Source organism: Ruminococcus turbiniformis (assembly GCF_020687545.1).
Classification (GTDB): Bacteria; Bacillota; Clostridia; order Lachnospirales; family Lachnospiraceae; genus Mediterraneibacter; species Mediterraneibacter turbiniformis.
The window spans coordinates 1-57,671 of record NZ_JAJEQX010000020.1 but is presented as its reverse complement, the minus strand read 5'-3'; the positions used below and the strand labels follow the sequence as shown (position 1 = coordinate 57,671).

The following is a 57,671-nucleotide window of genomic DNA, read 5'->3' as shown; positions in this document are numbered from 1 at the left end:
TTTCTTCCGTAATTCCGGGCAGAAACTCCCGCAGATATTTTTCATAATAGTCCGGGCTTGTTTCCCTCATCATATATGCATATTTCTGTTCAATTATATTCATTCCCTGTGACCCTGCTTTTAAAAGATCCGCATAATAGCTCTCAAGCACATCTTTATCCCACACGGAAAACTGACTGTATCTCATGACATAAAAGACCGGAAAATTATCCTGGCAGGAGGCTCTCCCTCCAAGCGAGTTTACCTTGTCAAACATTTTCCACTCTTTTTGAATCACTTCATCCACAAGCGGCTTCTGGTTTCTTTCATCCATATCTGCCCTTCTCCTGTCATCTTTTATTTTTGTTTACTTTCTCCCCTCCATAATCGGAAGATTTTTAAGCTGCGGATCGCAGATCTGCTTTGTCAGACGCTCAGCATGCACTTCAAGAAAACTTTCTTCCCCGTATGACCATCCCCGTCTGACCAGGCTGTCCCTGATCCTGATACATATACGCTCAATCAAAAGGATTTTCCTCATACTCTCCGAAGTGTCAGAGAGAAGAATAAACTTTTTCAGCTCTTCCAGCACGTCTGAAGCCTCATGGAACTTCTCCGCTCCCCGGAATGCCCACTTATAAAACGGCATGTAGGTTTCATTGAGCAAATACAGCGCTCCGAGCGCCGCCGTCACAAACTCACAGCAGCAAAGCGCCGCTGTCTCAAACATTTTCCGCCGGATACTTCTCACATAATTATACTGGCCTGCCTGTGCCATGACTGCACACCGGGCCGCCATCTTTTTTTTCATAGTCTCTTCAGGATAGAATCCCAGCAGTTTTTTTCTTATGGCGGAAAATTCTCCCAGCGGATCTGCAAACACCTCTCCGTTTACCGCAGCCGCCAGAAAGTGATCCGGTATGAGCAGCCACTGGAGATTCGTCTCAGGAGCTGACTTTCTGCCGATCAAAGATTCATAAAATGATTCCACCGTATGTACGCCGATACGTTTTTTTCTTTCCTCCGTATATAAAGGGGCCGTAATTCCCCACAGGCAGGACATATCCGGCAGGTTTTCATACGCCTCGCTCAGACGGACACCGATATTATCCCAATACCTCTCGGGAATCCAGATACAAAATCCGGGACCAAAATCATGGTCCCGGGAATATGAGTCGTCAAATCCAAAACACTCTGAGCCCTGTCCTGCAAGCCCGGCAGCAAGATAACTTTCATACTGTGAAAATTCAGAATGAATCATCAAAATCCCATACTGCTCATAATACTGCCTCGCTATTTCAAGGCCCTTCATGTTTTCCATTTTTCTCCTCCTGTCCTCTGCTTTTACACTGTTCCATTTTCTTTCTCTCGCTTTTCCAGCTCTCATTTCTGCCGAATGCACGCTCAATCATCTCTGCCGCCCTCTCATGATAGACGGACGCCTGCATCCACTCGCCTTTTGCGGCGGACAGCTCCGCAAAAACCGATTCCAGTACCGCCGTATGGGCGGGGCTTGGCGACGCGGCTTTCTCAAAACATTCTTTTGCCCGCAGTGCATCCTCGTGTGCCAGATCATACCGTCTCTGCCTTATCCTGATCTGTGCCGTCAACGTATTGGTCACTCCATACTCGTCCTCATATCCTTCTTTTCCGCCGAGAATGTGAAGCGCTTCTTTTGCACACACAAGAGCCTGTGCGCACTCTCCTCTTTTCAGATACAGGGAAGCCTTGTTATTCTTAAGCGCCGCCGCGCGGTAGTCGCCAATATGGTTCACGGAATAAATCTGATCTGCGGTTTCATATTCTTCAGATGCTTTCTCAAGCATATCCACAGCAACATATAAAGTTGCCAGATTTGAACGTATGACCGCCTCCTCCACACTTTCTTTCAAACCTGTTTCTTCTATATTAACAAGCGCCCTGGAAAAGAACTCGATGCTTCCCCAGTAATTTCCTGCCGCACGGTAATATCCGCCCAGTTCATTGCACAGAGAAATTGCCGCATATTTATCTTCCGAGGCTTCAGCGGCGCTGACCTGCTCAAGAAGAAGCTGCTCTGCCTCCCGGTATTTCTGTTTTCCGAACAGATCATCCAGTTTTTCATATACAGATGCAAGTTTCATCTCTCACCTCATTCATCAGTTTTCTTCTGAAAGCACACTGCAAATCCTTTTAAGTCCTTCTTTCAGTACGCTGCGGGGACACGCCACATTCAGACGGATATATGTGTCAGAATTATGCACAAACATATTGCCGCCCTCCAGGAGGACTCCCGCCTTGTTGGCGAACAGAAGCGGAATATTCTCATCTTTATCAATATATTCACCGATGTCCACCCAGCCCAGATAGGTAGCTTCCGGGACTCGGAACACAGCCTTTGTCAGATGCTCGTTTAAGCATTCTTTCACATAAGCAAAATTTCCATCCAGATATTTCCGAAGCTCAATCATCCAGTCATATCCGCCCTCATACGCGGCCTGCGCACCGGCAAGGGAGAGAGGATTCACGTCAAAGCTGTGGTACTTCTGACACATTTCCTGCACTTTTCTGTTCGGGATAATGATATTGGAAAACTGAAGCCCCGCCACATTGAAAGTCTTGCTCGGCGCCATACAGGTGATGATCTGGTCACTGTCCGGATACAGTTTCGCCAGCGGTGTATGGGTAAGCCCGCTTCGTAAAAGATCGCAATGAATCTCATCAGAAATAATCATCACATTGTTTTCAAAGCAGATCTCGGCCGTCTTTCTTAACTCCTCCTCGGTCCAGACCCGTCCGGTCGGATTGTGGGGATTACAGAAGATGAACAGTTTTACTGCCGGGTCTGCTGCCTTTTTCCGGAAATCATCGAAGTCAATCTCATAATACCCGTTGTGGTTTCTGTCCACCAGGTCCGAGTACACATATCCGATGTCATTATGATCTGCCGCATATTTAAAATACGCATAGGACGGCGTCATCATAAGCACTTTATCCTCCGGTCCGCAGATGTAGCCTGTCAGTTCGTAAAGCGCCGGGATCACGCCGGGAGACGGATACAGCTGTTCTCTTTGAAAGCTCCATCCGTACATCTTTTCCGTCCATGCGCGAAAGGCATTGTAATACTCGTCTCCGAAGATCCTTGTATACCCGAAAATTCTTCTGTCAAGCCGTTTTTTAATTCCGTCAATAATGCAGTCCGGTGTGGCAAAATCCATATCCGCCACCCACATACGGATAAACTCATCATCCGCAAAAGGAAATTTCATATTCTCGTCCGCATGGAAAATATACTCGCGGAATCCGTCCGTGTTCAGACAGCTCGTCCCCCGGCGGTCTATGATCTCGTCAAAATTATAGTTCATCTGTCTTTAAGCTCCTTTCTCGTCATGGCTGATAATTCTCCAGATTTTCGAGTACCTTCTGCCGGAGAAGCTCGCCGGACCGTGAAGACTGTCCGGCAACAATGTCCGGGCAGATCACATTCGGCAGCCGGTAAATCTCTCCTTCCTTTCCTCCGATAGAAACCGCACTGTCCACGATATAATAGTTTCCCTCTCCCTGAAGCCACCGCTTTAACTCATCCAGTGGATAGGGCGCGGTAAACGTCGTGTTGATCAGAATTTTCCCGTTCCCGAACCGTTCAAATTCCTCTCGTCCCATAACGACTGTATTTTTGTGCAGATGGGTTGTCAGAATATCTGTTTTTTCAAGCAGTTCATTAAAAGGAAGATACTGTACTCCCCGCTTCTCGATCTCAGGCTTTCTCGTCCGGCTGTAATAGGAGACATCCATGTCAAAGGCCTGCATAAGCCGCGTCACCTCTGTTCCCACGTCTCCCATCCCTACGATCCCGATTCTGGCGCCGACCAGCTCCATCTCTTCGCTCCTCCACCGCATTCCCCCGAATCCGTGAAAGAGACGTACAAGCTCAGAGGCGATAAACTCCGCCACGCCCCGGTCACCGTATCTTCGGATTCCCGTCACCGTAATTCCTCTGTTTTCTGCATAATTCACATCTACATTGGCACTTTCCGGTGTGTACAGGCTGCAGCACATTCCGATGTATTTTAAATGTCCGCACGCATTGATCACATCGGCCCCGATGCGGCTTGTGTAGAATACAAGAAGGGCATCTGCATCCCCGATTCTTCTTATCTTTTCCTCATCGTCTGCGGGGATATCCCGGTAAACAACTACCTCTTCGGCATATCTGTGAAGCGCCTCCTCCGAGGCGCTGTCAAACCGGATCGGTTCCAGAACAACCAGTTTTCTGAATTTTTTCATTCTGTCTCCTTTAAAAGCTGAAGTCACTTCTCTTTCTTCAGAGTCATCACTTTTCTGTAAAGCTTAATGAAGTCTTCTTTTGTCGTCATCCTTGCATTATTCGGTCTGTCTCCTCCAAGCATGGCGTCGTCTGCCAGCCGGTCCAGGCTTTCCTCTGTCACTCCGTAGGCCTCAAGCGGTTTCACCGGCATGTCTTCGAGCAGTTCGTACACACAGTCAACCCCGGCCTTCGCCGCCTCACGCACAGACATACCGTATGTATCTACCCCAAAGAATCCCGCAATGTCCGCATACCGTTCGGGCCACGCTCCCATATTAAACTCCATGACAACCGGAAGGCAGAGCGCGTTTGCTACTCCATGGGGCACATGATACTGCGCGCCCAGCGGATGCGCCATACAGTGGGAGATTCCAAGGCTTGCCGATGTAAAGGCATATCCGCCGAGCATGGCTCCCATCATCATGTCATAGCGCGCGTCCTTGTCGCTGTCCCCGCGGAACACCGCCGGACGGATCGCATGGGCAATCAGGCGGATTGCCTGGCTTGCGAGGGCGTCAGAGATCGGCTCCGTACATCTTGACGTATATGCTTCAATGGCATGGGTTAAGGCGTCCATTCCGGTCGCGGCTGTAATCGATGCCGGAAGAGAATAGGTCAGTTCCGGGTCGCAGATGGCAAGAGCCGGCATGATTCCTGTTCCTCCGATCGGCATCTTCCACTCTCTCTGCCGGTCCGCGATCACCGCGAAAGGCGTACACTCGCTGCCTGTTCCCGCCGCTGTCGGGATTGCCACAATGGGAAGCGGCGCTTTTTCAAACTTGTCACACCCCTGATAGTCACGGATGCTTCCTCCGTTTGTGGCCACGATAGCCGCCGCCTTGGCCGGGTCCATGGAACTTCCTCCTCCAAGTCCGATCACCACATCGGCGCCGTCTAAAAGTTCCGTAATTTTCTCCACCGTCTCCACAGAAGAATCTGCTTCACACTGATCATACACAGCCAGCGCAATCCCCGCATTTTTTACGGATTCTATTACCTTTCCCGCAATCCCCACTTTGACCAGTCCCTGGTCTGTTACGAGAACTGCTTTTTTTACTCCCAGTTTTTTAAGCTCCTCTCCCGTCTTTGCAGCCGCACCGTTGCCAAATATGATCGCTCCGGACGGAGCCCATGAGAAAATTGATTTTTTGTCTTTGAACACGCTGTAATCCAGCGGAATCTGCGCAACAGGTCTAAACATATGAAATACCTCCCTTATCCTTTTTAAAAATGCCTCCGGCAATCCGGCCGGAGGCAATCTTGCTCAGACATCATCTGATTTCTTCTCTTTTACCAGGATCTGATTATACTTGGATGCCTTCCTTCTTATCCTGTGTTTTTACCATAATATAGCGAATGACAATTACAGCAAATACAATTGCGCCCGTGTATCCGCAGTATGTCATAATCACTCCGAGCAGTTCCTCATAGGGAACAAACATACAGATGATATACGTCACAATTCCAAAAGCAATTACCGCAGTCTTGTATTTCGGGCTCTTGTCATCTTTAAAGAAAAAGCTGACTGTATTCCAGAGAGACGGGCATATCGTCGTATAAATCGCGCCAATGATAATCACGGCGAATAACGCGCCGACGGGGCCCATTATGTGTGACGCAAGTGCAAGGTTCGGAATGGATACAGTAGACGCCTCCTCAATATTTCCAATGTGGTTCATTCCCATCAATACAGAGACGGATGAGATGAAAAACGCGCCGATGAAAAGTACCGCTTTAAAGCGTCCGAACTTATATTCCCTGTTGTCATAAGCAAGCGTCGCTACAAAATTGGAGACAAGAAGCAGAGAACATCCTCCAAATGCCAGCCCTGCTGTCAGCCAGTGATTTGTACTGCGGGTAATTGTGACGGCCCCGCTCTCAAGAAGCGCGATTCCCTCGGGGATTCTCGGGAAATATGTGAATGCCGAAATAAACCCTACAACCAGAGTAAACACAACAATAACCGGGCCGATCCAGCCGATAACATCAATGATTCTCTGAAGTCCGAACACCGCTGTAATCACAGAAAGTCCGACCATTATTCCCACGCCCACCGGCATGGGGATGCCCCACTGCTGATTAAATGTGGATGCACCTCCCGAACACATAAATATATAGCAGCATGCAACGAATACCCACGCAAAAATTTCGAACAGTTTTCCCACATATTTGCCCGCATAAAATGTCGCTACTTCATTCAGGTTCTTAAGTCCCCGTGTCCGTCCTGCATATGCGTAAGCCACATATGTAAAAAACATCATACAGAAATTAATAACCCCCACTGCAATCCCCATATAGCCGTAACCGGAAAAATATTGGATGGTCTCCTGTCCGGAAGCAAATCCCGAACCGATAAGAAATGCAAGCAGAGAACCTGCCAGCAGAAAGAAGTGCAGCCAGCTCATATTTTTCTTTTCCATAAAATTCTTATACCTTTCTCATTCTTTATCGTACTTCTCATGTCAGTTGTAAGGCAGTGCGTCCCTGCCGGAGGTTCCGCCGCCTCCGGCATTCATATCCGGCAGGGGACGCCTGTCTGTTTTCTCGCTTCTTTTATAAAGTACCGTCTGTATCAGCAGCACGCGGAATGCTCGGTACGGCCGATAATATTCTCCTGTACACGCGGATCAAGCTCTACGAAGAATGCAGAGTATCCTGCCACGCGAACCATCAGGTTTTTGTAGTTTTCCGGATGTACCTGTGCATCCCGAAGAGTCGCCGTATCAACAACATTGATCTGTACGTGCTGTCCGCCAGCCTCACAGTATCCTTTGACAAATGTCTCGAGCATTTCAAGGCCCTTTTCGCCTTTCGCCACTGCCGGGTCAAATTTATGATTTACCAGAACGCCCTTCGGCACCATGATCGTATCCATCTTTCCGATCGAGTTTCCTACCGCTGTCGGGCCGTTTCTGTCCATTCCGTTGGACGGAGAAGCGTTGTTTGCAAGCGGTTCTCCTGCCTTTCGTCCGTCCGGTGTAGCTCCTACGACACGTCCCTGCCAGATATTGTATGTCTGGTTTAAAAGGATCAGCTCATATCTTCCGAATCTGGAATCCAGATGCGCACGGTTTTCTTCTGCACAGTATGTAATTACCTGGCGGCAGTAGTCGTCTACAAGGTCGTCATCGTTTCCGAAATGAACGTATTTGTTGAGGAGCATCTGATGCCACTCTTCATGTCCCTCATAGTTATGATCAAGAATATCCGTCAGCTCCGCCAGTGTCAGAAGCTTCTGCTGGAAGCATACCTGATCAATCGCTGCCAGTGAATCCGCCGCATTTGCCACGCCGCTTACGAACGTTCCGGTGCTGCTGTACTTCGCGCCGTCCTTCTGAAGGATACGTCCTTTTTCGATACATCCTTCCACCAGAGTAGATGCGAACACCGTCGGGCAGATCTGGGAATGCAGTGCAGAACAGATGCCGTATGCTTTCAGATGGTAATCGATGATATAGGAGAGCTGCTTCTTATATGCATCCATGAATTTCTCCATGCTGTCCATCTCATCCATCGTGCCTGTCTTCGGTCCGAACTGGCGCCCTGTGTTCGGGTCAACGCCGTTGTGCATCGCAAGCTCGAGTACTTTTAAGATATTGATAAATCCGGCTACCGGACGGAAATCTGTCTTGCCCGGAACCTGTGCCTCAACGCATCCCTCGATGGCATAGTCTCTTGCTTCCCGGATGTCGTTGCATCCGTTTGCCAGAACACGCGGAATATTGATATCATCGTTGAAAAATGCCGGCTGGCCAAGTCCCTTCTGGGTCAGCTTCAGCGCGTGGCGGAATGTCTCCCGATCGATCTTCTTGTTGTAACGGAAGGAGATCGCAGGCTGTGTTGTCTCCGCTCCGTCAGCCGCGTCGAGAAACAAATTGGTAAGCCTGTTGCACGCATTCTTTCCTTCCGAATCGATTCCTCCGATCGTAATGTTTGTCCACATCGGGAATCCTGCATAAGCCTCTGCCTCGATGTGATCGCGCAGCTCAAAGATCTCGGTCCATTTGATCAGCATACACTCGATCATTTCCACGATCTCATCGTCTGTCGCAATACCTTCCTCAATATCATGCTCATAGTACGGATACATAAACTGGTCAAAACGTCCTACAGAGTGATTGTGTCCCGCATTCTCAATCTGGTAGATCAGATGAATGAACCAAAAGAACTGCATTGCCTCGTAGAAAGTTCTCGGCGGATACTCCGGAACCCGCTCACATGTCTCGGCAATTCGTATCAGTTCTGCCTTTCGTTTTTCGTCTTTTTCTGTCACCGCCATCTCACGGGCAAGGTCCACATAGCGGTGCGCGAACTGAATCGCTGCCTCAAGAGTAACGATCATACCCTCCCATGTATCCTTCTGCTCCTGCGTCACATAGTCATAATGATCTATGCTGTCCAGTTTCTCCTGGATTTCCTCGATCATTTTGCGGAAGCCTTTTTTGAAAATCTCGCCGTACTCCGGCATATGGCTTGCTGTAGATACAATACGGGAACCGATTGTAATCAGTCCGTCAAGAGATGCCTGCTGCATATCTTCGGGAATTTTGCTGTCCACAACCTCACGGAATCCGTGTCCTTTCCACTCCGTACAGATCTTGATAAGCTCTTCTTTGTCTCCCGGATTTCCCCATGCCAGTTTGTCTGTGGAGCGTGTGTCAAATGTGTCAATATCCTCGAGAATCCAGTTGGAGCCCCATTCAGGATAGACCGGTACCGACCGGTATCTTTCGCCGTGATCTCCGACAAAAATTGATTCCGGATTGATGAAAATCTTCATATTTTTCAGAAGATATTCAAGAAGATGGGCTTTTCTGGAAATCGGGGATTCCACAGAAGGAATTCTGTAAAATTCTGTTACCAGTCTTGCTCTGTCCAGCGAAATGGACGGCTCTGTATTTCTCAGACGTGCTTTGAGAAACTCGACTTTCTTACTGCTCATGTTATGTCCTCCTTATTTTTGCTTTTTTATTGCCTTAAAATTCTGATCTGCGCCAGCATACAGTCAGAATATGCAGCCTTGTCTTTCTTATGCGGTGAGTCTGGATTTCCTGCTCAATCCTACTCATCCGCACTGTTGTCCTTGTTGTAAAAACATTTTTTCCCGGCCTTTAAGAGAACCTCATTTGCCACATCCACCAGATGCAGCATATGTTCTTCAGCCGGTTCCACCACGTCGTCAAGCGGATACTGCCTTCCGAGAATTTTATATTTATTAACGCCCAGCTTATGGTATGCAAGAAGTTCATACCTTCTCACCGAACTCAAACTGCTGATATATTCAGCTGTAGCTCTGATATTCTCATCAGAATCATTCCAGCCCGGCACAACGGGCGTCCGGATGCAGATCTCGATTCCGTGTTCATTGATCAGTTCAAGATTTTTCAGTATTTTCTCATTTCCCTGACCCGTGATCTTTCTGTGCATTCCGGAATCCATATGTTTGATATCAAAATAGATAAAATCTATATAATCCAGACACGGCGCAAACTTTTCATAATCACCGCAGCCACATGTTTCAATCGCCACGTTAATCTTATATTCCCTGCATTTTCTGCTTATCGCACAGAGAAATTCCGGCTGCATCAACGCTTCCCCTCCGGAAAAAGTCACGCCCCCTCCGGAGTGTTCAAAATAGAATCTGTCCTGATAAATACGGTGAAACAGTTTATCAACCGTATACTCCTCTCCGAACAGCTTTCTCGCCTCTGTCGGACACAGTGCGGCGCATGTTCCGCACCCTGTGCACTTCGTTCTGTCGAAATTCATCTGTCCCGCATCATCCAGATATACAGCCTGCGAAGGACATTTTTTCAGGCAGAACCCGCATCCCATACAGTTGTTTGGATTCAGCGAGACTTCCGGCTTAAACGAGATTCCTTCCGGGTTCGCGCACCAGAGACATTTCAGTCCGCACCCCTTAAAAAAAACGGTTGTCCGCATTCCCCTTCCGTCTCTGATCGAGCATTTCTGGATATTGAAAATCCTTCCTGTGAGCTGTTCCATTCCGTTCCTCCTCTTCCCCTCTCGTCAGTCTCGTCAGATAAATAATTATCATAATTTTCATTTGTTTTACATGTTAAATATAAATTCACGAATTTATATTTAAAAACAATTTTTACTTAAATTTTTCTAATTTCTATTGCTTTTTAAGTTTTATTACCGTATAATCAGCACATAAGTTTTAAATTATGATTTTTTATTTATCTTTTTGCATCAATTATCATTCATCTCTTCGTTGACCTAATGATATCAACGAACTGCAGAAAAATCCAACGAATAAATTTCATCTCCTTATGCATATCATTCATAGGTAGTTTTTAATAAAAAAATATTATTATTCTATATAAAATGTACAAAATTCTATTTGAAAGCGAGGGAATAATTATGGATACTGTAAAATATTCGATATTTTTAAAAGTGTTAGAATGCCGCAGTTTTTCCAAAGCAGCAAACGAGCTGGGCTATACCCAGTCCGCAGTCAGTCACTCTGTTTCTTCTCTTGAAAAGTCTTTTGGATTTAAACTCTTAAACAGAGACAACAACGACATACGGCTTACAAGAGCCGGCATCGATGTCCTTCCTTATATCCGAAATGTCGTTTCTGCTCAGAATATTCTGGATTTCACACTGGCGTCTTACAATGAGTTTGAGTCCGGAACTTTGTGCATCGCAACAATCCCAAGCCTTGCGATCCAGTATTTTCCTGATCTTCTCAGGGAATTCAACGAGCAGTATCCGAAGATACACATTGTTGTCATCGATGGGAACTATGAAGAAGTGGAAGAAATGCTTGCAGGAGGACGGGTGGATTTTGGATTTTCCTCCGTCTCCACAGAACTCCCTTTTAAAACGTTTCCGCTTTTCAGAGAGGCGCTGCGCGCCATCATACCGTGCGGTCACCCGCTCGTCTTAAAAGAATCTGTCTCCCTTCACGACCTGGAGTCCGAGACATTCATCATGCCCGGCGAGGGGCCGAACCATCAGATCGGACAGCTCATACGCAAGTATCAGCTAAACCTCAATATCGGTTACTCCGTCTCCGACGACAATCTGACCGTCTCCATGGTTTCCCGCAATGTAGGCGTCAGTATCCTGCCGGAAATGTCCTTTAAAAATTATCTGAATTTTCCCTTTGTAGTAAAACCGATTACAGAGGGAGCATACCGGGATATCAAAATCATTTACAATGATCTGAATTCCATTTCTCCGATCAGCCGCACATTCATTATGTTCGTTCAGAACTATTTTAAAAAGCTTTTGTCGGATGACTCTTAACAAACGGATTATGACACCACTGTTTCCATGTGAAAATAAACTTGATTCTGACAGATATTTATGCTAATTTTAAGACAATGTCTGAATTGTCAGGAGAACTAAAAATGAATGATATAATAGATTGTTATAAAAAACTAATTCCATTTCTCGGAAAAGCTCTGGGAATCCAGTTTGAAGCAGCGCTTCTTGACTGCAGGCTGAAAGAAATAGTCGCTATAGAGAATAACCATATCAGCGGCCGGAATGTCGGCGCCCCGATGACAGATTTTGCTCAGCAGATCATCGACAACGAAGAGTGGAAGACCCGGGACTTTATTGACAATTATCCCGGATATACCGAGGATGGGAAGCTTCTCCGTTCATCTACTTTTTTTATTAAGTCCGGGGATTCACTGGCCGGTATGCTGTGCATCAACATGGACACTTCCGACTATCGTCTTTTAAGCGATGCGCTTCTTAAGCTCGGAGGGTTAACACCCTGCGCGGCACAGGTACCTGAGAAAAATCCTTCCGCAGAGAAATTCATAGACAGTGTTTCCAACACAATCAAGCAGACACTGAACAGCTTGTACAGTGGAAACATTCCTTCGCGCTTTTCTCGTGACGAAAGAATTAAAATCCTTTCTATTCTTCAGGAAAAGGAAGTTTTCATGGTTAAAGGATCAGTTCCGCGTATTGCACGGATTTTAGGATGCAGCGTTCCTACTGTATACAGAGAACTTTCCTCCATCAAAGGTGGGGACGCTGCAAAATCCACTGACCCCGGCATAATTTAACACAACTGTGATTGCTCGCTATCCGGCATACCAGTATAATTACTCCCATAAGAAACTTTAAAAACTTCCGGGAGGGACAAAGCGTGGATACATTTATCATTATTGTATTGATACTGGCATTTATAAGCGCGGGTATCACTGCCTTCTTTTTTCTCCGGAAAAAGAAATGTCCGGGAACATCCGGATCCGGCTTTAAAGGCAGAATGCCCGCTGCTTTGTCCGGATTTCTGACTGTTTTATGTATTCTCGTTTTTACAGTCGGATTTATGGCTGTGGGAGGATATTTTATTTACAGGGGATATGAAGAAGATCTTCGATATACCGCCCAAACAGAAGGGATTGTTATTGAATATGCCCAGAAATCAGACTACACAGAAACGCCTTCCAAACCTGTCTATGCCCCGGTTGTCCGCTACCATACGGAAGACGGCAGTGTTTATGCAGGGACGGGCAGTATCTGGACGCAGAATCCGCCTTTTAAAATCGGAGAAACGGTCTCTCTGCGGTATGCTCCCGGCCTGGCAAGCCCGGTCTATGTGGCAGGTTACGCCTCCCCAGTCAGCTGGCAGCTTGGAATCATATTTTTTCTCTTCGGGTTCGTCACCACTGCCATCTTTCTCTTTTCCTTTATCCTGAATAGAGTGATCGATGATCCCGAATACAGACGGCGTGTTCTGGGCCGGGCTGCGGCAGCCCTGATTGTCCTGCTCATCCTTGCCGGATGGTGCATTCTGGCAGGGCCAAAACTTACCGCTTTGTCGGCTGTGCTTTTTCTCCTCTATTTGCTTGTCATAAAGTTCAAAGGGAAAAGGATAAGATAAAATAAAATCAGCACTTTTGCTCGTCGCCTGTACAAAAAAAGGCGGAAGTCACTGGCTTGCAGTCTCTTCCGTCCTATTTTAATTCAGCAGCAATGCCTAATTAAGCAACGCCGCTTATACTATAAACATCGCATCCCCGAAGCTAAAAAACCGGTACCGCTCTCTTACCGCCTCCTCATAGGCCGCAAGTACATGCTCCTTCCCCGCCAGTGCGGAGACAAGCATGATCAGCGTGGACTCCGGCAGATGGAAGTTGGTGATCAGGCAGTCCAGAATTTTAAACCGGTATCCCGGATAGATGAAGATCTCTGTCCATCCGCTGCAGCTTTTCAGCCGCCCGTTCTCATCCGCCGCGGACTCGATTGTCCGGCAGCTCGTCGTCCCGACACAGATCACCCGGTGGCCGTTCTCTTTCGCCCGGTTGATCTTTTCCGCCGCCTCTTCGCTGATCATGTAGAACTCCGAGTGCATGTGGTGATTCTCCACATCGTCCACCTTTACCGGACGGAATGTCCCCAGTCCCACATGGAGCGTCACCCGGGCGATATCCACGCCCTTTTCTTCGATCTCTTTTAACAGCTCCGGCGTGAAGTGAAGTCCCGCCGTAGGAGCGGCCGCGGAGCCGGAATGCTCCGCGTAGACCGTGTTGTACCTGTCTTTGTCCTTGAGCTGGTGAGTGATATAGGGAGGCAGGGGCATCTGCCCGAGCTGATCTAAGATCTCCTCAAAGATTCCCTCATACTCAAACCGGATCAGGCGGTTTCCCTCATCCGCAATATCCACCACTTCGCCGATCAGCAGTCCGTCGCCGAAACTGATCCTCGTGCCGGGCTTTGCCTTTCTTCCGGGTTTTACAAGCGTCTCCCACGTATCGTTGGCTCCCCGCTTTAAGAGCAGAACTTCGATCTTTGCCCCGGTCTCCTCCTTCGCCCCGATGAGGCGGGCGGGAATTACCTTTGTGTCATTGATGACAAGGCAGTCCCCCGGGTTTAAGTAGTTTATGATCTCCTTAAACACATGGTGCTCCACCTTTCCCGTCTCCTTGTCAAGCACCATCAGCCTTGATGAGGAGCGGTCCTCAAGAGGATCCTGGGCGATCAGCTCCTGGGGAAGATCGTAATAAAAATCACTTGTCTTCATTTTCTGTATCCCTTTTGTCTGTTACTGAGTACGAAGCTCGGCGCCCATCTTCTTTCCAAGCTTCTTCATCACCTGGTTTGCCGCGCTCTCGATTTCCTGGGACGTCAGTGTCTTCTCGCCAGAGCCGATAGTCAGACGGATCGTCACGGACTTTTTGCCCTGCGGGATCTGTTTTCCTCTGTACTCGTCCACAAACGCAGCGTCTTTTAACAGCGCGCTTGCTTTCTTCTTGCCCATGATCGCGTCATAGATGTCGTTCCACACCGCATTGGAGTCAAAGAGCATGGAGATGTCGTAATCCGTCTCCGGATACTCGGCGAGATGAGTGAATTTATTCGTTCTGGATTTCAGCGGTTTCAGTTTCGTCGCATCCAGCTCAAAGAGCATTACCGAAAGATTCTTGATACCGCACTCCATGGAAACCTTCTTCGCCACAAGTCCCATATCTCCGATCTTCTGATCGTCGAGGTAAATGTTCAGCCATACCACATTGTCGGCCCACACCGGCTTCTCTTCTTTTCTGAACTCGTACGCCTCCATGTGAGTATAGCGCGGCATGCACTCAAGGACGCCCTTTGCCTCTCTGAACAGTGTCGTGATGTCCTTCACGCTGCTGGCGAAAGCGGCTCCGATGTGTCTGCGCTGTTCCGGCAGTGATTCTGTCGGATCATATGCGGACGTATAGTTTTTGTCAAAGAATACCTGCGCCTCCTCAAAGATTGAGAAATCATTGAAGTAGCGCTCATTTTTTGCCACTGCCTCACACAGATTCGGAAGCAGGGATGAACGGATATAGCTCATATCCGGCGCCGGCGGCGTGGAGAGCTTCAGGATTCCGTCCGTGTTCTGGAGCACCGCATTGACGAACACATCGTTCATCCACGGATATGTGTACACTTCCTGCATACCGCAGCGGAACGCGAGATACTCCTTGATATTTCTGACAAGGGTCTTGTCCTTCTGGTTGATATCTCCCGTAAATGTAGTTGTAAATTCTGTTGCCTCGAAGTTGTCGTATCCGTACATTCTGGCTACCTCTTCCATCACGTCATCCTTGATGGAAATGTCGCCTGTGGAACGCCATGTGGGCGCTGTGACATGGAGGTTATCTCCGTCGATCGCAACGTCAAAGCCGAGTTTCTCAAGCTTGCCGCGGATCTCCGCGTCTGTCAGATGTTTTCCGAGTCTCTTCTCAAGCCATGCGATGCTTAAATTGATCTGGGCGCGCTCAAGCCTTTTCACATAGTTATCGCAGAATCCGGTCACTTTAAGCTCCGGATAAAGCTCTTTGAAATATTTCATGGAAAGCGCCAGCGCCTGGTCGCATCTCTCCGGGTCAACCGCCTTCTCGTATCTGGAGGACGCCTCTGTACGTGTGTCGTAACGAAGCGCTGTGCGGCGGATACCTGTAGCCTCGAAGTTTGCCACCTCGAGAATCACCCGCTCTGTCTTCGGCAGGATGGAATCCTTTGCGCCGCCCATGACTCCGGCCAGGGCAACCGGCCCTTCCGAATCTGTGATCACAAGGTCATCCTCGCAGAGTGTCAGTTCATTGTCATTTAAGAGAAGCAGCTTCTCTCCCTCAGCCGCATGTCTTACCTTAATGTGGTCTGAGATGTTGTCCGCGTCAAACGCGTGGGTCGGGTTTCCTGTCGCGAGCATGACATAGTTTGTGATGTCAACAAGCGCGTTGATCGGACGCATTCCGGCCTTCCAGATCCGGCTCTGCATTTTGTACGGGGAAGGTTTTACACTCACGCCGGACATCTCCACGCCGATATACCGGGTACATCTGTCCGGGGAATCGATCTCCACGTGGAAATCAGACTGAACGTCTGTCTCAAAGGGTTTGATCTCCTCAAGCGGCAGATCATAAAGAGCCGCAATCTCCCGGGCAATGCCGTAGTGTCCCCACAGATCCGGTCTGTTTGTCATTGACTTGTTGTCAATCTCAAGAAGAACATCGTTCATGTCCAGCGCATCCGCAAGAGAAGTTCCCGCCGGAACGTCAAACGCAGACAGGTCAAGAATCTCCGCCTCTTCTGCCGGGAACAGCTCTCCCAGTCCGATCTCGCTGGACGCGCAGATCATACCGTATGACTCCACGCCGCGGAGCTTGGAGTTTTTGATCACGACCGGCTCTCCCTCGCCGTGCCAGCGCACAACCGCGCCCGGGCAGGATACGGCAACGCGCATTCCCTCGCTTAAGTTCGTTCCGCCGCAGACGATGTCCTTGATCTCACCGCCTCCGATATCCACCTTGCACACCCGCAGTTTATCCGCGTTCGGGTGAGCCTCGATTTTCTCAATTACGCCGACAACCATGTTGTCAAAACGGCGCGCCAGGTCTTCCACATCTTCTACCTCTACAGTGGACATCGTCAGATCATACGCCAGTTTTTTCAGATCCATATCTTCCGGGATATGAACATAATCCTTAATCCATGATAATGATAACTTCATTTTCTCTCTCCTATTTATTCAAAACTGTTTCAGAAACCTTAAATCCGCAGCCCCATAAGCCGCGTCAGAACTCCTTCATCCGCAATTATTTAAACTGTTTCAGAAATCTTAAGTCCGCACTGTGGAACAGTCTTACATCATCTACCCCGTAGCGCATCATGACGAGACGGTCCAGACCGATATTTACATAGAAACCTGTGTACTCATCCGGATCAAGACCTGCTGCCCTTAAGACATTCGGGTGCGGGGAACCGCCCGGCATAACCTCGATCCAGCCCACATGCTTGCAGACGCTGCAGCCTTTTCCTCCGCACACCTGACACTGCATGTCAATCTCAAATCCCGGCTCCACAAACGGGAAGAAACCGGAACGCATTCTCACCGGCACATCCGTTCCGAACACCTTGCTCAGAATGCTCTTAATCATCACTTTACCGGACGTAAACGTAATGTCCTTGTCCACGATCAGCGCCTCGTACTGGAAGAATGCTCTCTCGTGATGGGCGTCCGTCGTCTCGTTTCTGTACACACGCCCCGGATACACGAAACGGTACGGCGGTTTGTGGGTCTGCATGTAGCGGACGCTTCCGCCTGTCAGGTGAGGACGGAGACAGAGTTTCTCGTTCGTGCTTCCACTGTCATGCCCTTCCAGCCAGTAAGTGTCCATGCTCTCGCGGGCCGGATGATTCGGCGGGAAATTCAGCTTGTCAAACGCGTACATCTCGCTTGTGATCTCATCCTCCTCGAAAATCTCAAATCCCATGGAACGGAATGTATCGTTTAAGTCATAGCACATCTGTGTGATCGGGTGAAGTCCTCCGCCGGAGGGGAGAATGCCCGGAACCGAACAGTCAAAGTCCGGAGACACTTCGGAAGCTTTTAACTTCAGCTCCACTCTCTTCTCATCGATCAGCTCTTTGACCTCGTTCTTTGCCTGGTTTAAAAGTTTTCCCATCTCAGGGCGAAGAGACACGTCCAGCGTCGGAATCTCTTTCATCAGAACACTTAATGCCCCCTGTTTTCCGATATATGCGCTCTTTACATTCTGCAGTTCACCCTCGTTTACTGCTTCCGAAATTTTGTTTTTTGCTTCTGATAAAATGCCGTTGATTTTATCTTTCATTTCGTTTCTCCTTCCTGTTTCCTGTTCTGCTTTGCTCACTGCCGCGTATCCCGCGGCACATGCAGCACTGCAGCACCTTTTTCGGTTTTTCCGTGTAAATCACCGGAAGTGCCTGGCGGCACATTCCGGGATTGTAAGCGGTCGCCAAGGCTTCGGGCAAGCCCAAACTTTGGCTCGTCGCCAGCACAAAAAGGCTCCGTCCCCCAAAAGGGACGAAGCCTGAAAATCCGCTCGCGGTACCACCCTGTTTCCCATGCCGCACAGGCGGTATGGACACTCGGTATGTGTAACGTACATCTACGGCGTTTCCTACTTCCTGCCCGTGCTTCACACTGCGAAGCCTCCAGACATGTTTCAAAAACGCAGCTCACGTGGGAAATTCAATTGCCGTCTGAACTGAAGAGGACTCTCAGCCGGTGATCCTCTCTCTCTGACAGAAAACGGTTCTCTACTTTACACGATCATAGCTTTTTATCTATTCCATTTTATCACAGGTTTCTGTTTTGTCAATCCTGAAATTTCTCTGTTGCGTCCTGTCTTTCAGATAATATTTCTCCAGAATCGCATTAACCTCGCCGCCCAGCAGGATGATATACATACACCCGTACAGCCAGAGCATAATCAAAATGATTGTCGTCATACTTCCATACATTCCTGAAAATCCGGTAAACACATCCAGGTATACTGAAAAGAAAAATGAGATCAACAGCCATCCGCATGCAGTAAATACCGCTCCCGGAAGCTGTCTGCGCAGCGTTGTCTTTGCCATCTCCTGCCGGTTCGGCAGATATTTATACACAAGATCCCAGAACACGGTGAGTACAACCAGCGTCACAAAAGTACGGATGCGGATAACAAAGTCCACTACCCTGCTTAAAAACGGCACATGTTCATAGAGCAGCGCGCTGATACTGTTGCCGAACACCGAGAGGACAAGTGAAAGCAGGATTGCCAGAAGGAAAATCACCGTATACAGAGACGCCCTGATTCTTAAGTACACATAGTTTCGCGTCTCTGTGTTCGCATAGATGCTGTTAAGCCCCGATGTCACCGAGAGAACGCCTTTCCCCGCTGACCACAGAGCGATAATGATTGTAAGCGGGATCACCCCCTGAGACTGTGTGTACACCTGCACGATAATGCTTCTGATGAGCGGCTCCACCGTTTCGGGAAAAATGCGCATCAGCGCGGCAAGAACTTCATTGACCGTCACACTTGTGAACTGTACCATCGTCAGCAGAAGAATAAAGATCGGGATCAAAGAAAGTACGAAAAAATACGCAGCCTGAGCCGCGTAGGCGCCTGTGTGATGAGAATTTACCGTAGCCGCGATCCGGATAATATGCTTTTTGATTCGCGTTCGCCTTTTCATTCCCGTCCCCCTCGCTTTTCATCCATACACATTTTGTGCTCCTCATGCTGCTTAACCCCGTGAAAAGAGGCATATATCGAAAAAGCGGCCGCACAATACGACCGCCTTTATCTTTAGTAGTCCCCCAAAATGCCGGTCCTGTATTTTGAGTCCTAGCCGCAGCCAGGTGGGCAACCGCATCTGCTTTTCTGTCGTCCACTGCAAAATCGGAGGCCTGACATATTACAGAAATATAGGAATCCCGTTTAAACAAATGTAGGTTCAAAATTACAGGGTTGTCGCACATCCCAGGTTAACTTCTTTTTAATCTACAGCTATTATACTCCAATCATCCGGATTTTACAACTGAATCTTTTTTTCACATTTTTTTCAACTTTTCATTCCACTTCTCGGCTTCTCCTTCATTTCTGCTGTTGACATACACCGGGCCTTCTTTCGTGTCAATCTCAAGAACCGGTTCATATCCCTTATAAATATACAGCCTGCAGGCCCCGGTTTCCTTTCCCCGGAAACGTCCTGCCAGTTTTCCGGCGGAATCGCTGCCTTTTATGAGCCTGTAGCCTGCATAGTCCTCTTCCGGCAGACTTTCCAGAAGTCTTACACTTTCAATTTCATCATAGCGGATCGAATAATCCGCAGCTCCGGATGTAATCTCAAGCCCTTCCCCGGTAATCTCCATACGAATCGGCGCGAAATCCATCTTCCACATCTCCCTGCAGCCCCAGATCATAACAGCCGCTGTCACGCCGACTCCGAGCAGAAGGCAGAATTTTCCGAGCGGGCGCGCCATATTCGTCGTATAATTCCACGAACACACCCAGTCCTGCACAATCAGCCGCCTGTCGTTTGGATTGCTGTACCAGCCGTTCTTCCAGTACACATCGTCATCGATATAAAGCGGGTGCCTGTTTCCGGCAAGCATTTTCTCCTTTTTAAAACGCATATAGAGAAACCCGCAGATCAGCGCCGCGCCGGGAAGGGATTCAAGCACAACATACACGATATACACCCCTGTGGAAATCCGCCCGTCCGTGTCCATGGAAGATGCCGCCGTAAGATAAGCCGCCGCATTGCAGAAACCGGCTCCGATCAGCGCCCACGACCAGACGGTCTTCTGCATCCGGTTCACCTTCATGTTCAGGTCAGAATCCTCACTGTACACTCTGTTTCTCATTCCCAGAATCACTTTGTGCAGGATGGCGAATGACGCCGTCACCGCCAGGCTGCACCCAAACAGGATCATCCCGTCATCGGAAACCCGAAGGTAATACCGCACTGTCGGGAGCACGCACGGCATCAGAATCAGAAAGGCCGCAGCCAGATGCCACAGCGGGGAGATTCCCATCCGGTCAGACTGCGCCGCCACTTTCACATCCGCCGCCATAATATGGCTTCCCTCTGACCCGATCCATCCGCGCTCCACTTTCAGGTCATAAAGCTTCCTGTGGTTCCGAAACAGCAGGGCAATCATCCCCACAGAGAATCCGGCAAGCCATACGCACCATACGATCATAAACACGGAGAAATACCAGAAGCAAATTCCGCAGATCAGCGCCCCCGCAAGCGTGTTCATCAGAAAAAAGGCTTTCGTCTTCCGGTGATACCGCTCCATAAAGGATACCACTTCCCCGCTCTCTGCCGCGCTTGCGGGAAGATGAACTCCGAGCAGCATCCCTTCCGTGTACGTTCTCTTTTTCCCGTACACCGCATAGAAAATTCCCGCTATAAAAAGATCGGTAAACAGAAAGATCAGAAACATTACCATCCGTCACACCTCCATCTGCGCGAACGCATCCCCGCAGAGCCGCAGAAACTCCTCTCTGTCCATTCCCTGGAGCTTCGCCTCGGCGCTCAGAAGTTCGAGCGTGCTCTCCATCTTCTCCCTGCCGTTCTCCGCCGCTGCCCCTTTTGGCCCGGCAGCACGCACCGCCGCCCCTCTTCTCCTGTCCGTCTCAATATACCCTTCTGTCTTCAGGATCTGATATGCTTTGCTCACCGTCATTGCGTTCACCCCCAGCTCAGCGGAGAGCTGCCGCACGGTGGGAAGATTCTCTCCCGGCAGGAGCTCTCCTTTCCCGATTCCTTTCACAATCTCGTTTCTCAGCTGCACGTAAATCGGTGTATCAGAGGACAAGTCAATTCTGATTACCACTGCTCTCCCTCCTATTCATTTGCATCAAAAACTGCTCTGTCACTTTTTATTATTTGTATTATATTACTTGATACAAATAATGCAATACTTTTTTCGTGCATTTTCCGGTGCTTTATGTTATCATGTTCTATAACGTGAGGAAGGAGTTTTGTCTTATGAAAATGAACGAACTGAAACTTGTCTATTTCAGTCCCACCGGGACGACAAGGAAAGTAATTATGGAGGCGGCGCGCAGCATTGATCTGAAGTCTGTCTCTTTTGACTTTTCCGTTTATAAAGAAAAGAAGCCGTCTCTGAAATTCTTACCCAATGATTTCGCTATCTTCGGCGTGCCCGTATACGGCGGACGCGTGCCCGCGCTTTTTCTCGAATATCTGGAAAATATAAAAGGCGACAACACCCCGGCAGCGCTGATCGCTACATATGGCTGCCGTGAATATGAAGACGCTCTTCTCGAGCTGAAGACCGAGGTGGAGAACCGCGGCTTTAAGGTAATCGGAGCCGCCGCATTTCCGACGGAACACTCCATCGTCCCGTCCATCGGTTCCAGACGTCCGAACAAAGCCGACTTAAAAGTGATCGCAGAATACGGCACCGAGCTGAACCGCAGGCTGAGAAAATCCGAGTCCTTCGATGAATTTGACATCCAGGTGCCCGGAAACTCTCCCTACAAAAAATACGGCGGAAGTTCCCTTTTGCCGAAGGCAGATTCCGCACTCTGCACACTGTGCGGCACCTGCGCCAAAGTCTGTCCCGCGGGCGCCATCCCTCTCAAAGAGCCGAAAAAGACCGATCACAAAAAATGCATCGGCTGCATGAGATGTGTCCGGTCATGTAAACAGAAAGCAAGAGCCGTAAGCTCGATGAAAATGTCCATACTGGAGAGGAAGCTGAATAAAGTCTGCCAGAGCGACAAGACGGCAGATATCTTTCTCTAAATTACTTTCTCTGAATCTGAAATGAACCAGACAGGGCGGCGCCTCTCCTCCCGGAGAAGCGTCCGCCCCATCATAGAAAATCAATCCGAATCAATCCGAAATCCCCACTGGAAAATCAAAGCGTCTCTTCCGCTCTTCTGAGGATATCATACTCTTCCGGGCACTCGTCCAGTTCCACCCAGAGTACCTGCTTTGAGTGCGGCGCACTCTCCTGCTCCGCGCCGTCCTCATTTATAATCCGCTTCACAGCCGTCTCCACATTGCGCCCGTCAGGCTTCATGATCTCGATCGTCTCGCCCACCGTGAACTTGTTCCGCTGCTCAATTCTGCACAGCCCTTCTTTCGCCTCATATACAATTCCCAGGTACGTGTATCCCTTATTGTACGTGTTGCTGTCATAGATCTGGCTTGACTCGTCCGGTTTCCCGAAGAAAAATCCCGTCGTAAAATCACGGTACGTGCAGCTCATAATCTGCTCCTGATACCAGGGCATATTTTCGCGGTACAGCGCAGGATCCTTCTGATAATCATCAATCGCTTTCCGGTACGTGCGGGCTACAGTCGCCACATACAGGGCAGTTTTCATGCGCCCTTCGATCTTCAGGCTGTCAATTCCCGCATCGATCAGTTCCGGAATGTGGTCAATCATGCACAGATCTTTCGAGTTAAAGATAAATGTTCCCCGCTCATTTTCATACACAGGCATGTACTCGCCCGGCCTTGTCTCCTCCACAACCGCGTACTTCCAGCGGCACGGGTGGGTGCAGGCTCCGCGGTTGGCGTCCCTTCCGGTAAAATAATTGCTCAAAAGGCAGCGCCCGGAATAGGAGATGCACATCGCTCCGTGAATGAACGCCTCAATCTCCAGGTCTGAGGGTATCTTCGCCTTTAACTCTTTTAACTCTTTCAGCGAAAGTTCCCGCGCGGCAACGACTCGTGAGGCCCCCTGCCGGTGCCAGAAATTATACGTCCCGTAATTTGTGTTGTTTGCCTGGGTGCTGATATGGCGCTCAATCTCCGGGCAGACTTCTTTTGCAATATCGAAAACACCCGGGTCAGAGATAATCAGTGCGTCCGGCTGATCCGGCTTCATGTCTTTGAGTTCCTCAAAATATGCTCTCACTCCGTCCAGATCGTCATTATGCGCCAGAATATTGGCCGTCACATACACTCTTGCCCCGTGCGCATGGGCGAACGCGATTCCCTCCGCCATCTCCTCCATACTGAAGTTCTTCGCCTTTGCCCTGAGGCCAAACGCCTCTCCTCCGATATACACAGCGTCAGCTCCGAAAATAACCGCTGTTTTAAGCACTTCAAGGCTGCTGGCAGGCACCAGCAGTTCTGGATGTCTCCTCATTGTCCTTCCCCTTTTTCTTTCTTCTTTCTCCTTCTCACGGCATCTGCCTTCTCACGGTATCTGCCTTTCCTCACAGCATCCGCCTTCTCACGGTATCTGCCTTTCCTCACAGCATCCGCCTTCTCACGGTATCTGCCTTTTCACACTCACTGCCACGCCGTCCCCGAGGGGCAGGATGGACGTTGTGAGCGCACGGCTGTGTTTCAGCTCGTAAAGATATTCCCTCATCCGCGCATGGATTGTCCGGTTTCTCCGCTCCACTGCAAAGCGGGACTCGATCACATCCCCGTCCTGCATCACATTGTCCGACACAAGACATCCATCCTCACCGAGCAGCCGGAGCACATCCGGAAGGTAATGGATATACTGTCCCTTCGCCGCGTCCATAAAGATAAAGTCATACGGCTCTTCCAGCGTTTTGAGCACATCCCGGGCGTCGCCCTCGATCAGCGTGATCTGCCCTTCCTTTCCGGCTCTTCTGAAGTTCTCCCTGGCAACCGGGATTCTCTTCTCATAATTTTCAATCGTTGTAATCCGGCACTCTGCCGGAGCATACTCACTCATCAATAACGCAGAGAAACCTACGGCAGTTCCGACTTCCAGAATGCGCATAGGTTTTTTCAGCATAAGGAGCACCTTCAGGAAGCTCTGCATCTCCCGCCTGATAATGGGGACAGAATCCGCAAGTGCCTCCCTCTCGATGTTCTCCAGTATTTCACTGTTTTTCGTGTCGAGCGAATTGATGAATGTGACAATTCGTTCATCTACTATCATTTTCTTTTATACATCCACATCCATGATGATCGGGATCACCATCGGTTTTCTCTTTGTTTTCTTCCAGATATAGTCGTTCATCGCGTCACGGATCACAAGCTTGATCTTGTTCCAGTCTGTGTGACGGCCTGTCAGGCACTTATCCAGCGCGTCGGAGACTGCCTTCCTTGCATCCTCCATCAGCTGCTCGGACTCTCTTACATAGACAAAGCCGCGGGAAACGATATCCGGTCCTGCAAGGAGACGGTTCGTTCTTCTCTCCAGGGTGAGCACAACGATGATAATTCCGTCCTCGGCCAGGTGCTGTCTGTCGCGGAGCACGATATTTCCCACATCGCCCACTCCGAGACCGTCCACAAGCACTGCCCCTGTGTGAACCTTGTCCACAACCTTTGCCGACTCCTCATCCAGCTCAAGCACATCTCCCGACTGGATAATGAACACATTCTCCTTCGGGATTCCCAGTGATTTCGCCACTTCGGCGTTGGCTTTCAGATGCCGGTACTCGCCGTGGACCGGAATCGCGTATTTCGGTTTCACAAGAGAGTAGATCAGCTTTAACTCCTCCTGGCAGGCATGTCCCGAAACATGGGTATCCTGGAAGATAACTTCCGCGCCTTTTGCAGAGAGTTCGTTGATCACGCGGGAAACGGACTTTTCGTTGCCCGGGATCGGGTTTGAGCTGAAGATAATCGTATCGTTGGGCTGAATCGTCACTTTGCGGTGCACATCCGCGGCCATTCTCGAGAGCGCCGCCATTGACTCTCCCTGGCTTCCCGTTGTGATCAGCACCATCTTCTCCGGCGGATAGTTTTTCATCTCGTCGATCTCGATCAGCGTGTTTTCCGGTACATGGAGATATCCGAGTTCCGATGCGGTGGAGATGATATTGACCATGCTCCGTCCCTCAACCACAACTTTTCTCCTGTACTTGTAAGCGGAGTTGATAATCTGCTGCACACGGTCCACATTGGATGCGAACGTGGCGATGATAAGACGGGTGTTCTGATGCTCCGCAAAAATATGGTCGAAAGTAATGCCCACCGTGCGCTCCGACTGGGTAAATCCGCGGCGTTCCGCATTCGTACTGTCGGACATCAGCGCCAGCACGCCCTTCTTTCCGATCTCGGCAAACCGCTGCAGATCGATGGCATCGCCGAACACCGGCGTGTAGTCCACCTTGAAGTCTCCCGTATGGACAACCACGCCCGCCGGGGAGTAGATCGCAAGTGCGGATGCGTCCTGAATACTGTGATTCGTCTTGATAAATTCAATCCGGAACTTTCCGAGATTGATGGACTGTCCGTGCTGCACAATCTTGCGTTTTGTCGTGCGGAGAAGATTGTGCTCCTTCAGTTTGTTGTCGATGATTCCCATCGTAAGCTTCGTCGTGTAGATCGGAAGATTGATCTCCTTCAACACATAGGGCAGCGCACCGATATGGTCCTCATGTCCGTGGGTGATGACAAAGCCTTTCACCTTCGACGCGTTGTCCTTTAAGTACGTCACGTCCGGGATTACAAGGTCGATTCCGAGCATGTCATCCTCCGGGAACGCGAGACCGCAGTCCACCACAACGATACTGTCTTCGTATTCAAATGCCGTAATATTCATACCGATCTGCTCAAGGCCTCCGAGCGGTATGATTCGCAGCTTTCCTTTCTTTTCTTTTTTCAATAAACAAACACCTCCATTATTTTTATGTATCACGTTACTTCCGGGCACAAAAAGAACAGCAGCCTTAAAAGCTGCTCTGTAAAACGAACACTCGCCTTTACGATTCGCTGCTTTTCACAGTTATTCTGTTTTGTTCATGCATTCACTGCACAGACCGTAAAACTTCAGTTCGTGATCAAGAACATGGAATCCCGTCGCCTTCTCGATGTGATGCTCCAGATCATCCAGAAGATCCGCATCAAAGGGAATCACCTTGCCGCACTCTCTGCATATGAGATGATGATGGTTGTGTTTCGTCTCTCCCCCGCACAGGTGTCCAATCTCATATCGCACACATCCGTCATCCAGATTGATTCTGTCCACGAGCTGCATATCCCATAAAAGCTGAAGCGTGCGGTAAACCGTCGCCAGACCGATCTCGGGATAATCCTCCGCCACCAGTTCGTAGATATCTTCCGCAGTCATATGCCTGCCGCCGTTCTGCTCCAGAACCGACAGGACAAGAATTCTCTGGTGCGTGACCTTAAGCCCCTTCTCCTTCAGCCTCTGCCTGAGCAGTCCTTCTGTATTTTTCCGTTCCATCCGCGTTCTTTTTTCTCCCCGCAGTAAGTAAATCTATTGTAATGATCCTGAACGGATCTTACATTTCTATATTCACATCTTCCAGCAGTTCCTCAAACACCTTGGACACTGCCAGAAGCTCTGTCTCGTCCTCGACGATCTCATAGACGCAGTCCCCGGTTCCCGGTGTTCCTTCTTCCTTCAGGATCAGGCACTCTGCATCGTCATCTTCGGAGTCAGTCACAAGTATGTATGTGCTCCCGTTAATTCTCGTCTCCTCAAGTACGAAGAACTCATCTTCCCCGCTGCCGTCGGAAAAAGCAAATCTTATCTTTTCCATAAAAATTGCCCCTTACTGTTTTTCACGCGTTCTCCCGCTCTCCCTGTATCCGCAGAAGATCAAGATACCCCTGCAGGATAAACACCGCCGCAATCTGATCGATATGCTGCTTGCGGTTCTCCCGCCTTACATTGCTCTCAATCAGCGTGCGCTCTGCCTCCACGGTCGTAAGCCGCTCATCCCACATGATGACCTCAAGCCCCGTCCGTCTCATCAGCATCTCCCGAAATTCGAGCGATTTCTCTGCGCGCTCCCCGATATCATTGTTCATGTGTTTCGGAAAGCCAAGCACAATCTTCTCCACACCGTATTTCCCGATCAGTTCCTCGATCCGGGCGCATGTGCGGCGAAGCTTGTTCTCTTCTTTCCTCGTGATCGTCTCCACCGCCTGAGCCATAATCCCCAGAGGATCGCTCAGCGCGACGCCGACCGTCTTTGTCCCGTAGTCAAGCCCCATAATTCTCATGACAGTATTATACCCAGGAATTATGCTCGATATACGCTTTCAGAAGCTCTTCCACGAGTTCGTCCCTCTCCACTTTCATCACAAGGCTTCTCGCTCCGTTGTAGCTTGTGATGTAAGTAGGATCCCCTGACATGATATATCCAACGATCTGATTGACCGGATTGTATCCTTTTTCTTTCAGTGCCTTAAACACGATCTCCAGAATATCTTTTGCTGAGATCTGAGGCCCGGGCTCTACCTGAAAGAACTGTGTATTGCTGAGATCACTCATCTGTGCTGTTCCTCCTTTTTCTGATATTCAACTGTCAGAACGCACCCGCCGCAGACCGGCAAAACGCTCTGATTTTCCGGGAAAAACCCAGAATCCCTATTTACAATTCTAATATAATCATACCGAAAATTCAATGAATAATTTGTGAATCGTTTTCAATTCGCACTTTTACAATACGATTCTGCAGATTTTCATTTCTTTCTAGTGCAATTTTCATATATTCCCGTGTGTGGCCTGTCTGCATGATTTTTCCGTTCACCACAGCGTCCTCCTCCACAAGAACTTCCACCTCTTTTCCGAGGAATGACTGCTCGTACTGCCGCCTCTTTTTCTCCCCGAGTCCGATCATCGCAGCGCTTCTTCTCCCTTTCACCCGCTCGTCCACCTGGCCGTCCATCACCGCCGCGCGCGTACCTTCTCTTCTGGAATATTTGAAGATATGCGTCTCATAAAAATCCACGCTGTCCACAAAGGAAAGAGATTCCTGAAACTCCTCTTCCGTCTCCCCCGGGAACCCGACGATCACATCGGTTGTAAGCGCCGGGGCGTCAAAATACGTTCTCAGGATCCTGCACCGCTCCATATACTCCGCGCTTGTATATCTCCGGTTCATCCGCTTCAGCGTCGCGTCGCACCCGCTCTGTAAGGAAAGGTGGAAATGAGGACAGATCTTCTCCATCCGGCTTAACTCCCGCGCGAACTCCTCCGTCACGATCCCCGGCTCCAGAGATCCCAGACGGATCCGCATAATTTTGTCCACCCCGTGAACCGCACGGATCAGATCAAGCAGATGTCTCTCCCCGTCAAAATCAATGCCGTAGGAGCTTAAGTGGATTCCCGTGAGCACGACCTCCCGGTATCCGTTGCCGGCGAGAGCCCGGACTTCCTCCACCACATCCTCCGTCTGCCTGCTGCGCACACGCCCTCTTGCGTAGGGGATAATGCAGTAGCTGCAGAACTGGTTGCACCCGTCCTGTACTTTGATGTACGCCCGCGTGTGCTCCCCTGTCCTTGTCAGATGGAGGGACTCATACTCCTTTTCCTTCCCGATATCTCCGATCCGGCAGACCGCTTCTTTTTCCCGGCCTTTCTCATATTCTTCAAGAATCCTTGCCAGATCCTTTTTATGATTGTTTCCGATCACAATATCAATGCACGGGTCCGGTTCCGTCTTCTTTTCCTCCTGCGCCTGCACATAGCATCCCGCCGCCACAACGATGGCGTCAGGGTTCAGTTTTCTGGCCCGGTGCAGCATCTGACGGGACTTCCGGTCTGCAATGTTCGTCACCGTACAGGTGTTGATCACATAGACATCCGCTCCTTCTGAAAAGGGCACAATCTCATATCCTGCTTTCTCAAGCAGTTCCATCATAGCTTCTGTTTCATAGGCGTTGACTTTGCATCCAAGGTTGTGGAATGCCGCTTTTTTCATGACAAAATTACCTCTTTTTTCCTCTATTGTTTCTTGACTTTTAGTAGCACATCTCGTAGAATATACATAAGGTCAGCGGCCTGATCTGCGGCCTTACTTTATTGTATAATTCAAGGAGGGATTTTTCACAATGAAAACCGTACAGATTTCATTAAACTCAATCGACAAAGTAAAATCTTTTGTAAACGAGATTACAAAGTATGACAATGACTTCGATTTAGTATCCGGAAGATATGTTATAGATGCCAAATCAATCATGGGAATTTTCAGTCTGGATCTTTCCAAGCCGATCGACCTCAACATTCACGCTGACGGAAATGTTGATGACATCCTTGCAGCACTGGATGCTTACATTATCAAATAAGCAGTCGTTCATACAAAAAGCTGTCTCATACCGAGGCAGCTTTTTTTTTGTGCAGACGACGCTCATAAGCCCGGGCAGGCGGCGGCTTATTCTCCGGCGCTGACTGTAATAACCTCCGCAGTCTCCAGAGCCGTCTTCATCAGCTCGTCAATCTTCTCTGTCAGATTCAGCTCAGACTTCGCTATTCTCTCTGTATCCGGTTTCGTGACAGGGTGTTTTGCCACAAAGATCGTACAGCAGTCCTCAAACGGCTGTATGGATACTTCATACGTGTCGATTTTCTCTGATATCTCCACGATCTCCCGCTTGTCAAATCCGATCAGCGGTCTGTATACAGGGAGCGTGCACACGGCGTTTGTCGCGGCAAGGCTCTGCATCGTCTGGCTCGCCACCTGGCCGATGCTTTCTCCTGTGATAAGCCCGAGACATCCGTCCTTTTTCGCGAAGTGTTCCGCGATCCGCATCATATATCTGCGCATGATGATCGTCAGCTCCTCGTGAGGACACTTCTCATAAATATAGAGCTGGATGTCCGTAAAATTGACAATATGGAGTTTGATCGGTCCCGCATACGCGGACACAAGCCGCGCAAGATCGATCACTTTTTCTTTCGCTCTCTCGCTCGTGTACGGCGGGGCGTGGAAATAAACCGCCTCAATCTCCACTCCTCGCTTTGCGATCATATATCCCGCCACCGGGCTGTCGATTCCTCCGGAGAGAAGCAGCATGGCGCTTCCGTTGGTCCCTACCGGCATGCCTCCCGGTCCCGGTATGATCTCGGAGTAAATGTAGACTTCCTCGCGGATCTCCACGTTCAGACGGACATCCGGATGATGCACATCCACCTTCATCTGAGGATACGCCTCCAGCACCGCCTCCCCGAGCTCGCAGTTAATCTCCATGGAGTTTACGGGATAGCGCTTGTTGGCGCGTCTCGCCTCAACCTTAAACGTACGGTTTCCCTCCGGGTACATCTCTCCCACATAGGCGACCACGTCTTTTTTCAGCTCTGATATCTCTTTTACTTCCTTCCGTACAACAGGACAGATTCCGACGATTCCGAACACTTTTTTCAGGCTCTCCACCGTCTCCTCGTAGTCGTACTCGCCCTCGCAGTCCACGTACACTCTTCCATGGCATTTGTGAACAAGGAACTCCCCGTCAACGCCTTTGAGCGCATACCGGATCTGACGTACAAGAGCATCCTCGAACATATACCGGTTTTTGCCCTTGATTCCTATCTCACCATACTTAATCAGAAATGAATGAAATTTCATATTTTTCTCCTTAAAATGCCGTTCTCTCCTAACGGCGTGTGTATTTCCGAAGCATCGGTATACAATTATATAGTGTTTCCAGCGTATAGTCAATTTCTTCTTTCGTCGTAAATTCCGACATGCTGAACCGGAGTGTGGATTCCAGATACTCTCTCGGCGCTCCGATGCTCTTTAACACTCCGCTGACAGACGGATGGTTCGATGAACACGCGGATCCGGCAGAGACGCAGATCCCTTTGTCCTCCAGCGTGTGGAGAAGCACCTCGCTTCTCACCCCGGCGAATCCGGCGCTTACGATATGCGGCGCGCTGTTCTCATCTCCGGCACCGTGCACCTTTGTGTTCCCGATCTTTAAAATGCCGTCGGTAAAGTAGTTTTTCAGTTCCCGCATGAGCGCGGTCTTCATCTCCAGATCCTGATAGATCATCTTTGACGCAAGCCCCAGCCCCGCGATTCCCGGCACATTCTCCGTACCGGAACGGATGTCCCTCTGCTGTCCTCCTCCGAAGACAATGGGCTTTATCTTTACCCGGCTGTCGATATAGAGAAATCCGGTACCCTTTGGCCCGTGAATCTTGTGTCCGCTGGCAGTGAGAAGATCGATTCCCATCCGCTTCGGCCAGATCCGGTATTTCCCGAATCCCTGCACCGCGTCCGTGTGGAACAGAATGGACGGTCTGTACCGTTTCACGATCTGCGCGGCTTCCTGAACAGGCTGGACCGTCCCCACCTCATTGTTCACATACATGATCGAGACAAGGATTGTCTCAGGACAGAGCGCTTCTTTGAGCGCGTCCAGCTGTACTGCGCCGTTTTCGTCCACCGGCAGATACGTCACGCGGAATCCCTCTTCCTCCTCGAGATAGCGCATCGTATTTAAGATGGCCGGGTGCTCGACGGATGTGGTGATCAGATGGTTTCCCCCGCGTCGGTTGGCCCTCGCGCAGCCGATCAGCGCAAGGTTGTCGCTCTCTGTGCCGCCCGAGGTAAAGAAAATCTCTTTTGCGTTCACTTTAAGAAGCTTCGCGATCGTCTCCTTCGCCTCTCTGACATAGTGCTCGGCCTGCACTCCTTTTATATGCATGGACGACGGATTTCCGTAGTCTTCACACATTACCTTATATACCAGTTTTCCCACTTCCGGATAGCACATCGTTGTAGCGGAATTATCAAGATAAACTTCCATATTTCCTGTCCTTTACTCGTTTCTCATTATTAAACTATGTTGGGCGCTCTCCAGATGATACATCAGAATTGACAGAGCTGCAAGCCCCGCTGTCTCTGTCCTTAAGATCCGCTTTCCGAGGGTCACCGGCTTCGCTCCTGAATGCTCTGCCAGCGCCACTTCCTCCTCCTCGAATCCCCCTTCGGGGCCGATAAAGATTCCGACGGACTGGCCTGGGCGGATCCCTTCGATGATCCGGGCCGTCGCTTCCATTCCCTCTTCCATTTCATAAGGGATCAGCACAACGTCCAGATCTGACGCCGCCTCAAGGGCATGCGCAAACGTCACGGGCTCCTTTACTTCCGGTATGATCCCCCGGCCGGACTGCTCCGCGGCCCCCTTTGCAATGGCCTGCCACCGGGCCTGTTTCTTTGCCGCCTTTTTATGATCCAGCTTCACAACCGAGCGCTTCGCCGCGAACGGGACGACGCAGAACGCGCCCAGTTCCACCGCCTTCTGCACGATCCAGTCCATCTTGTCTCCTTTCGGAAGGCCCTGAAAAAGCCAGATTCCGGACGGAAGTTCCGTATCCGCATCCAGCTCTTTTAACACATCAAGCAGTGCGCCCTCCCCCTCATAGGAGGCGATGCAGCACAGATACGTGTGCCCGCATCCGTCATTGACCCGCACATCCTCCCCCGGTTTCATCCGGAGTACATTTTTCATATGATTCACATCCGGTCCGTCAAGCCGGATTCTGTTCTCTGTGATCTGCGACGGTTCCGCAAAAAACTGCTGCATCAGTTTTTCCTCGCCGTCACGCAGACCCACTCGCCCTGGTATGTCACGCTTAAGACTTCAAGCCCTGCCGCCTTTACCGCGTCCACGACGGTCTGCTCCTTATCGTCGATAATCCCGCTGGTGATATAGACCCCGCCGGGCTTTAACTGATTTACGATCACAGGAGTGAGCTGCACAAGCACATCCGCGAGGATATTCGCCGCCACGATATCATAGCAGCCGTATCCAACTTTGTCCTGCACTTCCCTGTCGTCGATGATATTGCCGATCATCACCTCATAGCTGTCTGTGCCGATCCCGTTGACTTCCATATTTTCCTTTGTGGCGTCAATGGCGCACGGATCCAGGTCCGTTCCAACCGAGTATCCGGCTCCGAACTTAAGGGCAAGCATCCCGAGAATGCCGCTGCCGCATCCCACGTCGAGCACCCGGCATCCTTCCGTCACATATTTCCTGAGCTGGCGGATACAGAGCTGGGTCGTCTCGTGCATGCCGGTGCCGAAGGCTGTGCCCGGATCGATGTGGATGATCATCTTGTCCTCATCCTCCGGACTGACGTCTTCCCAGGAAGGGATGATCAGAATGTCATCCACGCAGAACTGATGGAAATACTGCTTCCAGTTGTTTACCCAGTCCACATCTTCTGTCTCCGACTCCTCCACCGTGCATTCTCCCACATTGACATAAGCTGACATGTCCTGCAGTTCACGGCGGATCTCCGACAGAATCTTTTCGCAGTCCTCCTCCGGCTCCAGATAAAAGCTTAAATACGCCACGCCGTCGTCCGCCTCGATCTCCGGGAGAATATCCACGAACATCTGCTCCTTGTCAGACTGGCTGAGCGGAATCCTGTCCTCGATCTGCACGCCCTGGATTCCCAGATCCATAAGCATGCTGCTGACAATATCTTCCGCCTCTGTTGTTGTCTTCAAACGAAATTTTTTCCACTTCATCTATGCTGCCTCCTGAAACCATAAATTCAAATCCACATTTCCCTCGATTCCCGGCACGGCGCCCTCTTCCGTATACTGCCAGATTTTATAGTCGTACGGACACTGGGGCACTTCGTTGTAGTCTGCGTACCAGAAGTCATATTCCGTGAGCTCCTCAAGCTCAAGTTCAAACGCCATCCATTTCATATTGGCATAAATCATCGGCTCATATCCGGCGCTCTCAATCGTCTCGCAGAACACTTTGCAGTAATTGGTGAAATCTTTCCGCGTGTTTCCGTCTGTGCGCGCCTCATCCCAGCGGATCTCCTCGGTGTCAAACACAACCGGGCCGCTGATCTCATAGGGCTTCAGGTGATCTGTTACAAATTCCGCCTCTTCCACAGCCTCGGCCGGAGAGATAGCCTGGGAGAAGAAATAGACGCCGACCTTAAGCCCCGCCTGCAGCGCCCCTTCCATGTTTCTGTCAAACATGGCGTCAAGGACAAGTTCTCCTCCCTCCCCGTAAGCGCGGTATCCGACCCGGATGATCACAAACACGATTCCGCTTTCCTTTACCAGGTTCCAGTCGATATTTTCTCCCTGGAACTCCGATACATCGATTCCGTGGACAGCTCTGATCGAGTTTTTCTCGTCCACATAACTTTTGTACCCGGTCTCCTCATCTATCTTCAGGTTGGAGAAGTCATAAGTGCACTCCGGCATTCCCGAAAGGAGCGGAGCCTTGTAGCTGTTGCCCTCCACATCTTCAAACGTATAGTAGTCCCCTTCTATTTTCGCGCCTGTACCGTCCGCCATTTCCACGAACGCGGATGCCTGCCGCTCCCGGTTCGCGCAGCCCGCCAGAAAGCATAACACGCAAAGCAGCATCGGCAAAATTCTAAGTTTCCTTAAAAACCTCATACGAATCTTCCTTAAATTCATCAGAGTATATCCAGTTCTCTTTTCCCGTTTCTGAGAGCGCGGGGCCGGTTTTCTACTGTCCCGCTCTTTCCCCCGGTCTTCTTCACCAGATAGATCTCCCCGATCTCCATCGACTTGTCGATTGCCTTGCACATATCGTAAACCGTGAGAAGCGCTACGCTGACTCCTGTGAGCGCCTCCATCTCAACCCCGGTCTTTCCGGTCACTTTCACGGTACATGTGCAGTGGATGGAACACTCTTCTTCATCCATTTCAAAATTCACCCTGCAGTTCGTAATCGGGAGAATGTGGCACATGGGGATCAGGTCCGAAGTCCGCTTTGCGCCCATGATACCCGCGGTCGTGGCCACTCCGAGCACATCCCCTTTTCCGACACGTCCTGCCCTCACAGCGTCAAACACTTCGCGGCTTACAAAAATTTTTCCCGCCGCCGTCGCCTCCCGGACAGTCTCGTTTTTCCCGGTCACATCGACCATAAGGGCTTTTCCGTTCTCATCAAAATGCGTGAATCCCATCTCTCTACCTCTTCCGAAAATGTTGTAGTGCCGTACCCGGCTGCCTTAGTTCATTATAGCGGAAGTTCTCTCCGGTTACAAGTTCCCTTTTGCGCCCTCTGACACTGTCTTTTCTGCGCCATCTGCCCGCTGTCCGGCCAGCTCCATAAGCTCCCGCTCAGACCGGGCATCCGCAGGATACGGCCAGCTTTTTGCCCTCCGGTCAAACTCCTGCTTCAGCTTATCCGCGCGGGACAGATCTTCCTCGCACAGAAGCGCATATGCATACGCTGTCCGGATCACAGACAGATAGTTTTTCATCTGCTTCATCACCTTCTGCTGCCAGGGTTCCTTCCACAGTCCGAGGATCTCTTTCTTCTGATCGCCAAGCAGCTCGCAGTAGATTCTATCTCCGGTCAGCATGGCGCGCATCAGTCCTGTGACGCCGCTCTCCAGACCAAGCAGCACATCAATGGCTTCCGCCGCCGCGGAAAAATCATGCTCATCCATCATTTTCCCCGCAGCCGACACTCCCACGGACACAGTCATGCTGTTCTGCATCCGCTCCGGCTCCGGCATGAAAAACCACTCATCCGGCATATCCTTTACCCGGACGCCCTCGGCCTGAAGCTTCGCCATCTTAAGCTGAAGCCAGAATCCGTAGGCTGCATCTCTGCTTTTTCCGATCTCCACAATATTGCGCCCGTCGTTGTACACCATCTCAAGCTTTAGCGGGATCCCGTTTACGAGCGCAAGCCATGCCCCGGCCATGGCAACTGTCCCGAAAAAAAGGCTAAGATACCAGAGGCCGTCCGCCATCAGGCATCCCGCAAGCGCGGCCGCTCCCGTGAGCAGATTCAGTATGACTCCTCCCGCATTGTACAGCACATAGGGGAGCGTCCCGTCTTTCATATCCGGCGGCTCCATAATGCACTGCCCTCCGGTTCCGGAAAGAGAAAGTCTCCGGAAACGAAGTTTTCCATCCTGCATAATCCACATAAAGCTCCCGATCCGGAAGGAGGAAAAGCGGTATCCGGTCAGAAGGCCGAAGATCATATGCCCGCCCTCATGGAATACCGTCTGAAGGAAAAACGCGGTGTAAAAGGCGATAATCAGATACAGAATCCACAGGAGAAACCCGTGAAACGTCAGTCCTCCTTCTATATTAAGATCTGCATATGCGGCAAAGCCATAGCCTGCTGCCCCTCCCGCTGCCACAGCCAGTACCATAATCAGAATGTTTCTCACCGTTTTTTTGGAACTTCGCTTTTTCTTTCTCTTTCCTGCTGTCTTCTCTGCCATAATCCCCTCCCAAGGTTCTGATTTTGGTCCTTTCAGCGACCGTATTGTCCTCTTACACTGACGCTGAGCATTTCCATTATACCAGCAGGGCAGGACTTTGCCAACAGGGAAGGCGAGCGGCCGCCAGGTTCCCGGGTAAGCCCGGGCTTATAAGCGTCGCCTGTACAAAGAAGGAAGCGAACCCTCCTTTTAAAAAGTTCGCTTCCTTCTATAATAACTATATCTATCCTGCCATCTCCGCCGACTCGAACTGACTGTTGTACAGATCCGCGTAGAAGCCGCCGCGCGCGAGCAGTTCCTCATGGGTACCCTGCTCCACGATATCGCCGTCTTTCATGACAAGGATCAGGTCCGCGTCGCGGATCGTGGAAAGCCTGTGGGCGATGACAAAACTTGTTCTGCCCTTCATCAGGTTATCCATCGCTTTCTGAATGAGCACCTCGGTTCTCGTATCCACCGAGCTCGTCGCTTCGTCCAGAATAAGAATCTTCGGATCCGCCAGAATCGCCCTCGCGATCGTGAGAAGCTGTTTCTGTCCCTGGGAGACGTTGCTCGCCTCCTCATTTAATTCCATGTTATAGCCTCCCGGAAGGGTCTGGACAAACCGGTGTACATGAGCTGCCTTTGCGGCCTCAATGACTTCCTCATCCGTGGCGTCAAGCCGGCCGTAGCGGATGTTCTCCATAATGGAGCCGTGGAACAGCCATGTGTCCTGAAGCACCATTCCGAACATCTCCCGCAGTTCGCTTCTGTTGAAGTCGCGGACGTCATGCCCGTCGATCCGGATCGATCCGCTGTTCACATCATAGAACCGCATGAGCAGTTTGATCATCGTTGTCTTTCCGGCTCCGGTGGGCCCTACGATGGCGATCTTCTGTCCCTCCTTCACCTGTGCGGAGAAGTCGTTGATAATGATCTTATCCGGGTTGTATCCGAAATGTACATGATCGAACTCCACATTGCCCTGAAGTCCTTCCACGGATACCGGATTGGGAACCGTCTGGTCCTCTTCCTCCTCATCCAGGAACTCAAACACCCTCTCCGAAGCCGCCGCAGTAAGCTGCAGCATGTTCGTCACCTGTGCCATCTGCTGGATCGGCTGGGTAAAGTTTCTCACATACTGGATAAAGGACTGGATATCTCCCACTTCAATCACGTTGCGGATCGTAAGGAATCCTCCCAGAATCGCCACTGCGACATAACCCAGGTTTCCGATAAACTGCATCACAGGCATCATCATTCCGGAGAAGAACTGTGACTTCCACGCCGAGTCATAGAGCCGGTCGTTGGTCTCATTGAACCGTCCGATCACGTCCTCCTCTTTGTTGAACGCCTTGATAATGTTGTGGCCGCTGTAGATCTCCTCCACCTGTCCGTTTACATTTCCCAGATATTCCTGCTGTCCGCGGAAATATTTCTGAGAGTGCTTCATCACAAAGGAAATCAGGATGACGGAAATCGGCAGAATCAGTATGGCCACCAGCGTCATCAACGGGCTGATAGAGAGCATCATGACAAGCACACCGATGATCGTTGTAACAGAAGTGATCATCTGAGTCGCGCTCTGGTTCAGGCTCTGTCCGAGCGTATCCACATCGTTTGTCACGCGGGAAAGGACTTCTCCCACGGGCTTTGTGTCAAAATAATTCATTGGCATGCGGCTGATCTTCTCTGAGATCTCCTTTCGCATCCGGTATGTCGTCTTCTGGGAGACTCCCGTCATAATAATTCCCTGGATGAAGGAGCACAGTGCGCTGATCACGTACAGCGCCAGCGTCGTGAGAAGGATCTGGCCGATCTTTCCGAAATCCATCCCGCTTCCGCCGGACACCTTGCTCACAAGTCCGTTGAAAATCTCTGTCGTCGCCTGCCCCAAAATCTTCGGCCCTACAATGTTGAACACGGTTCCGCATACCGCGAACACCGCAACAAATGCCATGTGTACCTTGAAGGCGCCCATATAATGGAACAGTTTCCGTATTGTCCCTTTGAAATCTTTTGCCTTCTCGCCCGACATATTGCCGTGCATACCGCCTCTTCTAGGCATTGGAACGCACCTCCTTTTCCATTTCCTGCTCAGGCGCTCCCGCTTCCTGCCCGTTTCTCTGATCCGGCGCGCCTGCTCCGGCATTTAACTCCGCCTCCGAGAGCTGGGAAGCTGCGATCTGACGGTAGACCTCACAGTTCTCAAGGAGTTCTCTGTGGGTGCCAATTCCGGCGATCTTTCCGTCGTCCAGAACAATAATCTGCTCTGCGTTCATAATCGTACTGATTCTCTGGGCCACGATCAGCACCGTACTGTCCTTTGTCCGCTTCTTAAGGGCTTTTCTGAGCGTCACATCGGTCTTGAAGTCAAGCGCGGAAAAGCTGTCGTCAAAGAGGAACACTTCCGGATGCTTCGCAATCGCCCTGGCGATGGACAGCCTCTGCTTCTGTCCTCCGGAGACGTTGGAGCCTCCCTGTGAGATCGGACTCTCATACCCGTCCGGCTTGTTTTCGATGAACTCTGTCGCCTGGGCGATCTCCGCCGCCTCGATCATCTCGGCCTTCCCGCCGTCCGGGTTGCCGAACATGATATTGGAGGCGATATCACCGGAAAAGAGAATTCCCTTCTGGGGAACATACCCGAGCTTTTCTCTGAGCTCGTGCTGTGTGATGTTCCGGATATCTGCTCCGCCGAGCGTGATCTTTCCCTCTGTCACATCGTAGAACCTGGGAATCAGGTTGAGGAGCGTAGACTTACCGCTTCCGGTGCTGCCGATGATCGCGGTCGTCTCTCCCGGTTTCGCCGTAAACGAAATGTCGTGGAGCACATTTTCATCTGCTCCCGGATACCGGAAGGAAACATGGTCAAATACAAGCATCCCCTTCTCGGAGTCGGAGAACGACTCGGATTCCGACTCTTTCGGGTCGTGGATCACTGTTCTGCTTGAGAGCACTTCCTCCACACGGTCTGCAGCCACCGCTGCTCTCGGCAGCATGATGGACAGCATGCAGAGCATTAAAAATCCCATGATGATCTGCATTGTGTACTGGATAAACGCCATCATGTCTCCGACCTGCATCTGGCCGTTGTCGATGCCGTGGGCTCCGGTCCACATGATGAGCACGGAGATTCCGTTCATGACAAGCATCATAACCGGCATCATAAACGTCATGGCGCGGTTGACAAAAAGGTTCGCTTTCGTGAGCTCTCTGTTCGCATCGTCAAAGCGCTCCTCCTCGTGCTTCTGCGTGCTGAAGGCACGGATAACGGACAGTCCGGTAAGGATCTCCCTCATAACAAGGTTGACCCTGTCAACAAGGCTCTGGAGAATCCTGAACTTCGGCATCACCACAAGGAAGAGTACAAGAATCACGAGGGCGATCAGCACAACCGCGAGAGCGATGATCCAGGACATGGACACGTTTGTCTGGAACACCTGGAAGATTCCTCCGATTGCCAGAATCGGCGCGTACAGCACGATTCGCAGAAGCATAACGATAATGAGCTGGATCTGCTGGATATCGTTCGTGCTTCTTGTGATGAGCGAGGCCGTGGAAAAGTGGTCAAACTCATTGTTGGAAAATCCTACAACCTTCCGGAACACTCTGCCTCTCAAGTCGCGTCCTGTGGCAGCGCCCACCCGGGACGCCATGAATCCGACGAGAATGCTGGCCGCCATTCCGAGGAACGCAAGTCCTGCCATCTTAAGACCGGTTATCCCCAGGTAGGAGAGCTGGATTTCATCCATATCCATCCCCAGCGCCTCGTAGACTCCGCCTACATAGCTGACTGCCGCCTGATCCAGAATTGTATCCGGAATGTCTTCCATCTGGCTCTCCATCTCCTGAACAAGCGCCTCCCTCTGCTCATCGGGGAGCATCGCCATAATGTCGAATACCGTCATATCAGCCGAAACCATCTGTTCGGGGAGCGCCGCTTTTAACTGCTCTTCAATCTGCACCGTCATGTTGCTTCCCGACTCAAATCCCGCAGTCAGCATCATCGGAACGGCAAGAATACCGCCAAGCTCCTCTGTCTCCTCCTCCGACACAGAACTTTTCAGCACATAGGCCTCTGTATCATACGTGCTGTCATCCTCCGTGTAGGCGTCAAGCACCGTCTCCTGATCCTCTCCGGGTACAAATAAAAGAAGGCGTTCCATCTCGCTGACCGAAATCGCCTCCGGAATCTGATCCTCGATTCCGCCCTGCTGGATTCCTACGTTGACAATGTCCGACGTGTAGGCAGGAAGAGATAAATCACAGTACGCCTGAACAAACAGGACAACAACGATCGCAATCAGGGCTTTCCAGTGTTCTGCCGCGTATCTGAATAAATTCTTCATAGTCTGTCTTTCCTTTCTTTTGCGTCTTTTTCCAGATTGTCATTTATTTTCAGAAGAACATTTTTAAACGTCTGCTTTTCCTTATCATCGATGTCCGAAAACATCAGCTCTTCCATGTCTTCTGCCACCTTCTTCACACTCCGGATGCATTCCTTTCCCTTCCCGGTAAGCGACAGGCGCATCACTCTTAAGTCCGCAGTGTCAGTATGCCGGGTCAGATACCCCTCCCTCTCCATCTTCTGTATGGCTGATGTGATCGAAGGCGGGGTCACATGCAGATAGGCCGCAAGCTCCTTCTGGGAAAGAGCGTCTTCCCTGTTCAGGGAAAACAGGATGCTGGCCTGGATTCCATTCATGTCGAACTCCTGGTACATCGCTTTTGCCCGGTTCATGACACGGTGCGTAACGACACCCATCAGACCGAGGGCCGGAAGTCCGTCTATCTTACAGTTCATAGTGCTTCCTCCTGTTTTATTAGTTAGTTAACTAAACGATATGCTAGTATATATGCACAAATAAGTCAAGGTTAAATTGTCTGTTCCACAGTTTTTTTATACTTTTTTCACAAAACCAGCGTTTTTTTCTTTCCTCACAAGAATTTCTTGCAGCCGTCTCATAACCTGTTATAATTAGAAAGGGGAAAGTTTTAGAAAGGTTGATTTATTATGCAGGATATTAACGTTGGGGTAAAAGTTCAGGAATTTCGCCAGCAGAGAAAATTAAGTCTCAGGCAGCTTGCCTTAAAGGCCGACATGACGCCGTCTATGTTGAGCCAGATTGAAAATAATGTTGTAAACCCGTCCATCAATACGCTCAAAGAGATCGCCCGCGCTCTGGAAGTACCCATGTTCAAATTTTTTCAGGACGACACTCTTCCGGAAAAAATGATCGTGCGAAAAGGGCAGTGCAAAATAATCGGGGCTCCCGGTGAAGAGGTGTTCTACCAGCTGCTCACGCCGGATACAAACGGATCAATTGAGTTCTGCCTGATGGAAATCCCGTCCCATTCCGCTTCTGCCGACAAGCCTCATGAACACGAGGGCGAGGAGGTTGCATACGTGGTGGAGGGCGCGGTAACGATTTTTGTGGGAACGAGGGAAGAACAGCTGGAGGCCGGAGACAGCATCCGCATTCCCGCGCTCAGCGCCCACAGATGGGTAAACGGCACTGACAGACCGGTCAAAGTAGTCTTTGCGGTAACACCGCCCTGTTTCTGATACTATTCATCAATACCGTTCATTATTTCTAAATATTTTTTATTAATATTTAACAATTTATATTGACTTTCACTGAACATTTGTTAAAATGTACTTAACAGCTGGTAACTCTCTGCAGGCAAAAGATCAGACAGAAAAGAGCCGGCCCTTTTGCCTCAGAGAAAAAACACCTTACATAGCAGGAGGAATGAACTATGGACAGTGAAAAGAAACTTGAATTTATAGGGGGAAACGGAGTCTCGTTGCTCCCGTTTATTGTGTTTATCGTCATTACGATCGGTCTGTCATTTGCGAACGCGGCAGACCTGAACATGATGATTGCAGCCGGTGTGATCGGCCTGATTGTCGGCATGCTGTTCTGCAAAAACAAAGACAAGTACTGGGATTTCGTACTGGACGGTCTCGGTGATAAGATGGCCATGACAGCAGTGCTGATCTGGCTCGTTGTAGGTATCTACGGAACAATCTTAAGAGAAGGACAGCTTGTAGAAGGACTTGTATGGCTTTCTGTAAAACTCCATCTCTCAGGATCGGCATTCTGTGTGGCTGCGTTTTTGTTCTCCGCAGCATTCGCTCTCGCAACGGGAGCTGCATTCGGTACGGTGGCGGCGATGACTCCGATTCTGTATCCGGTAGGCGTTATTATGGGATGCGACCCGGCTGTTCTGGGCGGTGCCATTATCTCCGGAGCCATCTTCGGCGATAACATTGCTCCCGTATCTGACACAACGATCGTCTCCACCACAGGACAGCTCTACACAAAGAAAAAAGGAAGCGCTGAGATCGGCGGCGCGGTAAAAGACCGTTCCAAATATGTAATTCCCGCTTTCCTGGTCTCTGCCGTTCTGTTCTTTATTTTCGGCGGAGCAAGCGGCGGTTCCTCACTGGATGCATCTGTCGCTGACAGCCTGGTGGCATCCCACCAGAATCCTGCCGGACTGTTAATGATGATCCCGACTGTGATCGTCATCGGCATGGCAGTTATGGGAAATAACCTTTTCGTCACTCTTCCGGTCGGAATTATCGTGGCAGTAATCGTAGGACTCGGCAGCGGACTGTTCGGCTTCAGCGACCTGTTCCGGATCGAGGACGGAGTTGCCGCAGGAGCACTTCCTTCAGGCGTAGCCGGAATGCTCAACGTATGTATCCTTCTGATGGTAGTTGTCTCAATGGGAAATCTTCTCATCAAGAGCGGCTACATGGGAGAACTTGTTGACAAACTTTCCAGAAACATCCGCACAACAAGAGGCGCAGAGCTTCTGATCTTCCTGTTCTCCACCGCGTTCTCGGTGCTGATCAGCGCGATCAACACGATCCCGAACATCTGTGCTTCTCCTCTTGTCAACGCGCTTGGACAGAAGGCGAAACTGCATCCGTACAGAAGAGCGAACTTCCTCGCTGTGGCATGCGACTCCTTCAACGCGTGCATGCCGTTCGGAGGTTCCGTACTGCTCCTTCTCGGCTGCATCAGAACACTTGCAGCAGATGCATCCTATATTGAAATTCTCTCACCCAATGATTTCCTTCTGACCTGCTTCTATCCGTGCATCCTCTGGGTTGTTATGTTCATCGCAGTTCTGACCGGATGGGGACGGATCTATGAAGGTCCGGACGGCAAGCCGGTAAAGGAAATGCCGAAAGACTGATACATGACGACTGAACAGGAAGGACTGCAAAGAAGGGAGAATTCAAAATGATTGAAGCAAAAGTGATAAACAGCCGCGGGAAAGACATGGTCTGCCTTGTGGAATACAAAAGCCCTGAGCTCAGAGGAAAGAAAGTGATCCTTTACAAACACGGCTTCTGCGGAAATAAAATCACTCCGCACCGGATTATGGTCAATCTGGGACATGATCTCATTGAAGAGGGATACACCATTGTCCGCTTTGACTGCGCCGGTGCCGGCGACAGCGAAGGCGACTGGACCTACATGACCATCTCCGGTGAAATCGAGGACTACAAAAAGGTGCTCCACTGGACACAGGATGAGCTGAAACCGGAGAAAATGATGGTTCTTGCGTACAGCATGGGCGGTCTGGAAACTGCCGTTTGCTGCCGCGAAGTTCCGCTGAACGGCATCCTTTTCTGGAGCCCGTGCAGCAATGCATATGAGTGTTTCCGCCACCTGCTCGGCGATGAGAGGTTTGAGCTTGGCATGAGCGGACACGACGTGGACTTCATGGGGGACCGCGTGGGAAAAGAATTTTTCCTTGATCTCCAGAACGAAGAGCTGAATACATTGAAGCCCCTCGAAGGATTTGAAAAGCCCGTCTATTTTATCCATGGTTCCGCAGACACAGATGTACTTCCGGTCAATTCGGAAAACTATCTGAAAGTTCTCCCGGGATCAGAGAGACATCTGGTCGAAGGCGCGGGACACGGCTACGACGGTTGGGAACTGCAGGATGAACTCTGGAAATATTCAAAAGAATATATCCGGCGAATTATGGACTGATAAATACAGCTGACCCAAGAGTCGAGAGAATCGTCCGCGGCACATGTGCTGCGGGCGATAAAAATTACAAAAAAGCATCAGAATATGCATTGAAGAGAGGACACCAGTATGAACTTGGAAGAACTGATAAAAAATCATCCCTTAATCGGAGAGATGGCTGCCGGAAAAGAGGTTGTCTGGGTCAACCCGGAACTGACCGGTTTTCCCGCCTCCATGGAAGGAGTCTCCGTCTCAGCGGAGGAGATTGCCGAGGCGGAGGCCCGTCTGACACGGTTCGCTCCTTTTATACAGGCATGTTTTCCGGAAACTGAAAAAACAGGCGGTCTGATTGAGTCCCCTCTCCGGGAAATCTCTGCCATGAAAGACGCCCTGAATCTCCGGCTTGACTCCGGCATTAAAGGACGGCTGTTCCTGAAAATGGACAGCAACCTGGCTGTTGCCGGCTCTGTGAAGGCGAGAGGCGGCATCTATGAGATTCTTACTTTCGCTGAGGAGCTTGCCCTGACTCATGGGCTGATTACAAAAGAAGACAATTATACAAAATTTGCCGATCCTGAGATAAGACGCTTTTTTTCCGGCCATTCCATCCATGTAGGCTCCACGGGAAACCTCGGACTGTCTATCGGGATCATCAGCGCGGCTCTGGGATTCGACGTGTATGTACATATGTCCGCTGACGCGAAGCAGTGGAAAAAGGATCTGCTCCGCTCCAAAGGAGTCCATGTAATTGAGTATTCGGGAGACTACGGAAAAGCGGTGAAGGAAGGCCGGGACCTTGCAGTCGGAAAACCTGACAGCTATTTTGTAGATGACGAAAACTCAAAAAACCTCTTTCTGGGATACGCCGTCGCTGCAAACAGGCTGAAACATCAGCTGGATACACAGGGGATCACCGTGGACCGCGAACATCCGCTTATCGTCTATATCCCGTGCGGTGTGGGCGGCGCTCCCGGCGGAATCACCTTCGGGCTTAAACAGGTATACGGAGACTGCGTTCACGTCTTCTTCGTAGAGCCCACAGAAGCCTGCTGTATGGCACTTGGAATGATCTCGGGACTGCACAATCAGATCTCGGTGCAGGATATCGGGCTGAGCGGAAAGACAGAGGCCGATGGTCTCGCGGTCGGACGCCCGTCAAAGTTCGTCGGAAAGACGATCCGGCACATGCTCTCGGGAGAATTTACAATCCGCGATGAAAAGCTGTACCGCTACATGAAGCTGCTCATGGATACGGAGAATATCTTCATCGAGCCCAGCTCCTGCGCTGCCTTTGAAGGGCCTGCCCGTCTGGCAGGCGCGCCGGAAACCGCAGAGTACCTGAAGGCTCACGGTCTCGCTTCCCATATGGAAAACGCGGCTCAGATCGTCTGGGCAACCGGCGGAAGTCTTGTACCGGAAGATGTAAGAAAAGAATATTATCAGAAGGCCGAAGAACTGGAAAACAGATAGACGCCTGAAATTGAAGAGGCTGCTGCACGAAATCATTGTCTCCCCAAAAGGGTGATATGCTCCCAGGGAGCATGGCGATTCGTGCGGCAGCCTCTTCTCAATTTTTCTTTTCGGTTTTTCTTTTCAGCTTGCGGACTGGCGCCGCGCCGTCAGAAACGCTCCTGCCGAGCAGAGGATCATCACGATGGAAAGTGCAAAAAGCAGCCAGAACGCATGAGTACTGCCCTGCCTTGTGGCCTCTGCCAGCTGATCCGGCATCGCCGTCTGGGCGGAGGCTACGATGGTGGATACAACCGCTGTCCCCACTGCCGCGGTCAGGCTTCCGGCGAAAATACTGAAGCAGCACAGCGACACGATGACGCACAGGTTGCCGGACAGAATGGGCTTTTCCGCTCCGAACCGGTCAAGCAGTCTCCCGCTTACCGGAGAGAGCACCGCACCGGCCAGACATCCCGGCAGAAGGAGGCTTCCTGCAAGGAAGGCGTCCTGTGAGTTGACGAGCTGGGCATAGTTCGGAATCAGGAACCCAAGCCCCAGGCAGACAAACTGGATCAGCACAATCACGAGAACACTGAACGTAAACGGCCTGTATGTAAACACACTCAGATCAATCAGCGGTGCATCCGCGCGCATGCTGCGCCGGCAGAAAATGACGATTGACAGAAGGCTTGCGAAAAACAGGATGAGAACCGGCGCGCTCGTCCATCCTCCACCCGAACCTGCTCACAATCATTCCTCCGACAGAGGGCCCCACCGCCGGCGCCATCGCGGTAATCAGGGAGGCGATTCCCATCATCAGTCCGAGCCGTTTCTCTCTCACTCTTCCCCCGGGAAGACGGGAGCCGTCTTCTGATCGCTCACGATTTTATACACCCGGGCAATCGTATTTACCGTTGTCATAAACTCCTCCGTGTCCGCCTCTCCCAGCTGTTTGAGAAGCCAGCCCTGATATTCCTCCACGTAGAAGTTATAGTATTTCTTTCCTTTTTCCGTGAGCCGGATCAGGGTCACTCTCCTGTCCGCCTCATCCGGAATCTTCTCCACCGCGCCCAGACTCTCCAGCTCATTTAAAAGCTTTGTAATGCTTGGCCGTGTAACTCCCAGAAAACCGCTCACATCGCTGACCTTTACACTGTCCTCCTTCTGCTCCAGCTGAAAGAGCGCGTCAATCACATGGATATGGCGGGGCGTCATCCTCTCCGGAAGTTTCGGCATCAGCTCTGTAATCCGCTTCGCCTGATGGCAGGCGTCCAGAAATTTTTTCATATATATCAATTCCAAATCTGATTCCTCCTATCTTTCCCGTCCGGTGCTGTTCTGAGCCTGTGACACGCTTTGATTCCGTGACACACTTCGCTTCTGTGCTGCTCTGAATATGCTTCAGCTTCGGGATGGAAATAATTATTTAAGGTAATTACTTTTAGTAACTATATGTTATTATAGTACAAATTCACAGCAAGTCAATTCATTTTTTTCGCAGTTCCGCCTTTGGACTGTCTCCGGTGCATAAAGAAAAAGAGAGCTGTTCCTCACTGCGGCTGAGCATAGCAGCAGTGCCGGAACAGCTCCCTCTTTTCTTGTTTCTGGTTCTCTCTGATCCGTCCGCGGACATGGGATCAGTCGTGGGTGTAATCCAGGATTCTAATGGAATCCCCCACTTCGATCTGCACGATCTCTTTCATCTTTCTCGCAAACGGGCAGGCGTATCCGATGGGAGTTCCCTTCTGGATGCAGGATGCGAACGCGATCGTGTCCGCCCCTCTCTTCTTCAGCTCCCTCGCCCGCAGCACTGCCTTCTTTCCCGGGCAGCCCCCGCAGTTGATAAACCCGATAATCTCGATCTCCTCTTCGGGATTTACGGAAGCAAACGCGCCTCTTCTCTCACTCACCGCCCTGAAATCTCCGGTTCCCGGACAGTAATCTTCTGTCTGCATGCAGCGTATTATTCCAAGTTTCATCGCCTATGCTCCTCTCTGTTCCTTCTGTTCGATCTGATCTTCCTCTTCGGCCGTGTCCGCCGCGCCGGCCCGCTCCGTATGCGTTCTGACGTGGGTTCTGTCGGCTTTTGTTCTTCCCCGGCTCTTCTTCCTCCTGTGAGCCGCCTGCCAGTTCTGCTCCTGCACAGCAGCTTTCTGCGGATTCTCTGCAGCGCTCTCTTCTGCCGTTTCTCGCGTTTCTTCCATGATACGCGCTTCTGCGCTGCTGTTGTTGTCTGTACTGCTCTGCGCTTTCTGCCCTTTGATATTCATGACGAGCATCTGAAGGCGGTTCTCAATATTCGCAAAGCTCACATCCGGATCATAGTCAAGCGGCAGGATCTGTGCATCCGGGTATTTTTCTTTCAGCTTCTTCGAGATTCCTCTTCCGACCACATGGTTCGGCAGGCATCCGAACGGCTGAAGGATGACAAAAGCCCTGCAGCCCTTTTTCGCATGGTGCAGAATCTCTCCCGGAATCAGGATTCCCTCTCCCGCGTCAAACGTACGCGGAATGATCGGATCGCTCTCTTTGGCCAGCTCCTGAATCCGGCATGCTCTCTCATAGAGCGGATGTGCGGACGCGATTCTGTCTGTCAGGCTGTGCGCGATCTCAAAGATCGTATCAGCTGTCCTGAACCATACCTTCTTTGTAAACGGTCTGTCCACCCTGTAATCCCGAATCTGACTGTCCTGATAGAAGTATGTCTTCTGGATTACGTCCGTCATTCTCGCCTCAATAATCTCGAAGCCGTTCTTCTCCAGGTACTCCTCAATGTCGTGGTTTGCCCCCGGATGGAAGTTCAGCAGGTATTCTCCCACGATCAGGACGCCCGGTCTCGGACTGGAGCGGTCATATTTCACCGTCTTCATAATCTCAATGCCGCGCTTGAATCCTCTTACGGCGCCTCTGATCCCGTGCTTTTCAAGTCCGTTTACAAGCTCATCGAGGGCCTCGTCAAAGGCTCTCTGAGCACTGCCCTCCTCAAGCTCATACGGGCGGATCTTCCGCAGCAGTTCCTCCAGCACATCCATCATCGGAAGAGCAGCCGCAATCCGCGCGGACGACAGAAGGCTTAAGCGGAATCCCGGGTGAATATCATGGTAATCCACGTCGTCGTTTGTCAGGATCGGTACGTCCTTGTACCCTGCGTCGTCAAGCGCCTTTCTCAGAAGCGCTCCGTAGTGTGTCAGACGGCAGTCGCCGATATATTTCGCCATACCGATGGCTGTGTTTTTCAAATCATATTTTCCACTGTTTAACGCGGCGAGCGTCTCCCCGATTACAATCTGGGCCGGGAAGCAGATGTCGTTATGTACATACCGTTTTCCCATCCGGATCGCCTCTTCGCGCCCGATATCAAGCGGCACCGCGCGCACGCCCTGGCTGTTGAACACAGCGGAGAGCACACGGCAGAACGCGTGGGACGTATTCGGCACAAGTACGGTCCTCTCCTGCCGGTCTGCCTTTTCGTATTTCACCTGATACGGATCCGGCAGAGATTTCGGCTCATCCAGAGCCTTTCGTTCCCTCCGCATGGCCACCGTCTCGAGGAACGAGCGGACACGGATGCGCAGCGGCCCCTGAATATCACTCTCGTCCACTTTCAGAATCAGCGGCGTCTTTCCGGAAATCTCATGCATCATACGGATGATCTCATCGGAGAGGTACGCGTCGTGGCCGCAGCCGAAGCTTACGATCTGTACATACTCGAGATGGCCCGTCTGCGCGGCCATCACAGCGGATGAAAGCATTCTTGCGTGGAAGTTGTTCACAACATCCAGGCGGCTTCTGCTTAAGTCAATCTCCTCCGTTCCCGGGATAGAGTCTGCTGTGAGCACCGGGATTCCCATGCCGGTGAACATCTCAGGCAGTTCATGGTTCACAAGGGTGTCGTTCTGATACGGTCTGGATGCGAGAACGACGGCGAATTTGCCGTTCTCCTGCACCTCTTTAAGCACTTCCCCGCCTTTTTTCTTAAGCTCTGTGCGGAACTTCTCCTGCGCACGGTTTCCGGCCTCAACCGCTGCAAGCGTCTCCTCCTCAGGAATGCCGAACTTCTCTTTCATATACCGCACGAGCTGGTTTTTCTGATCCTGAGGCGTAAACCAGTGGAACACCGGATTGTCGTACGGAATACCCCAGAGTTTCTCCGGGTTGTCAGAATTTCCGACCACAAGCGGATATCCTTTGACCACGGCGCACATGGACTGGCTCGTCTCTTCCGTGTTCTCGGAAGGCACTGTCGTGACAACCGGCATGAAAATCCGGTCTACCCCTTTTTCCGCCAGGTTGCGCAGATGTCCGTGGACAAGCTTTGCCGGGAAGCATACCGTATCCGAAGTGACAGCCGAGAGTCCGCTCTCGTAGATTTTTCTCGTGCTGGAATCCGACAGTTTCACATCGAAGCCAAGCGCCCTTAAAAAGGTTCCCCAGAACGGCATCGTCTCCCAGAAATAGAGAACACGCGGGATACCGACGGTGATTCCCTGTCTGGTCTTCGGCTCGGGATATTCGTATCTGCTGAAAAGGAGCTTCTCCCTTACCCGGAACAGATTCGGCACGGAGCCCGCTTTCTGCACCCTGTCTTTTACCTGCTTCCTCACCTCGGAATCGCCCGGGTCGCCCAGAACCTCTCCTCTCTCGCAGCGGTTGTTCGTAATCCACGAGCTTCCGTTGGAGAATTTCAGGATCGTTCTCTTACAGTGGTTCGTACAGAACGGGCACGGCGAATTTGCCTCCTGAGTATAGGAGAAGTCATCCAGATCATCCAGCCGGATAAAAGTCTGCCTCTCAGGCTCTGCCATGTGGCGCTCCTTTGCGATCAGAGCCACACCGATGGCACCCATCAGCCCCGGATATGGAGCGCGGATCACTTCCCGCCCGGTGTACTCTTCCATGGCGCGCAGTACCGCATTGTTCTCAAATGTACCGCCCTGCACGACAATCCGGTCCCCCAGAGAGTCCAGATTGGACAGACGGATCACTTTCGTAAACACATTTTCTATAATCGAACGGCACAGGCCGGCCATGATATCCTCGGCCTTTCTTCCGTTTCTCTGCTCTGTGATAATGCTGCTGTTCATAAACACCGTGCAGCGGCTGCCGAGAACCGCCGGGTGCTCTGACACAAACGCCGCGTCCGCGATCTCCTTTGCCGGGATGTTCAGCGATGAGGCAAAGTTCTCAAGGAAAGAACCGCATCCGGAGGAGCACGCCTCGTTTACGAGAATGTTCGTGATGATGCCGTCTTTGAGCCACATTGCCTTCATATCCTGACCGCCGATGTCCAGGATAAAAGTCGCCCCTTTGACGTATTTCCCCGCCGCGCGCGCATGGGCCACTGTCTCCACCGTGTGGTATTCCGCCTGGAACGCCTTGCCGAAGAGCACTTCCCCGTATCCGGTCGTCCCCGCCGCGATAATGTGAAGCTTCGCCCCTGCCCTGCGGTAGCGGTCGCGCATCTCGATCAGGGCGCGCTTTGCCACATACAAAGGCTCTCCCTCATTGGGCGCATAGAAAGATCCCAGGATTTCCTCCTGCTCATCGATCAGCACAAACTTCGTCGTCGTGCTTCCCGAGTCGATTCCAAGATACGCGTAGACATCCTCGCCGGGCTTCGGTTCCTTCCACACGGACTCCGGTTTCCGGTGGCGGTTTTCAAACGTCTCTCTCTCCTCCTGCGATGCAAAGAAAGGCCGGGCGCCTTTTGATTCACTCTCCGACTTCCGGAATTTCTCCCCTTTAAGCTCCTTTATAAGCTCTGCCGGAACTGCAGGCTCATACTCTCCGCCGAACATGGCGTCGAGAGACACCGCTGCGCCGTACGCCACCATCAGCTCCGGATGCTCCGGGATCAGGATCTCATCCTCTGAGAGTTCAAGTCTCTCAGAGAACACCCGGATCAGCGTCGGGTTAAAGGTCAGCGGGCCGCCCTCAAAGGCAACCGGCTTCGTAATCTCCAGCCCCTGCGCCAGACCGCCGATCGTCTGCTTCGCAATGGCATGAAACGCGGACAGCGCCAGGTCAGCCTTCGCAACCCCCTGATTTAAGAGGGGCTGTATATCCGTCTTGGCGTACACGCCGCACCGCCCGGAAATGTCGTAGACACAGGTTCCTTTTGACGCCAGGTCGTCAAACTCCTGGACCGGCACTTTCAAAACAGAGGCAATCTCATCGATAAACGCGCCGGTTCCTCCCGCGCAGCTTCCGTTCATCCGCATATCGGCCACATTGACAGCTCCGGTCTTCTTATCCGTCTGGAAGAAGATCATCTTCGCGTCCTGTCCTCCCAGCTCGACCGCGCTTCCTACCGTATCATATCTGCTCCTGAGTGCCGCCGCGTTTGCAGCCACCTCCTGTACAAAGGGGAGGTGCAGTTTTTCCGCGATCGGTTTGGATCCCGAGCCGGTCAGTGCGATGCGGAACTTCTGGCCCGGGAACTCCTTATCGAGCATCTTCATCACATGGATGACACTCCGGACCTGATCCGCGTGATGCCTCCTGTAATCAGAAAATATAACGCTGCCATCGGACGCATCAAGGACTGCGACTTTCGTAGTCGTAGACCCGATATCAATTCCGACCGGCAGCGGCTGTGAGAATATGTGCTTTCTTATTCTTTCCTTCATCATTTATCATTCGCTCTCTTCTGGTACAGTCAATACTTCCACAAATCAATCCGCCTTAACCACCGGAAGTACCGGAAGGCACATTCCGGGATTATAATATCTTAAAAGGCCCTGAACACGGGCCTTTTATACTCTGCGGAACATCCGGCGAAGCAGGATTTTCCGCTTAAGCCAGAATATCATATACGATATTATCACACTTGTATAACTAAATGCAAGTCTTCCAATTGTTAAGGAAATGCTAAAGTTTAAGCACTGTGTCTTCTCAAAATGTATGCCGGACTGTTCTCTTTCTGCTGCTTAACTGCACACTATTTTTGTTCCCCATGATCTGCCTCCATTCTGTGCCATACTCTCTGATTGATATTGTCCGCCATTTTCTTAAGCGTCTTCTCGGTCAGCCTCAGCTCATCCGGGGAGATTTCCCCGCTTATGACATCATAAAAACCGGCATGCACCTGCTTGATCTTCTGTGCAGCCGGAATTCCTTTTTCCGTCAGATAGAGATGTTTGACCCGCCGGTCCCTCTCATCCACCGTCACTCTGATATAGTTCACTTCCGCCAGTTTCTTGATGATTTTTGTGAGCGTCGCCCGGTCGACACGGATCACCTCCGCCATCTCCTGCGGCGAAGCGCCGGGATGTTCGTAGAGATATTCCACATAAAACTGCTGTCCCCATCCGATCTCATACCCGGACAGACTTCTGTCGTAGTACATCTTCATCAGCCTGTCAAAGATGGAGACACAGCGCCCTATTTCAGAAAAGTTCTGTTCCTTCATATAAAAATCACTCTACCGGGAGATACCGTTTCCCATCAGCACTTCCGCCGCCTCATCCAGACTTTCGCACACTGCGCCGCACAGCTCTCTGACCTCATCGGAAGGTGTGACAAGATCAGGCACCATCACGGCAAAGCATCCCGCTGCCGCTCCGGCACGGATGCCGTTTTCACTGTCCTCAAACACGTAACACTCACAAGGGCTGCACCCGATCCGCTCCGCCGCGAGCAGGAAAATATCCGGAGCCGGCTTTCCGCGTTTTACTTCCTTTCCGCTCACCACCTCGTCGAAATATCCCGCAAGTCCCGTCACACGCAGATTGTTTTCAATCAGCTCTTTGTCACTGCTGCTCGCCACCGCGGTGCGGATTCCGTTTTCCCGGAACCGTCTTAAAATATTTTCCACGCCCGGCTTCTCCGGCACATTTTTCTCAAGCTTCTTTCTGACACGTCTTTTGCACTCTTCAATCACTGCTCGGCCGTCCGTTGTCTTATAATACTTTTCAACAATCTTCCTTGAGTCTTCCCCCGTTGTCCCGGAGATCTCTCTTGCGTAGCTGTCAGGGAGCGTTACCCCTCTCTCATACGCGATCTCGTGCCACGTCTGCTGGAACACCTTCTCCGTATCAAAGAGGAGTCCGTCCATGTCAAATATCGCGCCCCGGCACTCCATCGCTGTCTCTGAATTTCCTTTCAATTTCATCTCTGATTCCTCTCATCGTTTTTTGGTTCTTCTCTTTTTTCATTCTTCGGGCGGCCTCCTGCTACAGAAGGCTGATATCGAGCCGTTTCAGTTTCTCATACACTGCCTCAATGTCCGACGGCTTTTCCTTGATCCGGTCCATCTCCATGCGGATCTCCTGCATCGTCTGATCCACATGAGCGATCTCATCCGCGCACTCCTTCAGACGCGCGATCACGTCTTCTGCCTGATCCACATGCTTCTTATACTTGATCTGGTGCTCAAGACTTGCCCAGAAATCCATCGCAATCGTGCGGATCTGAACCTCTGCCCGTATCTCTTTTTTCGATTCTGCAAAGAAAATCGGAACACTCACGATCAGATGGAGACTCCGGTATCCGTTTGGTTTCGGATTTTTGATATAATCTTTCTTTTTGATCAGCCGGATGTCATCCTGCCTTGTCAGAGCGTCCGCCAGCATGTAAATATCGTCAATATACGCGCAGATCACACGCACCCCGGCAATGTCGTTGAGATTATTCTCGATATTTTCTCTCGTCGGCGGGATTCCAAGTCTCGCCATCTTCTCCAGTATGCTCGTCTGACTCTTCAGCCTTGTGTGAATCGAGCTGATCGGGTTTCTCTTGTATCTCACTCCAAATTCCGTATCGAGCACCTCAAACTTTGTGTTGATCTCCTTGATCGCACAGGCATAGCCCATAATCAGCTCCTTATAGTCAAGCACACTGTCCAGCAGATCCATCGCCTGACCAAGTATCAGATCGCGGCCCGCCCCCTGCGTCAGCCAAAGTTCATTTTTCTTCTGTTCCCTGTCTTCCATCGCATATCCTCCATACAGGGAGCACACGGCATCGCTGTCCCCTGTTTCTTTTTTCTGATATGACTATTTTAGCGGAACGAATGAGATCCATCAATAAACCCCCGATGAAAAAATATAAAGATTTCACAATCATTGTATCATCCTCTGTTTTCTGATATACTCTGAAAAGATGTCTCCGGCGCATCTATGCCGGAGCGCAAAAGAGGATTCTAAGGCAAGAGGAAACGGCACCATGAAAACAACTCATCAGACAAAACAGACGAAAAAAAAAGAAAGCACTGCCAACAGCGGCAGTTTCGGCAATATTATCATCACACTCATAAAATTCAGTCTTCCGCTGATCTTAAGCGGGGTTCTGCAGCAGCTCTACAATTGGGCGGACGCGTTCATCGTAGGGAACGCCGAAGGAGAACTTGCGCTGGCGGCTGTCGGCTCAACTACGACGGCGGTCAATTTCTATGTCACCGCGATCACCGGATTCACCCTGGGACTTAACATCTTCTTTGCGCAGAAATACGGAAGCGGCGAGACGGAACGCATTCCGCGGATTCTCGCTGTCTTTCTGTTCTTCCTCGGGGGAATCATCCTTGTCCTGTCAGCGCTTGGCATGTGGCTTGCTGCCCCTCTCCTTGAGCTTCTGCGCACAACGCCGGACACCATCACCATGGCGGAATCCTACCTCCGCATCGTCCTCGCGGGCATGCCGTTCCTGGCTGTGTACAATGTATACTCTGCTGCCCTGCGCGGCATCGGGGACAGCCGGGCGCCTTTCTACGCGGTCCTTCTCTCCTCCGCGGTCAATGTGGCTCTCGACATTGTCTTTGTTGTCTTCCTGGGCTTAAGCGTAGCGGGAGCAGCTATGGCAACCGTCTTCTCCCAGGCTGCCATGACCGTCTTCCTTGTATGCTACAGCATCCGGAAATACCGGGTTCTCCGTTTCCGGGTCAGGGACGGACTGTTCAGACGCTCTGACCGCGGGCTTCTCGCTGCGGGATGCCGGCTGGCTATTCCTCCCATGATCCAGTCCAACATCACCTCTGCCGGGAACCTGATCCTTCAGAACTTTATGAACGGCTTCGGTACACAGACTGTTGCCGCCATCACAACAGCATACCGGATCGACACCATTGTCCTTTTGCCGATCATCAACCTGGGGTCCGGAATCTCCACCCTCACGGCGCAGAAATACGGTGCGGGAGAGACAAAAAGCGCCGGACGGATTCTCTCTGCCGGCGCCATTGTTATGGCCGGAGTTTCCCTCCTTCTGACCCTTCTTGTCATTCCAACCGGCGGACGCCTGATCGCCCTGTTCGGAGCCGGAGAGGAGGCTGTCTCAATCGGGGAAAACTTTTTCCTCCGGATCGCCAGCTTCTATGTCATCTACGGGCTTGCCACCGCAGTGCGCGGCTATGTGGAAGGCCTGGGGGATGTTTTATACTCAAGCGCAGCGGGAATCGCATCCCTGCTCTTCCGCATCGGCGCGTCCTACGCCGCGGTATCCGTATTTGCAAATATGGTCATCGCCTACGCGGAGGCTTTTTCCTGGGTGCTTCTGCTTATACTGTATCTGATCCGTCTTGCGATGCTTAAGCGCCGGACGGCAGAAAAAAAATTATAATTTTTAAGTTAATCACATGCCAGTTTTCCATCGCAAGCCTGTAGATCTCCCTTGCCTTTTTCAGGTCATCGATGAAGATCCACTCATCGGCCTGGTGCTCTGTACATTCCCTTCCCGGAAACACCGGGCCGAATGCCACCACATTGTCCATGGCTCTCGCGTATGTGCCGCCTCCCATGACAGATGCAGGTGTCTCGTCCCCGGTCACTTCCCGGTACGCTTCCATCAGCTTTGTTATGACAGGGGAGATGACGGCTGCAGCAATCCCGCACCAGTTCCATCCCTCAATCGGATGCCAGCTTTCCGGCCTGCCCTTTCCGACAATCCAGTAATCTGCGATCATCACGCCGGCAATCGGCGCGCCGAAAAATGAGATCCCGTCCAGGTATACAGCGATAAAATCCAGAATCCCCAGCACAGCAAGCACCACACCCAGTACACCGACCACAAACGTGGCCTCTCTTCTCCGGTTGTCCGGCAGGTTGAAGGTCATAACCGCATCCAGTCCTCCTGCATATGCATTGATGGAATTTGTTGTCAGCTGCGCCAGTATCATGATTGTCAGCCCGAGTACAGGAAGTCCAACCATTGCCATTACCTGACTGATATCATACACTCCGGCAACCCGGGAAAGCACAACGCCGATCACGCATGTAATCACACCCGCCGGAAGCAGTCCCCATGCAGCAGACTTTACCGTATCTTTCCTGTTTCTCTGAAATCGCGTAAGGTCAGCCGCAGTAAAAGCGGAAGCGGAAAAGAAACTGAACGCAAGTCCTACGCCCTCTATCATGGACATCGTCGGCTCCGCCACTTCGTTTGCAGTAAGCCCTTCTGCTCCGAATGTCCGGAATGCCATAAATGTACCGAGAAGCATACTTCCCAGCAGGAATGCAGGGATGCATATGACCATCACCATGTCAATCCAGCTTTTCCGCTGTTCTTTCGGGACTCTCGCCAGAGCGAAAGCCTCAATACTCTTCTCCTTTTCTGCCATTCTCTCATCCTCCTGTATTTTCTGTCATTCTCATCACCTGCAGGCGCCGGAAATCCATCCTCTGTCTGCAAAAACCCGCATATATATACATAATATTGTATATAATATCAATTTTCACATAGTCTGTCTTTGTTCCCGTCAACAATTCAGCACGCTGTTTTTTGTAAAATTTACAATTCATATTGCATT

The 57,671-nt window shown here is 50.9% G+C and carries 52 protein-coding genes, 1 other RNA gene and 1 other annotated feature (1 of these 54 running past the window's edge); of the genes, 10 read left to right on the top strand and 43 right to left on the bottom strand.

Features of this window, described 5'->3' with window-relative positions; translation table 11 throughout:
* The 9 genes from LKD70_RS11505 to LKD70_RS11465 all read right to left on the bottom strand — a co-directional run.
* Window positions 1–313, bottom strand: partial view of a DUF4125 family protein gene (locus LKD70_RS11505; protein ID WP_227708179.1) — the 5' portion only. The gene continues 332 nt to the left of window position 1, outside the view; only the first 313 of its 645 coding nucleotides appear in the window; it begins with the start codon at window positions 311–313; the stop codon falls past the left edge of the window.
* A gap of 33 nt (window positions 314–346) precedes the next feature.
* Complete coding sequence (locus LKD70_RS11500) at window positions 347–1,300, bottom strand: DUF4037 domain-containing protein (RefSeq protein ID WP_227708178.1); 954 nt, start codon at window positions 1,298–1,300, stop codon at window positions 347–349.
* Window positions 1,278–2,102, bottom strand: a complete 825-nt coding sequence (locus LKD70_RS11495; RefSeq protein ID WP_227708177.1) for a tetratricopeptide repeat protein — start codon at window positions 2,100–2,102, stop codon at window positions 1,278–1,280. The genes LKD70_RS11500 and LKD70_RS11495 overlap by 23 nt, the downstream gene beginning before the upstream one ends.
* 15 nt (window positions 2,103–2,117) lie before the next feature.
* On the bottom strand, window positions 2,118–3,323 hold the full coding sequence (locus tag LKD70_RS11490) for a MalY/PatB family protein (protein ID WP_227708176.1): 1,206 nt from the start codon (window positions 3,321–3,323) through the stop codon (window positions 2,118–2,120).
* Between the two features lie 22 nt (window positions 3,324–3,345).
* A complete protein-coding gene (locus tag LKD70_RS11485) occupies window positions 3,346–4,245 on the bottom strand; it encodes an NAD(P)-dependent oxidoreductase (protein ID WP_227708175.1) in 900 nt (299 codons plus the stop codon).
* Between the two features lie 23 nt (window positions 4,246–4,268).
* Window positions 4,269–5,486 (bottom strand): iron-containing alcohol dehydrogenase, encoded by a 1,218-nt coding sequence (locus LKD70_RS11480; protein WP_227708174.1) that lies wholly within the window; start codon window positions 5,484–5,486, stop codon window positions 4,269–4,271.
* Between the two features lie 103 nt (window positions 5,487–5,589).
* Entirely contained in the window at window positions 5,590–6,705 is a 1,116-nt protein-coding gene (locus LKD70_RS11475; protein ID WP_227708173.1) for a YkvI family membrane protein, read from the bottom strand.
* Window positions 6,706–6,857: 152 nt separating this feature from the next.
* Window positions 6,858–9,227, bottom strand: coding sequence for a glycyl radical protein (locus LKD70_RS11470; protein ID WP_227708172.1), 2,370 nt, complete (start codon window positions 9,225–9,227; stop codon window positions 6,858–6,860).
* 119 nt (window positions 9,228–9,346) lie between these two features.
* Window positions 9,347–10,291: a glycyl-radical enzyme activating protein gene (locus LKD70_RS11465; protein ID WP_227708171.1), complete on the bottom strand. Its 945-nt coding sequence runs from the start codon at window positions 10,289–10,291 to the stop codon at window positions 9,347–9,349.
* Window positions 10,292–10,672: 381 nt separating this feature from the next.
* Between LKD70_RS11465 and LKD70_RS11460 the strand changes: the two genes are divergently transcribed.
* From LKD70_RS11460 to LKD70_RS11450, 3 genes are all read left to right on the top strand, one after another.
* Window positions 10,673–11,563, top strand: a complete 891-nt coding sequence (locus LKD70_RS11460; RefSeq protein ID WP_227708170.1) for a LysR family transcriptional regulator — start codon at window positions 10,673–10,675, stop codon at window positions 11,561–11,563.
* A 104-nt stretch (window positions 11,564–11,667) separates the two neighbouring features.
* Window positions 11,668–12,339: a helix-turn-helix transcriptional regulator gene (locus tag LKD70_RS11455; RefSeq protein ID WP_227708169.1), complete on the top strand. Its 672-nt coding sequence runs from the start codon at window positions 11,668–11,670 to the stop codon at window positions 12,337–12,339.
* Window positions 12,340–12,422: 83 nt separating this feature from the next.
* Window positions 12,423–13,160, top strand: coding sequence for a DUF3592 domain-containing protein (locus LKD70_RS11450; protein WP_227708168.1), 738 nt, complete (start codon window positions 12,423–12,425; stop codon window positions 13,158–13,160).
* 114 nt (window positions 13,161–13,274) lie between these two features.
* Here the strand turns inward: LKD70_RS11450 and queA are convergent, their stop codons facing one another.
* The 7 genes from queA to LKD70_RS11415 all read right to left on the bottom strand — a co-directional run bounded on the left by queA (window position 13,275) and on the right by LKD70_RS11415 (window position 21,410).
* Entirely contained in the window at window positions 13,275–14,300 is a 1,026-nt protein-coding gene (gene queA, locus LKD70_RS11445) for a tRNA preQ1(34) S-adenosylmethionine ribosyltransferase-isomerase QueA (protein ID WP_227708167.1), read from the bottom strand.
* A gap of 21 nt (window positions 14,301–14,321) precedes the next feature.
* On the bottom strand, window positions 14,322–16,763 hold the full coding sequence (pheT, locus tag LKD70_RS11440; protein ID WP_227708166.1) for a phenylalanine--tRNA ligase subunit beta: 2,442 nt from the start codon (window positions 16,761–16,763) through the stop codon (window positions 14,322–14,324).
* An 85-nt stretch (window positions 16,764–16,848) separates the two neighbouring features.
* Window positions 16,849–17,886 (bottom strand): phenylalanine--tRNA ligase subunit alpha, encoded by a 1,038-nt coding sequence (locus LKD70_RS11435; RefSeq protein ID WP_227708165.1) that lies wholly within the window; start codon window positions 17,884–17,886, stop codon window positions 16,849–16,851.
* A 205-nt stretch (window positions 17,887–18,091) separates the two neighbouring features.
* Window positions 18,092–18,360, bottom strand: a binding site (T-box leader).
* A gap of 1 nt (window position 18,361) precedes the next feature.
* Complete coding sequence (locus LKD70_RS11430) at window positions 18,362–19,258, bottom strand: YihY/virulence factor BrkB family protein (RefSeq protein WP_227708164.1); 897 nt, start codon at window positions 19,256–19,258, stop codon at window positions 18,362–18,364.
* Between the two features lie 117 nt (window positions 19,259–19,375).
* Window positions 19,376–19,555: non-coding RNA, 6S RNA (ssrS, locus tag LKD70_RS11425), on the bottom strand.
* Between the two features lie 61 nt (window positions 19,556–19,616).
* Window positions 19,617–21,023, bottom strand: coding sequence for a hypothetical protein (locus LKD70_RS11420; RefSeq protein ID WP_227708163.1), 1,407 nt, complete (start codon window positions 21,021–21,023; stop codon window positions 19,617–19,619).
* A gap of 3 nt (window positions 21,024–21,026) precedes the next feature.
* Window positions 21,027–21,410, bottom strand: a complete 384-nt coding sequence (locus LKD70_RS11415) for a GntR family transcriptional regulator (protein WP_227708162.1) — start codon at window positions 21,408–21,410, stop codon at window positions 21,027–21,029.
* A 155-nt stretch (window positions 21,411–21,565) separates the two neighbouring features.
* Here LKD70_RS11415 and LKD70_RS11410 point away from each other — a divergent pair, with 155 nt between their 5' ends.
* Window positions 21,566–22,348, top strand: coding sequence for an EFR1 family ferrodoxin (locus tag LKD70_RS11410; RefSeq protein ID WP_227708161.1), 783 nt, complete (start codon window positions 21,566–21,568; stop codon window positions 22,346–22,348).
* A 115-nt stretch (window positions 22,349–22,463) separates the two neighbouring features.
* Here the strand turns inward: LKD70_RS11410 and LKD70_RS11405 are convergent, their stop codons facing one another.
* The 8 genes from LKD70_RS11405 to mtaB form a co-directional block, all read right to left on the bottom strand.
* Window positions 22,464–23,705, bottom strand: coding sequence for a peptidase U32 family protein (locus tag LKD70_RS11405; RefSeq protein ID WP_227708160.1), 1,242 nt, complete (start codon window positions 23,703–23,705; stop codon window positions 22,464–22,466).
* A gap of 123 nt (window positions 23,706–23,828) precedes the next feature.
* On the bottom strand, window positions 23,829–24,479 hold the full coding sequence (locus LKD70_RS11400; RefSeq protein ID WP_227708159.1) for an O-methyltransferase: 651 nt from the start codon (window positions 24,477–24,479) through the stop codon (window positions 23,829–23,831).
* Window positions 24,480–24,485: 6 nt separating this feature from the next.
* The gene (locus tag LKD70_RS11395) at window positions 24,486–26,156 is read right to left on the bottom strand and encodes a ribonuclease J (RefSeq protein WP_227708158.1); all 1,671 of its coding nucleotides are present in this window, start codon (window positions 26,154–26,156) and stop codon (window positions 24,486–24,488) included.
* A gap of 120 nt (window positions 26,157–26,276) precedes the next feature.
* Window positions 26,277–26,738: a Fur family transcriptional regulator gene (locus tag LKD70_RS11390; RefSeq protein ID WP_227708157.1), complete on the bottom strand. Its 462-nt coding sequence runs from the start codon at window positions 26,736–26,738 to the stop codon at window positions 26,277–26,279.
* A 58-nt stretch (window positions 26,739–26,796) separates the two neighbouring features.
* Window positions 26,797–27,057 (bottom strand): DUF1292 domain-containing protein, encoded by a 261-nt coding sequence (locus LKD70_RS11385; RefSeq protein ID WP_227708156.1) that lies wholly within the window; start codon window positions 27,055–27,057, stop codon window positions 26,797–26,799.
* Between the two features lie 22 nt (window positions 27,058–27,079).
* A complete protein-coding gene (gene ruvX / locus LKD70_RS11380) occupies window positions 27,080–27,523 on the bottom strand; it encodes a Holliday junction resolvase RuvX (protein WP_227708155.1) in 444 nt (147 codons plus the stop codon).
* Window positions 27,524–27,530: 7 nt separating this feature from the next.
* Window positions 27,531–27,794, bottom strand: coding sequence for an IreB family regulatory phosphoprotein (locus LKD70_RS11375; protein WP_227708154.1), 264 nt, complete (start codon window positions 27,792–27,794; stop codon window positions 27,531–27,533).
* A 130-nt stretch (window positions 27,795–27,924) separates the two neighbouring features.
* Window positions 27,925–29,226, bottom strand: coding sequence for a tRNA (N(6)-L-threonylcarbamoyladenosine(37)-C(2))-methylthiotransferase MtaB (gene mtaB, locus LKD70_RS11370; RefSeq protein ID WP_227708153.1), 1,302 nt, complete (start codon window positions 29,224–29,226; stop codon window positions 27,925–27,927).
* 130 nt (window positions 29,227–29,356) lie between these two features.
* On the opposite strand from mtaB, the gene LKD70_RS11365 reads away from it, so the two are divergent.
* Window positions 29,357–29,590 carry an HPr family phosphocarrier protein gene (locus LKD70_RS11365; RefSeq protein WP_087151923.1) on the top strand — a complete coding sequence of 78 codons (234 nt, stop codon included), beginning with the start codon at window positions 29,357–29,359 and terminating at the stop codon, window positions 29,588–29,590.
* Window positions 29,591–29,676: 86 nt separating this feature from the next.
* Here LKD70_RS11365 and thiI read toward each other — a convergent pair whose 3' ends face one another.
* The 10 genes from thiI to LKD70_RS11315 all read right to left on the bottom strand — a co-directional run bounded on the left by thiI (window position 29,677) and on the right by LKD70_RS11315 (window position 41,289).
* Window positions 29,677–30,867 carry a tRNA uracil 4-sulfurtransferase ThiI gene (gene thiI, locus LKD70_RS11360; RefSeq protein ID WP_227708152.1) on the bottom strand — a complete coding sequence of 397 codons (1,191 nt, stop codon included), beginning with the start codon at window positions 30,865–30,867 and terminating at the stop codon, window positions 29,677–29,679.
* Between the two features lie 28 nt (window positions 30,868–30,895).
* On the bottom strand, window positions 30,896–32,053 hold the full coding sequence (locus LKD70_RS11355; RefSeq protein WP_227708151.1) for a cysteine desulfurase family protein: 1,158 nt from the start codon (window positions 32,051–32,053) through the stop codon (window positions 30,896–30,898).
* Between the two features lie 12 nt (window positions 32,054–32,065).
* Window positions 32,066–32,833 carry a 16S rRNA (uracil(1498)-N(3))-methyltransferase gene (locus LKD70_RS11350; protein ID WP_227708150.1) on the bottom strand — a complete coding sequence of 256 codons (768 nt, stop codon included), beginning with the start codon at window positions 32,831–32,833 and terminating at the stop codon, window positions 32,066–32,068.
* Entirely contained in the window at window positions 32,833–33,786 is a 954-nt protein-coding gene (gene prmA, locus LKD70_RS11345) for a 50S ribosomal protein L11 methyltransferase (protein ID WP_227708149.1), read from the bottom strand. The genes LKD70_RS11350 and prmA overlap by 1 nt, the downstream gene beginning before the upstream one ends.
* Window positions 33,787–34,686, bottom strand: coding sequence for a glycoside hydrolase family 25 protein (locus LKD70_RS11340; RefSeq protein ID WP_227708148.1), 900 nt, complete (start codon window positions 34,684–34,686; stop codon window positions 33,787–33,789).
* A 20-nt stretch (window positions 34,687–34,706) separates the two neighbouring features.
* Window positions 34,707–35,222: a cyclic pyranopterin monophosphate synthase MoaC gene (gene moaC / locus LKD70_RS11335; protein ID WP_227708147.1), complete on the bottom strand. Its 516-nt coding sequence runs from the start codon at window positions 35,220–35,222 to the stop codon at window positions 34,707–34,709.
* Between the two features lie 75 nt (window positions 35,223–35,297).
* Complete coding sequence (locus LKD70_RS11330; RefSeq protein WP_227708146.1) at window positions 35,298–36,503, bottom strand: M50 family metallopeptidase; 1,206 nt, start codon at window positions 36,501–36,503, stop codon at window positions 35,298–35,300.
* A 223-nt stretch (window positions 36,504–36,726) separates the two neighbouring features.
* Window positions 36,727–38,550, bottom strand: a complete 1,824-nt coding sequence (locus tag LKD70_RS11325; protein ID WP_227708145.1) for an ABC transporter ATP-binding protein — start codon at window positions 38,548–38,550, stop codon at window positions 36,727–36,729.
* Window positions 38,543–40,834, bottom strand: coding sequence for an ABC transporter ATP-binding protein (locus LKD70_RS11320; protein ID WP_227708144.1), 2,292 nt, complete (start codon window positions 40,832–40,834; stop codon window positions 38,543–38,545). Before LKD70_RS11320 ends, LKD70_RS11325 begins: the two co-directional genes overlap by 8 nt.
* A complete protein-coding gene (locus LKD70_RS11315) occupies window positions 40,831–41,289 on the bottom strand; it encodes a MarR family winged helix-turn-helix transcriptional regulator (RefSeq protein WP_227708143.1) in 459 nt (152 codons plus the stop codon). Before LKD70_RS11315 ends, LKD70_RS11320 begins: the two co-directional genes overlap by 4 nt.
* Before the next feature lie 210 nt (window positions 41,290–41,499).
* Between LKD70_RS11315 and LKD70_RS11310 the strand changes: the two genes are divergently transcribed.
* The 4 genes from LKD70_RS11310 to LKD70_RS11295 all read left to right on the top strand — a co-directional run bounded on the left by LKD70_RS11310 (window position 41,500) and on the right by LKD70_RS11295 (window position 45,955).
* Window positions 41,500–42,051: a cupin domain-containing protein gene (locus LKD70_RS11310; protein WP_227708142.1), complete on the top strand. Its 552-nt coding sequence runs from the start codon at window positions 41,500–41,502 to the stop codon at window positions 42,049–42,051.
* Window positions 42,052–42,245: 194 nt separating this feature from the next.
* A complete protein-coding gene (locus LKD70_RS11305; RefSeq protein WP_227708141.1) occupies window positions 42,246–43,697 on the top strand; it encodes a Na+/H+ antiporter NhaC family protein in 1,452 nt (483 codons plus the stop codon).
* 47 nt (window positions 43,698–43,744) lie between these two features.
* On the top strand, window positions 43,745–44,506 hold the full coding sequence (locus tag LKD70_RS11300) for an alpha/beta hydrolase (protein ID WP_227708140.1): 762 nt from the start codon (window positions 43,745–43,747) through the stop codon (window positions 44,504–44,506).
* 108 nt (window positions 44,507–44,614) lie between these two features.
* A complete protein-coding gene (locus LKD70_RS11295) occupies window positions 44,615–45,955 on the top strand; it encodes a D-serine ammonia-lyase (RefSeq protein WP_227708139.1) in 1,341 nt (446 codons plus the stop codon).
* Between the two features lie 123 nt (window positions 45,956–46,078).
* Here the strand turns inward: LKD70_RS11295 and LKD70_RS11290 are convergent, their stop codons facing one another.
* From LKD70_RS11290 to LKD70_RS11255, 8 genes are all read right to left on the bottom strand, one after another.
* On the bottom strand, window positions 46,079–46,606 hold the full coding sequence (locus tag LKD70_RS11290) for an MFS transporter (protein WP_407690963.1): 528 nt from the start codon (window positions 46,604–46,606) through the stop codon (window positions 46,079–46,081).
* Window positions 46,563–46,775, bottom strand: a complete 213-nt coding sequence (locus LKD70_RS11285; RefSeq protein ID WP_227708137.1) for a hypothetical protein — start codon at window positions 46,773–46,775, stop codon at window positions 46,563–46,565. The genes LKD70_RS11290 and LKD70_RS11285 overlap by 44 nt, the downstream gene beginning before the upstream one ends.
* Window positions 46,772–47,236, bottom strand: a complete 465-nt coding sequence (locus LKD70_RS11280) for a MarR family winged helix-turn-helix transcriptional regulator (RefSeq protein ID WP_227708136.1) — start codon at window positions 47,234–47,236, stop codon at window positions 46,772–46,774. The genes LKD70_RS11285 and LKD70_RS11280 overlap by 4 nt, the downstream gene beginning before the upstream one ends.
* A gap of 335 nt (window positions 47,237–47,571) precedes the next feature.
* Window positions 47,572–47,913, bottom strand: coding sequence for a CGGC domain-containing protein (locus LKD70_RS11275; RefSeq protein ID WP_227708135.1), 342 nt, complete (start codon window positions 47,911–47,913; stop codon window positions 47,572–47,574).
* Window positions 47,914–47,916: 3 nt separating this feature from the next.
* Window positions 47,917–52,566 (bottom strand): acyl-CoA dehydratase activase, encoded by a 4,650-nt coding sequence (locus tag LKD70_RS11270; RefSeq protein ID WP_227708134.1) that lies wholly within the window; start codon window positions 52,564–52,566, stop codon window positions 47,917–47,919.
* Between the two features lie 308 nt (window positions 52,567–52,874).
* On the bottom strand, window positions 52,875–53,345 hold the full coding sequence (locus tag LKD70_RS11265; protein WP_227708133.1) for a MarR family winged helix-turn-helix transcriptional regulator: 471 nt from the start codon (window positions 53,343–53,345) through the stop codon (window positions 52,875–52,877).
* A gap of 12 nt (window positions 53,346–53,357) precedes the next feature.
* Window positions 53,358–54,047: an HAD family hydrolase gene (locus LKD70_RS11260; protein WP_227708132.1), complete on the bottom strand. Its 690-nt coding sequence runs from the start codon at window positions 54,045–54,047 to the stop codon at window positions 53,358–53,360.
* A 61-nt stretch (window positions 54,048–54,108) separates the two neighbouring features.
* Complete coding sequence (locus tag LKD70_RS11255) at window positions 54,109–54,867, bottom strand: GTP pyrophosphokinase (RefSeq protein ID WP_227708131.1); 759 nt, start codon at window positions 54,865–54,867, stop codon at window positions 54,109–54,111.
* Between the two features lie 232 nt (window positions 54,868–55,099).
* Here LKD70_RS11255 and LKD70_RS11250 point away from each other — a divergent pair, with 232 nt between their 5' ends.
* A complete protein-coding gene (locus tag LKD70_RS11250) occupies window positions 55,100–56,485 on the top strand; it encodes an MATE family efflux transporter (protein WP_227708130.1) in 1,386 nt (461 codons plus the stop codon).
* Here the strand turns inward: LKD70_RS11250 and LKD70_RS11245 are convergent.
* The gene (locus tag LKD70_RS11245) at window positions 56,454–57,482 is read right to left on the bottom strand and encodes a cytosine permease (protein ID WP_227708129.1); all 1,029 of its coding nucleotides are present in this window, start codon (window positions 57,480–57,482) and stop codon (window positions 56,454–56,456) included. The genes LKD70_RS11250 and LKD70_RS11245 overlap by 32 nt on opposite strands.
* Between the last annotated feature and the right edge of the window lie 189 nt (window positions 57,483–57,671).

What these genes read in the sequence shown, in the direction of transcription:
- LKD70_RS11500 (WP_227708178.1), bottom strand. Translation starts at nt 1,300, where the DNA reads ATGGAAAACATGAAGGGCCTTGAAATAGCGAGGCAGTATTATGAGCAG.
- LKD70_RS11495 (WP_227708177.1), bottom strand. Translation starts at nt 2,102, where the DNA reads ATGAAACTTGCATCTGTATATGAAAAACTGGATGATCTGTTCGGAAAA.
- LKD70_RS11490 (WP_227708176.1), bottom strand. Translation starts at nt 3,323, where the DNA reads ATGAACTATAATTTTGACGAGATCATAGACCGCCGGGGGACGAGCTGT.
- LKD70_RS11485 (WP_227708175.1), bottom strand. Translation starts at nt 4,245, where the DNA reads ATGAAAAAATTCAGAAAACTGGTTGTTCTGGAACCGATCCGGTTTGAC.
- LKD70_RS11480 (WP_227708174.1), bottom strand. Translation starts at nt 5,486, where the DNA reads ATGTTTAGACCTGTTGCGCAGATTCCGCTGGATTACAGCGTGTTCAAA.
- LKD70_RS11475 (WP_227708173.1), bottom strand. Translation starts at nt 6,705, where the DNA reads ATGGAAAAGAAAAATATGAGCTGGCTGCACTTCTTTCTGCTGGCAGGT.
- LKD70_RS11470 (WP_227708172.1), bottom strand. Translation starts at nt 9,227, where the DNA reads ATGAGCAGTAAGAAAGTCGAGTTTCTCAAAGCACGTCTGAGAAATACA.
- LKD70_RS11465 (WP_227708171.1), bottom strand. Translation starts at nt 10,291, where the DNA reads ATGGAACAGCTCACAGGAAGGATTTTCAATATCCAGAAATGCTCGATC.
- LKD70_RS11460 (WP_227708170.1), top strand. Translation starts at nt 10,673, where the DNA reads ATGGATACTGTAAAATATTCGATATTTTTAAAAGTGTTAGAATGCCGC.
- LKD70_RS11455 (WP_227708169.1), top strand. Translation starts at nt 11,668, where the DNA reads ATGAATGATATAATAGATTGTTATAAAAAACTAATTCCATTTCTCGGA.
- queA (WP_227708167.1), bottom strand. Translation starts at nt 14,300, where the DNA reads ATGAAGACAAGTGATTTTTATTACGATCTTCCCCAGGAGCTGATCGCC.
- pheT (WP_227708166.1), bottom strand. Translation starts at nt 16,763, where the DNA reads ATGAAGTTATCATTATCATGGATTAAGGATTATGTTCATATCCCGGAA.
- LKD70_RS11435 (WP_227708165.1), bottom strand. Translation starts at nt 17,886, where the DNA reads ATGAAAGATAAAATCAACGGCATTTTATCAGAAGCAAAAAACAAAATT.
- LKD70_RS11430 (WP_227708164.1), bottom strand. Translation starts at nt 19,258, where the DNA reads ATGAAAAGGCGAACGCGAATCAAAAAGCATATTATCCGGATCGCGGCT.
- LKD70_RS11420 (WP_227708163.1), bottom strand. Translation starts at nt 21,023, where the DNA reads ATGGTAATGTTTCTGATCTTTCTGTTTACCGATCTTTTTATAGCGGGA.
- LKD70_RS11410 (WP_227708161.1), top strand. Translation starts at nt 21,566, where the DNA reads ATGAAAATGAACGAACTGAAACTTGTCTATTTCAGTCCCACCGGGACG.
- LKD70_RS11405 (WP_227708160.1), bottom strand. Translation starts at nt 23,705, where the DNA reads ATGAGGAGACATCCAGAACTGCTGGTGCCTGCCAGCAGCCTTGAAGTG.
- LKD70_RS11400 (WP_227708159.1), bottom strand. Translation starts at nt 24,479, where the DNA reads ATGATAGTAGATGAACGAATTGTCACATTCATCAATTCGCTCGACACG.
- LKD70_RS11390 (WP_227708157.1), bottom strand. Translation starts at nt 26,738, where the DNA reads ATGGAACGGAAAAATACAGAAGGACTGCTCAGGCAGAGGCTGAAGGAG.
- LKD70_RS11385 (WP_227708156.1), bottom strand. Translation starts at nt 27,057, where the DNA reads ATGGAAAAGATAAGATTTGCTTTTTCCGACGGCAGCGGGGAAGATGAG.
- ruvX (WP_227708155.1), bottom strand. Translation starts at nt 27,523, where the DNA reads ATGAGAATTATGGGGCTTGACTACGGGACAAAGACGGTCGGCGTCGCG.
- LKD70_RS11375 (WP_227708154.1), bottom strand. Translation starts at nt 27,794, where the DNA reads ATGAGTGATCTCAGCAATACACAGTTCTTTCAGGTAGAGCCCGGGCCT.
- mtaB (WP_227708153.1), bottom strand. Translation starts at nt 29,226, where the DNA reads ATGAAAAAAGCGGCATTCCACAACCTTGGATGCAAAGTCAACGCCTAT.
- LKD70_RS11365 (WP_087151923.1), top strand. Translation starts at nt 29,357, where the DNA reads ATGAAAACCGTACAGATTTCATTAAACTCAATCGACAAAGTAAAATCT.
- thiI (WP_227708152.1), bottom strand. Translation starts at nt 30,867, where the DNA reads ATGAAATTTCATTCATTTCTGATTAAGTATGGTGAGATAGGAATCAAG.
- LKD70_RS11355 (WP_227708151.1), bottom strand. Translation starts at nt 32,053, where the DNA reads ATGGAAGTTTATCTTGATAATTCCGCTACAACGATGTGCTATCCGGAA.
- LKD70_RS11350 (WP_227708150.1), bottom strand. Translation starts at nt 32,833, where the DNA reads ATGCAGCAGTTTTTTGCGGAACCGTCGCAGATCACAGAGAACAGAATC.
- prmA (WP_227708149.1), bottom strand. Translation starts at nt 33,786, where the DNA reads ATGAAGTGGAAAAAATTTCGTTTGAAGACAACAACAGAGGCGGAAGAT.
- LKD70_RS11340 (WP_227708148.1), bottom strand. Translation starts at nt 34,686, where the DNA reads ATGAGGTTTTTAAGGAAACTTAGAATTTTGCCGATGCTGCTTTGCGTG.
- moaC (WP_227708147.1), bottom strand. Translation starts at nt 35,222, where the DNA reads ATGGGATTCACGCATTTTGATGAGAACGGAAAAGCCCTTATGGTCGAT.
- LKD70_RS11330 (WP_227708146.1), bottom strand. Translation starts at nt 36,503, where the DNA reads ATGGCAGAGAAGACAGCAGGAAAGAGAAAGAAAAAGCGAAGTTCCAAA.
- LKD70_RS11325 (WP_227708145.1), bottom strand. Translation starts at nt 38,550, where the DNA reads ATGCCTAGAAGAGGCGGTATGCACGGCAATATGTCGGGCGAGAAGGCA.
- LKD70_RS11320 (WP_227708144.1), bottom strand. Translation starts at nt 40,834, where the DNA reads ATGAAGAATTTATTCAGATACGCGGCAGAACACTGGAAAGCCCTGATT.
- LKD70_RS11315 (WP_227708143.1), bottom strand. Translation starts at nt 41,289, where the DNA reads ATGAACTGTAAGATAGACGGACTTCCGGCCCTCGGTCTGATGGGTGTC.
- LKD70_RS11310 (WP_227708142.1), top strand. Translation starts at nt 41,500, where the DNA reads ATGCAGGATATTAACGTTGGGGTAAAAGTTCAGGAATTTCGCCAGCAG.
- LKD70_RS11305 (WP_227708141.1), top strand. Translation starts at nt 42,246, where the DNA reads ATGGACAGTGAAAAGAAACTTGAATTTATAGGGGGAAACGGAGTCTCG.
- LKD70_RS11300 (WP_227708140.1), top strand. Translation starts at nt 43,745, where the DNA reads ATGATTGAAGCAAAAGTGATAAACAGCCGCGGGAAAGACATGGTCTGC.
- LKD70_RS11295 (WP_227708139.1), top strand. Translation starts at nt 44,615, where the DNA reads ATGAACTTGGAAGAACTGATAAAAAATCATCCCTTAATCGGAGAGATG.
- LKD70_RS11275 (WP_227708135.1), bottom strand. Translation starts at nt 47,913, where the DNA reads ATGAAACTTGGAATAATACGCTGCATGCAGACAGAAGATTACTGTCCG.
- LKD70_RS11270 (WP_227708134.1), bottom strand. Translation starts at nt 52,566, where the DNA reads ATGATGAAGGAAAGAATAAGAAAGCACATATTCTCACAGCCGCTGCCG.
- LKD70_RS11265 (WP_227708133.1), bottom strand. Translation starts at nt 53,345, where the DNA reads ATGAAGGAACAGAACTTTTCTGAAATAGGGCGCTGTGTCTCCATCTTT.
- LKD70_RS11260 (WP_227708132.1), bottom strand. Translation starts at nt 54,047, where the DNA reads ATGAAATTGAAAGGAAATTCAGAGACAGCGATGGAGTGCCGGGGCGCG.
- LKD70_RS11255 (WP_227708131.1), bottom strand. Translation starts at nt 54,867, where the DNA reads ATGGAAGACAGGGAACAGAAGAAAAATGAACTTTGGCTGACGCAGGGG.
- LKD70_RS11250 (WP_227708130.1), top strand. Translation starts at nt 55,100, where the DNA reads ATGAAAACAACTCATCAGACAAAACAGACGAAAAAAAAAGAAAGCACT.
- LKD70_RS11245 (WP_227708129.1), bottom strand. Translation starts at nt 57,482, where the DNA reads ATGGCAGAAAAGGAGAAGAGTATTGAGGCTTTCGCTCTGGCGAGAGTC.